Source organism: Candidatus Eisenbacteria bacterium (assembly GCA_035712145.1).
Classification (GTDB): domain Bacteria; phylum Eisenbacteria; class RBG-16-71-46; order RBG-16-71-46; family RBG-16-71-46; genus DASTBI01.
The window spans coordinates 1-56,155 of record DASTBI010000269.1 but is presented as its reverse complement, the minus strand read 5'-3'; the positions used below and the strand labels follow the sequence as shown (position 1 = coordinate 56,155).

Sequence of the window (56,155 nt, the reverse complement as noted above, 5' to 3'; positions counted from 1 at the left end):
CACCATGCGCTGGCCCGACTGCCGCAGACGGCGCGCGCGCACGAGGTCGACTCGGCGCTCGAGAAGGTCGGACTGGGCGCCGAGGCGGCGAATCGCGCGATCCATCGCTATTCGCGCGGCATGCTGCAGCGGCTCGGTCTCGCCCAGGCGCTGCTCGGTGAGCCGCGCTACGTCTTCCTCGACGAGCCGGCATCGGGCGTGGATCCGGCCGGCGTGGTGCTGTTTCGGCGGCTGCTCAATGAGGTGAAGGGGCGCGGCGTCACGGTCGTGCTCAATTCGCATCAGCTCGAGCAGGTGGAGCGCGTGTGCGACCGCGTCGCCTTCGTCAGCGGAGGCCGCGTCGAGGCGATCGAGACGCTGGCCGCCGGAGCGACGCTGGCGCGCGTGCTGCGGGTGCGAACGCTGCCGGGCGCCCTCGAGCGCATGGGCGAGGCGCCGCTGCAGGCGCTGGCGCGCGGAGCGGGAGCGGAGCTCGCCGACTTCGCCGTTGCCCAGGCGCGCTTCGCGGTGGCCGACGACGAAGGTGCTTCGCGACTGCTCGCGGCGCTGGTCGGCGCGGGAGTCCCGGTGGTCGAGGCCGCGCCCGAGGAGAGCCGGCTCGAGCGCCTGTTCCTCGAATCTCCCGCAACGCAGGCGAAGCCATGAACGCCACCCTGCTCTTCGCATTCTGGCGGCAGCGTCTCGCCAGCCCGATCCGCGTCGTGATCCTCGCCCTCATGGTGCTGGTGCCGCCGGCCCTGATCTCGGCGATCCGGGGGCTCGGCTTGGCACAGCTCGGCGACGCGATCCCGCTTGCGATGGTGCTCGCCGTCGGCATGATCGGCCAGGACGTCTCGAGCGGCGTGCTCCAGCTGATCTTCGCGCGCCCGGTGCGGCGTTCGGAATACGTGCTGAGCCGCTGGCTCGCGGTCTCGCTCGGCGCGTCGCTGGCGAGCCTGCTGCAGATCGGGCTCTACGTGGCGTTGGCCGCGGCGCGCGGCGCGGCGCCCTCGGCGGACGTGGTGCTGCAGTTCGCCCTGGGACGCGAGCTGCAGATCTTCGGCGTCGCCGCGACGATGGCGCTGCTCTCGAGCTTGATCGGCGGCGTCGGCGATCTGGCGATCTACGCGCTCCTCACCATCTCCGGAGGCGTCGTGAGCATGATCGGGCAGCTGCGTCAGTCGAGCGTCATCACCTGGATCGGACACGAGATCGGCACGCTCGTCTCGCCGCGGCTCGAGATCGCCCAGCTCGTCGCCGGCTCGCCGTCGTGGTTCGCCATCGCCACGTACGCCTCGAATCTGACCCTGTGTCTGCTGCTGGCCATCCTGATCCTGAACCGGAAGGAGCTGTCCTATGCCTCCGGCTGAAGCCCGCGGAGCCACGCGCCATCTGCCGCGCTGGCTGCTGCTCGCCGCCTTGGTGCTGCTGGCCGCTCGCGTCGTGACCGGGATCCAGGAGAGCCGGCGTCCGGTGGAGGCCGTCGAGCTCGTCCAGTGGCAGACGGCCGAAAGTGGCCTGGCCCGATCGCGCAGCACCGGTCTGCCCGTGCTCTACGACTTCTCGGCCGAATGGTGCGGCCCCTGTCGCCTGATGCAGCGCGAGGTGTTCGCCGACCGGCAATCGGCGGAGACGATCAACGCGCTCTTCGTGCCGGTGCGACTGGTCGACACGCAGCGGGAAACCGGCCGCAATGCGCCGGACGTCGCCATGCTCCAGGAGCGCTATGGGGTGGAGGCGTTTCCGACGCTGGTGATCGCCTCGGCGGACAGCAGCCGGCCGACCGTCATCGTCGGCTACCCGGGCAAGGCCAAGCTGATGGAGCAGCTCACCGCGGCGGGCGTGAAGGCCCGGCTGGAGCGTGGTCCCCTGCGCTAGACCTGCGTGGTCGCTCTAGCGGTACTCGAAGAGCACGAATCCATCGAAACCCCGGCCCGGCCCGGCCAGGTAGTCGGCCCACGGGATCGTCACCACGCGGCCGGTCGTGCTCGAGGCGTGGAGCAGCGTGCGCCCCTTCCACAGCAGCGACTCGTGGACCACGTCGAGCCCGTCCGCCAGGGTTTCGCGCTTCACGAACGCCACACCCGTCGCGTCGGGCAGCCGGCCTTCGGCGTGCCAGCGCGCGAATCGCGCGCTCGAGTCTCGCGGAACGAACCGCACCGTTCGCGGCCGCGACCAGGCGATGTCGATCCAGCGTCCGCCATCGGCCCGCCGGTTGAGGACGACCTGCCGGCTCAAGCAGGAGGCGCCCGCGACCCGGCGCGTGATGTCGCGGTAATAGGGCGAAGCATCGAGGCGGTCGGTGGTGAAGTGGAAGCGGTCGGCATAGGTGATCCGTCCGCCGCGGTAGCCGGCGCGCGCCATCGCGCGATGCTCTCCGCCGGACTCGAGCGCGTGCGCGAGCGCCGCCGAGACCAGGTTGAGCACGGCGCAATCGGTGGTCTCGAACGTGAGCACCGGGTCGGCGTCGGGCGGCTGCCCCTCCCCGAGCGGTCCCAATTGGTACGGCGTGCCGACCTGCAGGAACGCGAAGGCCGCGACACGCCAATCCACGGGCCAGTCCGCGAGCGCGCGTCCGAGGCTCGCGCGCTGCGCCGAATCGAGCGCAGCCAGCCGTGGCAGCGTGGTGTCGGCGAGCGCCAGGGGATCGTGCAGCTCCAGGGCTCCGGCGAGCCGCGGCGGCAGACTGGCGGCGGCCGCCGGAAAGGGGAGAGCAAGCGAGGAGAGCAGCGCTGCCGCGATGACGACGCTCACCGCTGCGCGATGTGAATCGGCCCGTTGTCGGTCACCACGCGCACCATCGCGCCCCCCGATCCCAGCGTGGTCGTGAAGTGCCCGCGCAAGCGTCCTTCGATCGTCAGCGGATACTCGATGTCGCTCGGCCCGTTGATCGTGCCGGTCTCGAGCTTGGCCGAGTAGCTCTTCGGCAGCCAAAGGTTCACGGGGCCGTTCTGGGCCGCCGCGTCGAGCCCCGCGCCGGTCCACTTCGTTCCCGTGAGCAAGACCTGGAGAGGACCGTTCTGCACCCGGGCGTAGACCGCGCCGCTCAGGTCGCGCAGGCTCACCGGGCCGTTCACCGACTGGATGTCCATGGTGCCCGTCACCTTGCTCACGCCGATCGGGCCGTTGGTCGTCGACAGGGACAGATCGGTCGATCGCGGGACCCACGCCTTCACTTCCACGTCCCATCGTTTCGAGCTCGAGGTCGACGGTCCCCGCGGGCGGATCACGCCGTTGTCGACTTCGACCCGCACCTCCTGGGCCAGCTCGCGCGCGTCTTCCTCGGTGCGCGCGCGGGCGCGGATGCGGTAGATCACCCGGGCGGCTTTGCGATCGGAGCCGATCACGGCCATGCCGCCGTTGGCGCCGCCGCGAATGGCGACCGGCCGCTCACCCGGCGCGTAGTCGAGCTCACGGACCTCGCACACGGAGACCAGATCGTTGTCCCAGTCCTCCTCGCAGGACTGGTACCAGCCCCGGTCGTAGGTGGGATCCGCGAGCACCTTGGTGGCCCATGCATCGTCCACGGTCTCGGGCGTCCAGCGCTGCTCGCTCGCGGCCTTGGGCGCCTGCGCCGGCTTCGCACTCTTGGCCGTCGTGGGAGCCTTGGCGGCCGGAGCGGCGGCGAGCCATGATGCGTCGGTCATGATCAGGGGAGCGACCGCCAGCCAGATGGCGATGAACATGGTGGCATCCTCTTTCTTCGAGCTCTTCGGGAGCAAGGCGTGACTAGACACGCTCATCCAGTGAGTGATCGCTTGGACGGTGGCGGGCCACGGAAGGTTGGAGATCATCGATGAGCTCGCCGGTCCCGGACCAGGACCACGTGGGGCTCTGCGCCCGCTGCCGGCATTCACGGACGGTGAAGACCCGCACCAGCCTGTTCTGGATGTGTGAGCGCTCCAAGACCGATTCGCGCTTCCCGAAGTATCCCCGACTTCCCGTGCTGTCCTGCATGGGCTTCGAGGTCAAAGAGGTAGAGAAAGAGCCGAGCGCAGGCGAGGGTCCAAATCCGGGGCCTGGTGACTAGCGCCGGCCGAGCGGCAGCGGAATCCCCGCGAGCCGAAGCTCACCGCGCAGATCCGGCCCGCGACCGGCGGTGAGCAGCGACCGCAGGGTCGCGCCGTAGACCTCCTGCCTCGGCAGCTTGGGTCGCCGGGGTCCCCAGGGGAACTGTTGGTCGCGGCGCGCGTGGCGAAGCGAGCGCACGGCCCAGATCGCGGGCCACAGGCAGAACAAGCGATAGCGCAGATGGGCCGCCGGGATCCGATCGAGGTAGTCGGGAACGCCGGCGAGCGCCTGCAGCGCCTTGGCCTCGAGCCGCGCCGCCAGCGCCGACACCTCGGGTCGCTCGCGATCCACCAGATCGGCGGGGCGGACTCCATGCTCGGCGAGCCAGGATGCGGGCAGGTAGCAGCGGCCGCGGCGCACGTCGCTGGGCCAGTCGAGGAGGATGTTGGTGAGCTGGAGCGCGCGACCCACGACCGGCGCCAGCTCGAGCCGCTCGGCCTGGCGGTCGTCGTCCAAGACGCGATAGGCGATGGCGTAGAGGCGCGTCAGCATCACGCCCACGCAGCCCGCGACCACCCAGCAGTAGTCGTCGAGCTCGGGCTCATCGTCGAGGTAGGGAAGCTCGGCGCCGCGCGCGGCGGCGCGGCCGGCGTAGCGCGCCATTCCCGAGGCCAGCGTGCGCACGCCGTCGATCAGCGCGTCACGCGGCGCCTGGGGAAAGGATTCGAGCAGCCTGAGCACGCGCGGCAGATTCGCCACCAGATCGAGCTCCGATCCGCCGCCGGCCCGCGCGGCCTGATCGGACAGGGTGCGCGCGGCGGAGTGGTCACGCTCGAGCGCGCGGAGAAAGAGATCGAATCGCGGTGCTTGCGGTGCTTGATGGGACGAGGGCCAGGCATCCTCCAGCGTGTCGGCGGTGCGGCACAGCAGGTACCCGACCCGCACCCATTCGCCGAGCGGTCCGCCGAGCACGCGGATGTTGATGGCGAAGGTCCGGGACACCCGCGGAAGGGTCTGCCGCGCGTAACGCCGATCCTCTTCCAGTCGCGGGGGCGGCGGCTGGATCGCGGTGCTCATCCCGGGATCTCTTCGATCGCGGCCGTCCAGCTCACGAGCACGGCGCCGCGAAGGCTGGCGGCGGTCGGGCACTTCTCCTGATGCCGGCCGAGCGCGCGGTCCAGCTTCTCGCGCGCCGATCCAGGCACGCGGATGTGGTAGTGCACCTTCACTTCGCGCAGGACGGGAAGGCCGTCGACCAGCTCGTTGATCCCTTCCACCTCGGCCCGGAGCGCATCCGGCTCCAGGAAGACCTGGCGCACCTCCAGTGCGCCGTTCAGGGTTCCGAGCATTCAGCCGCCGGTGGCCGCCGCGATGTAATCGACCGGAAGCGGCAGCTCGCGCGCCGGCGTCAGCCCGAAGTGGTCCTTGATGGCGCCGTGAACGCCCATCTCCGCGGTCGACCCGAGCACCAGGCGAGCGCGGCGATGGAGCGAGCCCAGGCGCTCGACGGTGGCGCGGGCGACGTAGAGCGGATCGGACATGGGAACCCTCGCGAGATCATGATGGGCGAGCCCCCTGGGAGCACGCCCCGGCTTGAAAACCGCGCGCATTATGCTAGCTTGCTCGGCCGTTCCCACACTGGTTTTTGCCGCTCCAGCGGCGTCGCGCCTCGCGACGTCCTCGAGCACCACGCCCAAAGCGCGGGAGCCCCGTGTCGGTCAGCGCCAAGTTCCGCTTCGCCTCTCAGCTCGGCCTGGCGACCGTCGTGCTGATGTACGCCCTCATCGTCCTGGGCTCCATCGTCCGCACCACGGGATCGGGTCTCGCGTGTCCCGACTGGCCGCTGTGCCAGGGACGGCTGTTCCCGCCGCTCGAGATGAACGCGATGATCGAGTGGTTCCACCGTCTGGCGGCGCTGCTGGTGAGCCTGCTGCTCGCGGCCACGACCGCCTGGATCGCCTTCCACCGTGAGCTGCGCGCGCGGCTCGGCGCCCTGGCTGGAACCGCGATGCTGCTCCTCTGTGCCCAGATCCTGCTCGGCGCGCTCACGGTGTGGAAGCTGCTCGATCCGGCGATCGTGGGCGGGCATCTGGCGGTGGCGCTGCTCCTCTTCTCCTCGGTGGTGATGCTGACGCTGGTGGCCGGCCGGGAGGCGAGCGAGGCCACGATGCCCGAGCCGCGCCCGGTCGGTCTCTTTCCGGCCCTGGGGCTCGCGAGCCTCCTGATCTACGGACAGGCGGTGATCGGCGGAATGGTCAGCGCCAGCGGGGCCAGTCTCGCGTGCCCCGACTGGCCCACGTGCGCGGGGGAGTGGCTGCCGCCCATGCACGGCCTGGTCGGTATCCACATGGCGCATCGTCTCGGCGCGTATATGCTGACCGCCTATCTGGTGGTGGTGGCGTGGATGGCGCGCCGCTCCGGCGATCCGCTGGTGGCCAGCGTCGGCCCGGTGCTGCTGGGGCTCACGCTCGGGCAGGTGGTGCTCGGCGTCCTCAATATCTGGGTCGGCATCCAGGTCTGGCTCTCCGCGCTCCATCTCGCCAACGCCACGGGCATGCTCGCGGTTGCGATCGCCACCACGTTCCGGGTCGCCTCGATGCCGCGCCGCGTCGCGCTCCCCATGCTGCCCGCCTCATGAGCCTGGTCACGCCCTATCCGCCGGTCACGCTCGCCCGCGCGGCGCGCGCCTGCTTCGAGCTCACCAAGCCGCGCATCGTCTCGCTCGTGCTGTTCACCGCGCTTCCGGCGCTGTTCCTGGCCGGTGGCCGGGTGCCGTCGCCACGGATCTTCTGGGGCGCGCTGATCGGGATCGGGCTCTCGGCGGCGTCGGCCGCGGCCTTCAACCACTATTTCGACCGCGACATCGACGGGCTCATGGTGCGCACCCGCACCCGGCCGCTGCCTTCCGGCGTGCTGCCGCCCGCAGTGGCGGCGGCGCTGGGGCTGACGCTGGCCTGGTTCTCCTGGGTGGTGCTGTGCGTGGCCTGCAATCCCTTCTCCGCGTGGATCGCGATGCTCAGCATCTTCTACTACGCCGTGATCTACACGGTGTGGCTCAAGCGGCGCACCCCTCAGAACATCGTGATCGGCGGCGTCCCCGGCGCCTCCGCGCCGCTGATCGCCTGGGTCGCCGTCACCGGACGGATGGAGCTGCCCGCGGTGCTGCTGTTCGCGATCATCTTCCTGTGGACGCCGCCGCACTTCTGGGCGCTGTCGCTCTTCCGCCGCGACGATTATCTGCGCGCTGGTCTTCCGATGCTGCCGGTGACCCACGGCGAGCCCGCGACGCGCCGGCAGATCCTGATCTACTCCATCGTGCTTGCCTTGGCCTCGCTGGCGATCGGGCCTCTGGCCGGCCTCGGTCCCGCGACGTGGGGGACCGCCGCGCTGCTCGGCGCCTGGTTCGTGCTCGGGGCGTGGCAGCTCGATCGCTCGCCGAGCATCGCGCGCGCGATGTCGCTCTTCCGCTTCTCGATTCTCTATCTGTTCGTGCTCTTCCTGGTCATGACCGCGGACGCCTGGTGGCGCGTGCGCGGAGCATGAGGGTCCGCGCCTTGTTGGGCTCATGCGGATCGTGTATATAGGCCGTTTCGTGAGACTGGAGATCGTTGCCTTGCGCAAGGTCTACGCCGGTTTGCTCGCAGTCGCCGCTCTGGCGCTCGCGTGGGGCTGCGCCGCGCCACCGATTGGCATGGCGCGCGGCAAGGAGCTCTTCGAGAGCTGCCAGCCTTGCCATGGGCAGCGTGGAGGGGGAGATCTGGCGCTCCGGACCCCGGCGATCGCCGGCCTTCCGGCCTGGTACCTCACGGCCGAGCTCGCCAAGTTCAAGGGCAACATCCGCGGCGCTCATCCCGACGACAACGAGGGTCATCGAATGCGTCCCATGGCGCGCGCGCTCTATCGACAGGGCGACATCGAGTCGGTGGCCGAGTACGTCTCCAAGCTTCCGCCGGTCGCGGTGAAGCCGGCGCTGACCGGCGGGGACGTCACGGCGGGACAGACGCAGTACATGGCGATCTGCGTGGCGTGCCATGGTCCCGATGGCAAGGGCAACCAGGCCATGAACGCGCCGCCGCTCGTGAACCAGTCCGACTGGTACATGGTGTCGCAGCTCAAGAAGTTCAAGACCGGCATGCGCGGCGCTCACCCCGAGGACATCTCGGGATCGCAGATGCGGGCCATGTCGTCCACGCTCACCGACACCACGGCCATGCACAACGTCGTGGCCTTCATCAAGACTCTGACGCCCTAGGGAGAGCGAATGTCCCACGACGACGACGAGCGACCTGGGGAAGAGTTCGGCAACTGGGTGGCCAAGCGCACGTTCATCTGGACCGTGATCCTGGCGGTGCTCACCATCGGCAGCGTGTTCGCGTTCATCCTCAGGTACTGACCCATGCTGCTCAAGATCGTCCCGCCCCTCGCCTCCAACTTCGCCGCCCAGAACGACCAGCTGTTCATCCTCATCACCATTCTCGTGGGCGTGTGGTTCATCGCCGCCGAGGCGATGTTCTTCTGGCTCATCTTCCGCTTTCGCGCGCGGCCCAACGTGGCCACGCAGTACATCACGGGCAAGGAGAAGCACCTGCACCGGTGGGTGAGCTGGCCCCACTTCCTCATCCTGGTCTGCGATGTGGTGATCATCATCGCGGCGGTCCAGCTGTGGGTGCGGGTGAAGCAGACGCTGCCGGCCGCCGACCGCACCGTGCGGGTGGTCGCGCAGCAATGGGCGTGGACCTTCACCGATCCGGGCGCCGACGGGGTGCTCGACACCCCCGACGACGTACGCACGACCGACGAGCTGCACCTGCTGCTCAACAAGCGATATCACTTCCTGCTCGAGTCGAAGGACGTGCTGCACAGCTTCTTCGTGCCGTCTTTTCGTCTCAAGCAGGACGCCATCCCCGGGCGCATCTACACGGGCTGGTTCGAGACCACCAGGGCGGGCACCTACGACATCCTGTGCGCGGAGATCTGCGGCATCGGCCACGGCGTGATGGGGGCCAAGCTGGTGGTCGAGGGCGAGGCGGAACACGCCACGTGGCTTCAGCGGCACGCCCATGACGCGGCCCTTGCCGCATTGAACACCGTGAACACCGCACCCGCGGACACCGCGTCGACGCCCGCTGCTCCGGCCACCGCCGGGGCGCACTGACGGAGGCTCCATGGCCCACGCGCATACCGAGGCCCATCCGGTAGGAGCCCACGCCGGGCACCACGAGGAGTCCTTCGTCAAGAAGTACCTCCTCTCCACCGACCACAAGATCATCGCCTTCCAGTACATGTTCACGGGAATGGCGCTGGCGCTGGTCGCCGCGTTCATGGCCTACGTATTCCGCATGCAGCTCGCGTTCCCTGGATCCTCGGTGCCGGGATTCGGGATGGTGTCGCCGCACCAGTACAACGCGCTGATCACGAACCACGGCACCCTCATGGTCTTCTGGGTGGCCATGCCGGTGCTGGTGGCCGCGTTCGGGAACTACCTCATTCCGCTCATGATCGGCGCGGACGACATGGTCTTCCCGCGCATCAACCGTCTCAGCTTCCAGGTCTTCTTCCTCAGCGCGGTGGTGCTGGTGGCTTCCCTGTTCGTTCAGAACGGAGGCTTCGGAGGCGCCTGGACCGCCTATCCGCCGCTGTCGGCCAGCGGGAAGTACAACCAGACTCCGATCGGCGCGACGATGTGGGTGATCGCGGTCGGGCTCGAGTTCGTCGCGTTCCTGCTCGGCGGCATCAACTTCATCGTGACCGCGATGAATTCGCGGACGAAGGGGATGCGCGCCTTCGACGTGCCGATCGTGGTGTGGTGCATCGTGATCGCCAGCATCCTGTTCATGGCCAGCGTCGGCCCGCTGATCGCCGGCGCAGTCATGCTGATCTTCGATCAGACCCTGGGCACCAGCTTCTTCAACCCTTCGCGGGGCGGGGACCCGATCCTCTGGCAGCACCTGTTCTGGTTCTTCGGCCATCCCGAGGTGTACGTCGTGCTGCTGCCGGCGGTCGGAATCGTGGCCGAGGTGATGTGCGTCTTCGCGCGCAAGAAGCTGTTCGCCTACAAGACGGTGATCTACACCATCATCGCCACCGGCGTGCTCAGCTTCTTCGTGTGGGCGCACCACCAGTTCGTGGCCGGAATCGACCCGCGCATGGCCAACGTGTTCACCGTCACGACGGTGCTCATCTCGATCCCGATCGCCGAGATGTGCTTCGCCTACATCGCCACGCTCTACGGCGGCTCGATCACGCTGTCGACGCCGATGCTGTGGGCGCTCGCGTTCCTGGCCGAGTTCCTGATCGGCGGCGTCACCGGCATCTACCTGGGCGCGAGCGGTCTCGACATCTTCTTCCACGACACCTATTTCGTGGTCGCCCACTTCCACTACACGTTCTTCCCGATCGCAGTGATCGCGGTGATGGCCGGCGTGACCTTCTGGTTCCCCAAGATGTTCGGACGCCATCTCAACGAGTTCTGGGGCAAGGTGCACTTCTGGGGAACGGTCATCCCCTTCAACGGCATCTTCATTCCGCTGTTCGTGCTCGGCGCGGCCGGCGAGCACCGCCGCATCTTCGACTACACGAACTTTCCCGAGCTGGCGACGCCCGAGCTTCAGTTCTTGCGTATCTTCGCCACGGTGTCGCTGCTCGTCATGCTGGCCTTCCAGCCGGTCTTCCTGATCAACTTCATCGGCAGCGCGATCCGCGGCCGCAAGGCCGAGAAGAACCCGTTCCACTCGACCACGCTCGAGTGGACCACGGAGTCGCCGCCGCCGCACGGCAATTGGACCGAGTACCCGACCGTCTATCGCGGACCCTACGAATACGGAGTGCCGGGACGCGACAAGGACTACTGGCCTCAGAACGAAAAGGACTAGGGAGGCACCGTTGAGCGTCAAGACCATCGCCACCCAGCGGAGCGCCATGGGGATTCCCACCGGCCGTCTGGCCATCTGGTGGGTGCTGGTCTCGGAAGTGGTGATCTTCGGCGGGATCCTCGTGTCGTACGTCATGCACCGGCTCGGTCATCCGGAGTGGGCCGACGAGGCGTCGCACACGAACACATGGCTCGGAGCGTTCAACACGCTGGTGCTGCTGACCTCGAGCCTCTCCGCGGTGCTCGGCCACAAGGCCGCCGAGCAAGGGAACGGCAAGAAAGCCGCCAACATGCTCTACCTCACCTCGCTGGGCGGCCTCACGTTCCTGGTGGTGAAGTCGTTCGAGTGGACGGCCGAGATTCGTGCGGGCTTCACCCTGCAGGCGGGCGGCTTCTGGTCCTACTACTACACGGCGGCCGGCCTGCACGCGTTCCACGTGCTGTGCGGCGTGATCATCATGCTGTTCGTGGCCCACACCGCGAAGAAGAACCAGGAGCTTCACCGCGTCGAGAACATCGGGATCTACTGGCATTTCGTCGACATCGTCTGGATCTTCCTCTTCCCGCTGCTGTACATCGCCAAGTAGGAGCGTCGCATGTCCGCCCACGCCGAGGCGCACGGAGCCCATCACCGTAACTACGTCAAGATCTGGGCGATTCTCAGCGGCCTTCTGGTCGTCAGCGTGATTGGCCCGATGTTCGGCATCCGCGTGGTCACGATCGTCACCGCCTTCGGGATCGCGCTGGTGAAGGCCTACCTGGTGGCGAAGAACTTCATGCACCTCGACATCGAGAAGCCGATCGTCAAATGGCTCCTGAGCCTGGCGCTGATCATCATGGTCCTGCTCTACACCATGGTGGCGCCCGACGTGGAGAAGAGCTCCGGCCAGCACTGGGTCAAGGACAAGGGCTTCCACCACGTCCGAGACGGCGCGGGCAAGAGTCACGGACACGAGCCGAAGAAGGAGAACCAGCACGGGTCGGACCACCGCTGAGCTGCATCTCGTCGGCGGCCCTGTCCGTCGACGCTTCGGAAGCAACGCCCTGCTCGGAACGGCGCTCTTCGTCTTCACCGAGATCATGTTCTTCGCCGGCTTCGTGTCGGCGTTCGTGATCGTGGAGAGCAGCTCGGCTCCCGGCGCATGGCCGCCTCCCGGGCAGCCTCGCCTTCCGGTCGCCCAGACCGCCATCAATACGGTGGCCCTGCTCGTGAGCGGCGCCGCCTTGTTCATGGCGGGACGGCGCTTCCACGTCGCCCGGCCGGGATCGGCCGAGCGCTGGATGGCGGCTTCCGTGATCCTCGGCTCGTTCTTCGTGCTCGCACAGGGTGTGGAGTGGGTGCGACTGTTGAAGCAAGGGCTGACGCTGACGTCCAGCCAGCTCGGATCGTTCTTCTATGTCATCGTCGGAACCCATGCGCTCCACGCCATCGCGGCGATCCTGTTCATGGTGCTCGCGTGGCAGGCGATGAGGTCCGGGAGCCTGACCCGGCCGCGGCTCTCGGCGGTCCAGCTCTTCTGGTACTTCGTGGTTCTGGTCTGGCCGGTGCTCTACTGGCAGGTGTACCTGTGATCCGCACCATTCGGTGGCTCCCCTGGATGGGATTCGCGCTGGCGGTGCTCGAGCCGGCGCTGGCGTTCGCCTGCCCGGTCTGCGGTGGCGGCGATTCGCCCCGCACGCAGGCGGCCTTCTTCAACACCACGGTGCTGCTCTCGCTGCTCCCCCTGGGACTGATTGGCGGGGGCATGTGGTGGCTCAAGCGCGAGGCCCAGGACTCGCTCGCGGGGGAGTTCGAGGAGCGGGACGCGCTCCCGCCGAAGCCGGCGGAACGTGGCCGGGAATAGCGTCCGCCTGAAAAGGGGATGGCCCCGGAGATCGGTGTGACCTCCGGGGCCATTTGGTAGCGGGGGCTGGATTTGAACCAGCGACCTTCGGGTTATGAGCCCGACGAGCTACCAGACTGCTCCACCCCGCAACAACGGCAGGGACCTTAACGAGGCCGCCTGGGGGTGTCAAGCGCACCCGTCGAGCGATCCGGCGTTGCGTCGTGATGGGTCGGCGATTATTCTCCGCGGCTCGTGTCGGGCGTGTGCAACGACCTGTGAATGAACGGGTTCGTGAGGAGGTTGGTTTGAAGTCGTTCAGGCATCTCGCCGCTCTGGCGCTGGGATCCGTGATCGCCCTGATGGCCGTCGCTCCGGCAGGCGCCGCCCCCGAGGTCCACCGTCTGAGCCTGGTCCTCTCCGCCAATCCCACCCAGATCGTGGCCGGCGATCTCAACGACTTCATCGACGACTACAACCACGACGTGCTCGCCCCCAAGGGGCTCGAGCCTCTCGGGAACATCGGGTTCGCCTGGTACAACCAGGCGGAGCTGCGCTACTTCGTGCGGCAGAACTGGGCGCTGAGCGGAGGGTTCGGACAGATCCGCCAGGAGACCCGCAACGAGTACCTGCCCCGCATCGCGCAGGTGATCACGCTGCGCTCCACGATCGTGTCGGTGCCAGTCCACGTCGGGGTCACCTACTACCTGGCTCCGTACACGCAGGGGGATTTCCAGGCGCGCGCGTACGTCGGCGGCGGCTTCATGAGCCTCACCAACAACAAGATCGTGCTCGAGCAGCTCGAGTTCCACACCGACAGCGCCACCACGCTGGGCGGCAGCCGCCGGTCGAAGCTTCGCCGCGACGGACCCGGCTACTTCTTCGAGTTCGGCGGCCATATGTTCTTCGCCTCGCGCTACTCCGTGATGATCGGCGCGATGTACCGGAGCGCGAAGGTGCGAGGCATGCACGAGACCCAGGAGGTGGTGGTGCCCAACGGGTCGGAGACCGTCACCCAGATCCAGGTCGACGAGCCTTCGCTCAGCCTCGACACCGGCGGGCTCGGCTTACGCATGGGCGTGGGGATAGGCTTCTAGCCGGGCCCCGTTCCGTGCCCGCGCCTGCGCGCCTCAGTCGCGCAGGGTGTCGCGGGCGGGAATCCTGTAGAGGATCTCGCCCTTGCCGACGAATCCGTTCCGCTCCCGCAGCACCTTCTCGCCGATCTCGCGCCTGGCTCCGGCGTCGTGGAGCTGGTGCTCGAGGCGATCGAGCTCGGCGCGCGTCGCGGAAAGCTCCCGCTGGATGCGCTCGCTCTCCTGTCCCAGCCGCCAGATGCGGAACCAGCTGTGCTCGCCGAGCACGCCCGCGTAGATCGCCCATAACCCGAGCAGCGGCCACATCCAGGCGATGCGGCGCGGCCGGCCCGAGGGACTTTCATAACGGGAAAGGCGATAGCGCTGAATGCGGGCGCCGATGTCTCGCACGTCCTTGTCCTTTCCGGCCGCCATCCCTGCGGCCCGCGGTCGTTCTTCGACCTTCAGTCGAGGGTGCGGAAGGCTGCGCGTCCGGGGTAACGCGCCGCCTCGCCCAGCTCCTCTTCGATGCGCAGGAGCTGATTGTACTTCGCGACCCGGTCGGTGCGGCACAGCGATCCGGTCTTGATCTGTCCGGCGCGCGTGGCCACGGCGAGATCCGCGATCGTCACGTCCTCGGTCTCTCCCGAGCGGTGCGAGATCACGGCGGTGTAACCCGCGCCCTGCGCCATCGCGACCGCATCGAGCGTCTCGCTCAGCGTTCCGATCTGGTTGAGCTTGACGAGTATGGAATTGCCAATCCCCTCGCGAATCCCGCGGCCGAGCCGCTCGACATTGGTGACGAACAGGTCGTCGCCCACGAGCTGGATGCGGCGGCCCAGCTTGTCGGTGAGCACCTTCCAGCCCGCCCAGTCATCCTCGGCGAGCCCGTCTTCGATGCTCACGATCGGATAGCGGCCGCAGAGGTCGGCGTAGTAGCCGACCAGGCCGGCGGCGTCGAGCCGCCGTCCTTTCTCGCCCTGCAGCACGTACACGCCGTCCCGAAAGAGCTCGCTCGCCGCCACGTCGAGCGCCAGCGCCACCTGTCGGCCGGGCTCGTAGCCGGCCTTCTGGATCGCCTCGACCAGCACCTGCAGCGCCGCCTCGTTCGAATCGAGGTCCGGGGCGAAGCCTCCTTCGTCCCCGACCGCGGTCGATCGCCCGGACTTCTTGAGCACGCCCTTCAGGCTGTGGAAGACCTCGGCGCCCCAGCGCAGCGCCTCGCGAAACGAGGACGCGCCGAGTGGAACGATCATGAACTCCTGGAGGTCGACGTTGTTGTCGGCGTGCGCTCCGCCGTTCAGGACGTTCATGAGCGGCACCGGGAGCAGGCGAGCCTGCACGCCGCCCAGGTGGCGATACAGCGACGCGCCGCTTTCCGCGGCGGCCGCCTTGGCGACCGCGAGCGAAGCGCCGAGGAGAGCGTTGGCGCCTAGCTTTCCCTTGTTGGGCGTGCCGTCGAGCTCGAGCAGGAGCTGGTCGAGGCCGGCCTGATCGCCCGGGTCGCGGCCGAGCACGGCGGGGGCGATGTGCTCACAGACGTTGTGCACCGCGGTCTCGACACCCTTCCCGAGGTACCGTGCGCCGCCGTCCCTGAGCTCCAGGGCCTCGTGCTCGCCCGTGGACGCGCCGGAGGGCACCGCGGCACGGCCCGAAGCGCCGCTGTCGAGGTGGCATTCCACTTCGAGGGTGGGGTTGCCCCGGGAATCGAGGATCTCGCGCGCTCGGAGGCCGGCGATCAACGTCATGGCTCGCGCAGGCTAAGGTCCGTCTCCCGCCAAGTCAAGCCTCGGGAACGGTCTATCCCCAAGCGCCGCCGTGTCTTGACCGCTTCTTCCCTGGTTCGTACTGTGGCCCGTCATGAAACATTCCGCCGCAGCCGCTCGTAGGCGGGTTTGTAAGGCGACCGTGTGAGCCAACCCGAGGCGGGACTCATCCGTAGGTGCCTCGCGGGGGACGAGAAGGCCTACCGGGAGCTGGTCGAGATGTACCAGCCCCGCATCTACTCGCTCTCCCTCCGCATGGTTCGGCGGTCCGAAGATGCTCAAGACGTCACGCAGGAGACTTTCGTTCGCATGTTCCGAGCCCTCGATCGTTACGACCCCCAGCGCCCGTTCGCGGCCTGGCTGTTCAGCATCGCTTCGCGGCTGAGCATCGATCACATCCGCCGGCGGAAGCATCAGCCCATCCCGCTGACGCAGCGCGATCGCGACGATGAGGAGTACACGATCGATGTCGAGGATCCGGGTCTCAAGCCCGACGAAGTGGCGTCCCGCAGCGAAGAGGAGGATCGGACCAGGACGCTCATCGACTCGCTGCCGCCCCATTACCGAATCGTCGTCCTGCTCCGACATCAGCAGGACTTGTCCTATGAAGAGATCGCCCAGTCGTTGCACCTGCCGCTCGGAACCGTGAAGGCGCGGATCCACCGGGCGCGAGCGTTGCTCAAGGAAAGAATCGAGAAGAACCCGTGATCAACCGTTGCCGAGAATCCCGCCACGTTCAGGACTACCTCGATGCCGAGCTCGCAGAAGCACGCGCGCTCGCCTTCGAAGAGCACCTGCAGACGTGCGCGGGTTGCGCGGGCGAAGTGGCCGCCTACCGCGCGATGTTCGCCTCGCTCGAAGTCTCTCTCGAGGACTTCGCGATCGTGGATCCCGGGCCGTCCCTCACCGAGCGCATTCTCGACCGGGTCGTCCCTTCGCGGCTTCGCCGCCGCTGGGTGCAGGCGATCGGCTGGGTCTATGGGGTGTCGTCGGCCGTGGCCACGTTCGCGGTGGTCTCGTGGCTCACGCGACCGACCACGCCGGTCTGGCTGGCGCAGAGCTACAGCGAGCTCTCGTTGCGGGTGATGCAGTCGGTGCTCTTCGCTTTCCAGGTCGTGACGCGCTCGGGATTCGAGCTCCTGCAGGGATGGGATTTCGTGGGAAGGCTCGTCGCCATCGTCTCGCCGATCGCCCGCGCGCTCACGCGGCCGCTCGCCGATCCGACCCTGGGTGCGATCACCGCGGCCGCGATGGTGGCCTGCGTGCTGCTGCTATGGTGGATGCGTCCGCGGGCCGGTGAGGCCAGGGAGGGGGTCCGGAATGTCAGCCTTCTGGGATTCTAAGGTGGGAGGTCGAGCGATGTGGGGTCTCGGACTTCTCCTGTGGATGCTGCTGGGCGCGTACGCGGCCACGCCGGCCTGGAGCGCCGATCGGGTTCGCATCGGCCCGGACGGCGTCGTGGTGGAGACCGGCGACAGCGACAGCGATAACGACCCGGACAGCGTCAACATCCACATCGACCGGCGTGCGTACGGCCACGGCGGGTGGATCGAGGTGGACGACCACGGCGACGCGCTGGTCCGCATCTTCGGCGACATTCATGTCCCGCGCGGCAAGCGCGTGTCGGACGACGTCGTGGCGGTGTTCGGATCGGTGACGGTCGAGGGTGAGGTGGATGGGGACGTGGTCGCCGTGCTCGGCTCGGTTCACGTGCGCGACGGCGCCGAGGTCCAGGGTGAAGTCGTGAGCGTCGGTGGCGTGGTGGATCAGGCCGACGGCGCCGTCATCCAGGGCCAGACCGTCTCGGTAGGCTTCCTGCCGCACTCGTGGGGGGTGCCCGCCCTGCCGTTCACGCTCGGCGCCATCGCCGCGTTCTGGGTGGCGGCGGTGTTCGCCGGATGGATCTTCGCGCTCGCTTTCCCGGCCCGGCTGGTGCGGATCGCGAGCACCGCGTCGCGGCGCACTGGCGCATCGTTCCTGCTCGGGATCGCCTCCGTTCCCGGATTCGTGGCGCTCGTGATGCTGATGTTCGTGACCGTGGTCGGCATTCCGCTCGCGTTCCTGCTTCCATTCGCCTACATCATCCTCACCTATGCCGGCTTCCTGGTCGGAGCGTACGTTCTCGGGTCCAAGCTGATCGGCCGGACGCTCGGCGATCGCGGGCTCGTGTGGCCGATCGTGGCCGGGTCGCTGCTCGTGACCGTCTTCTTTCTCGCCGGAGCTCTGTTGTTCGTGAGCCCGGGGATGACGCGACCGATCGCGCTGTTCTCGGTGCTGCTGGGGTGTCTGCTGGCCGTGGGCCTGACGGCCATCGGCACCGGCGCCTTCCTGCTCTCGAAGTTGGGAACGCTGCCGAAGGATCCCGCCGCGAATCCGGAGACGTCGCCACCGGTCTCCGCGGCGATGCCCGCTTCGCCCCCCATCTCCTGACCCCAAGGGCCCGCGGCGGCTCGGGCCCTGGGGCAGTTCCCCCCGCGGCAGGGCGCGGTTCCCCAAACCGCGAGCTCATGCCCGCCGACGCCCCCTGAGGCCCACTCTTCAAAGCGCCCTTGACCGTTGGAACTCTTAGCAGTTAGCTGAGGGCACGCGCAGGCTATGGCGTGCCCAGAGCCGACTCCTCCATGGCACGCTTGTCGCCCACCAAAGACGGGAATGAAGATGGTCTCGCTGCTTCGGCGCAGCCTGATTGGGCTATGCGGCGTCGTGCTGGGCCTCGCGTGCATGGTGAGCGTGACCCGCTCCGACGAGGTCTCCGCACGAGTGAGCGCGCTCGGCCTCGTGGTTCATGGCGCGGACGAAACCCTCGCGAGCTTCTGCCACGAGGAAGAGGGTGCGTTATGGCTCACGCTCCCCGGCGGAGCGCGCTTCGAGCTCGTGACGTCCACCGCCGAGCTGCCCAATCCGGGCGACGGCGTCTTCCATGCATTCGACGAGACGGTGGTGCGCCGGGCGGTCGCCGCGGTGCGCTTTCCGATGGATCGCGTCGCCGCCGAGATCTTCATCCTCCCGTATCCGCGTCGTGAGAGTCTCCGCTCCGCGGCGGGTCCCGAGCTGATCCTGCTGTCGCCCGGAGTCGCGCCTCTCAGCGCCGAGCAGCAACACGCCACCGTCGTCCACGAGCTCGGCCATGTCATCCAGTACCGGTTCATGCCGGACGGCGATCTCGATCTGTGGAGCCGCTATCGCGCGCTCCGCGGCATCACGGACGCGCTTCGGTTCTGCGCCGAGGCGCCTCATGCCGATCGCCCACACGAGATCTTCGCCGAGGACTTTCGGGTGCTGTTCGGGGACGCGCTGGCCAACTATTCGGGAACGATCGAGAACCCGTCGCTGGTCGCGCCGCAACGGGTGCCGGGCCTCGACGCGTTCATCGCCAGCCTTCAAGGAACGAACGTCGCGGGTGGATCGCTCAGAGGGTTCCCCAACCCGACTCGAGGCGCTCTGAGCTTCCGCCGCGGCGGCGACCAGGCCTCTCCGATCGACCTCTTCGACGTGAGCGGGCGGCGGGTCGCCAGCGTCACCCCCACGCCGCTGGCCAGCGGCTGGCAGTGGCGTTGGGACGGACGCGACGAGCAGGGAGCCGCGCCGGCGTCGGGGATGTACTTCGCGCGTGAGCGCGGCGCCGCATCGTCCTTCCGTTTCGTGATCTCGGAATAGCCGATCAGGGCGTCGCGGGGAACAGATCCCTCAGCCCGAATTCGTCCGAGACCGAGCGCGTGCGCTGATCGCCGAAGCCCGCGAAATTCCGCACCGCGTCGAACAGCGAGCGCGGCAGCTCGGTGATCACGCCGAGTCCGGCGCCACGCTGCGTCTTGACCTCGCCCGAGAGCCAGCCTTCCACTTCCGCCACGTCCTCGACGCTCAGCGGCTTGAGCACCGCGTGAACCACCACGTAGTAGCGCGCCGACGGCACGAGGGCGCCGACGCGGCCCACCGGCACCGCCCAGGGCCGAGAGACCGTGCTGGCTGCGGAATCGAGCGTGTTCACACGAAACGTCTGCCCGCGCGGACCTTCGATGCGGAACTGCTCGTTCCACGCTTCGTACTGGATCCGCATCTGCGCTTGATAGCCGCTCTCGAGACGGTCGAACCAGCCGTTTCGCCGGCGCCATAGCTCCGTTCGGAGCTCCAGAGTCGCCGGCATGCCGCGCTGCAGGCTCTCACCGATTCGCTCGCTGAAGGGCTCGCTCACCGTCGCGGCGACATAGATGTAGCCGCCGCGCTCCCGCGCCGTCGACAGGCGGACCTCCAGCGCCAGCGCATGCGTGGCCCACAGCCACGCGCACGCCGCGGAAGCCAAGGTGATCCGGTGCACCCGAAGCAGGCGCCGTGAGCAGGGGAGCGCGGGGAGCACGAGGTCCTAGAACGGGCGCTGCAGTCTCGCGCTGATGACGAAATCGGAGCTGGGATCCTGCAGGTTCTTCGCGAAGTAGATGCGCAGGGTCTCCTCACTGGTCGACAGCCCGAAGCCGGCGTCGGTCTCGAAGGGTTGGTTGGCGACGTCCCAGTGCCCGGGATGGCTCCACGCTCGCCCGGTGTCGAGAAAGACGAGGGCGTGGAGGCCCATCTCGAAGCCGCCGCTCTGGAAGCGCCCGATCCCCATGCTGTACTCGAGTTGTCCGAGCGCCACCTGATCTCCACGGAAGTACGCAAAGGTGTGGGCTCTTAATCCATCCACCCCGCCCACGGTGAACCCCCGCTGGGGCGGCAGGCGCCCCTGGATGCCGGAGCCCGCCACGCCACGGACCGTGAGCGTCGCCGACGGCGACAGGCGGATGACGCTGCGCAGATCGGCGAGCAGCCGGCGATAGTCGAAGTCGCCGCCCAGCCCGACGCCGGCCGCCTCGAATTCCACCCAGTGGTGGAATCCCTCGACCCCGGGGTGCATGCGGTCGATCCGCACCGTCGCGACGTGCGCCTCGCCTTCCTCGATCGGAGGGTTCTCGCGCAGCTCGCGGTTCTTGTGGAACCAGGACGTGGTGCCGTAGAAGGTCTCGAGCGACCGGTACCGGTCGTTGCGTCCATGGATCGAGAGCGTGGTGATTCCGGGCCAGCGCAGCGCCAGGTAGCCGCCGAATCCTTCGCGATCGAAGTAATCGCGATAGTCCTGACGACCGAGCAGCAGCGCGAGGCTGTTCTCCAGGTCACTCACCTGCTGCAGCTCGATGTGATCGGTCTCGCGATCGACCGAGAAGCCGATCGCGACGTGATTGCCGGGCTCGACCGGCTGCTCGACGTGTGCGCCGTAGAGCCACAGATGCCGGGCGGTGGTGTATTCGATCCGGCCTCCGAAGCGTGGGGCCATGCCGCGGTGCCGGTGCTCGTACGTGAGCCCGGTCCTCACCTCGTCGACGCGGTTGTAGTCGAAGGCGATCCCGATGCCTCCGCGCCGAGGGTGGCGCAGCGGCATGTACTCTCGATTGCCCGACAGCGGGACCCTGAACGGCGCCTGGAGCCACGGGGACTCGGCGACGGGATCGCGGTGGGTGACGACGTGGTCGTAGAGCCGCGGCTCCGAATCCTCGTCCTCGCTGTGAACGGGGTAGGGCTCGAACTCGAGCGTATCGGGGCGTGGCTCGGAGTCCTCGTCACCGGCGAATTGCCGCGTGTCCATCGGGGCCGCCGCGGCCCGGTCCGGGGTCAGGACGATCGGCGCGGCCGACGCGAATCCCAGCACCAGGACGATGGACGCCGAGAAGGCCTGCCGTACGCTTCGCATCGTTCCTCCAGGGCCTCGGATGATGCGGAGTCCCATCTGGTTCCGCAAGCGCCGTACCAGATCGATACAGCCAGGTTTCACGCTTCGGGGGCGGTTGGGTTCTCTTCGTGTCCCTGGTGACTCCTGTGGCTTTCGCGCGTCGCGGTGTGGCGGCGGCACTCAGCGAGGGTGGGGGCGAAGCTCGAAGAGATAGCGCGACGTCTGAGCGCTGCGGGTCTCCGCGCCGGACTTCGGGCTGGTGAGCACCAGCGCGTATCGGCCCGGCTCGAGCGGCGCGTCTCCACCCTCGATCACGAGCATGCGCTTGGGCAGGAACTCCCATTGGCGGTGGAGCACGGTGAGCATCGTGTCGCGATCGCCGCGCACGAGCGAGACCTGGACCCACGACGTGTCCGGAAGGTCGAGAGGCCGCACCGCGAGCGCCAGGCTCGGCACCGGACCCATCACCGGGATGACCGTCACCTTGCCCCCGCGAGGTCCGCGTGCCGGTCCCGACAGCGAGCGAGGCCTCGGGGCCAGACGCACCGAAGGCCCGCCCGCCGCGTGGTGCGTCGCGGCCGGCGGCGCCGACAGGCTGAACGGGATCGGACCCGGCATGCCTTCGATCACCGGGCGTCGCACCAGCACCACGATCGCGATCGCCGCCGCGGCCGTCGCCAATGACGCCCAGGCGACCAGCGCGCGATCCCGCAGGCGCCGGCCACGGAAGCCCGCATCGTCCCGCACGACGCGAATGGCGTGACGTGGAGCCGCGGGCGGCGCAGGCTGCGAGACGGCGGCCTGATCGAGCGTCGTCGTCTCGAGGTCGGGGATCACCTCCAGAGCAGGCGCGTGACCGAGCAGCTCGAGATCCTGGCGGCACTCCGCACAGCGCTCGAGATGGCGGCGAGCCAGCGCGCGCTCGAGCCCGCGCAGCGTCGTGCGCGCTTGCGACCACTGCGCCAGGACGGAAGCCGGCAGGTGCCGGCCGCCATCGGAGGCGGCGCTCCGTTCCATCGGCTCGAGCTTCGCGCACGCTTCGCACGCTCGAAGGTGATCCGTGAGGCGAGCCTCATCCTCCTCGCTCAGGAGTCCCGCCCGCCAGCGGACCAGGTGGGCGCGCGCCCAGTCATGCGGAACGGAGGCGAGTGGCTCATTCATCGCGCAGGCACTCCATCAGGGGACCGAACTCGTCGCGAGCCGCCTGGCGCAGCATCTCGAGACAACGCGACCACTGCTTGCGAACGGCGTCGTGGCTCCTCCCGCTCCGTGAAGCCACCGCCTTCCAGTCCTGCTCGGCGAAGTACGCGGTCGCCAGCTCCTGGCAACGAGCCTCGCGCACCGTGAAGAATTCCAGCACGACGAACTGCAGCCGCTCCACCGGATCTCCCAGCCGCGAATGCGACGGCGCCGAATCCGCGGCCCGATCGAGCTCCGAGGAGTCGACGGTCAGGATGGCGCTCCAGCGGGTGTTGCGCCGCAGGCAGTCGATCGCCGCCCGCCGGGCGATCTCGGTCATCAACGCCTCGACGTTCAGCACCGGCTCGCGCCGCACGGCGCGCAGCAGCCGCACCAGCGACTCCTGCACCAGGTCGTCCAGATGGGGACGGGCGCTGGCCGGCAGCTCGTAGTCGAGCCGGCGGCGCAGAAAGGCCGCGGCCTCGCTCCAGCGGATCTCGGTTTCGCTCGCGGCAAAGGCGGCTGGTGGTTCGCCCTCGTTCATGTGGGGTGCACGCAATCACAGGGATCGATCCCGGGCAACGGAAACTCCTGACGCCGCTCGCCCGAACGCCGCCGGGAAAGCCGCTCCCACCCGATCGTCGCGCGACCGGCCGGCGTGTGACCACGGCTCCGAATCAGCGCCGAGCCAGGCCGTACTTGCGCATCTTGCGGTGGAGGTTGGTGCGATCGATGCCGAGGCCGGCCGCCGCCTGGGTGACGTTCCAATTGGCGGCCTCCAGCGCCTTGCGGATCGCATCCGCCTCGCGGCGCTCGATCTCGCCGCGCAGGCCGGCCGGCTCTTCCGACTCCGGCGTGGCCTCCATCCAGGGGGCCACGTCTTCGGCCCGGATCTCGCTGCCTTCGACGAGGATCGCCGCGCGCTCCATGACGTTCTTGAGCTCCCGGACGTTTCCCGGCCAGCGATACTCCTGGAGGATCTCGAGCGCTTCGGGCGTGATGCGCTTGACGGGTTTCCCCTCGGCGGCGCAGAACATCGCCAGGTAGTGCTCGGCGATGAGCGGAATGTCGGTGCGGCGCTCGCGCAGCGGCGCGACATGGATCGGCAGCGTGTTGAGTCGGTAGTAGAGATCGCGGCGGAACTCGCCCTTCTCGATCTCCTCGGCGAGATCCTTGTTGGTGGCCGACACGATGCGAACGTCGACCTTGACCGTGTCCGACGCGCCGACGCGATCCACCTCGCCGGTTTCGATCGCGCGCAGCAGCTTGGCCTGGGCTTCCAGCGACAGGTCGCCGATCTCGTCCAGGAACAAGGTCCCTTCATCGGCGCGCTCGAGGCGCCCTTCCTTCTTCTGCATCGCGCCGGTGAACGCCCCTTTCTCGTGACCGAACAGCTCGCTCTCCACCAGGTCCTTCGGGATCGCGGCGCAGTTGAGCTTGACGAACGGCTTGCCGGCGCGCTTCGAGAGCCGGTGGATGGCTTCGGCCACCAGGTCCTTGCCGGATCCGTTCTCGCCCGTGATGAGCACCTTGGCCTGCGAAGGCGCCGCGCGGCGGATGTCGGCGATCAGACGCTGCGTGGCGGGACTCTTGCCGAGAATGCCCATCGCGTCCGCGGGGTTGCTCGATTCCGCGAGACGCAAGGTCGTGACGTGGGCGGCCTGGGCGATCACGTCGAGCAGCCGCTCCGGATCGACCGGTTTTTCGATGAAGTCGAAGGCGCCGCGCTTCAGCGCCTGCACGGCGGTGCCGATCGTGCTCTCGCCCGACACCATGATCACGCCGGTCTGCGGCGACTGCTCACGGATCATCGTCAGCGCCTGGAGACCGCCCATTTCCGGCATGTTGACGTCGAGCAGCACGACGTCGAAGCGTCGCTGCTCGATGGCTTCGAGCGCGCGCACGCCGTCACCCGCTTCCGACACGCGATGGCCTTCGTCTTCCAGCACGCCGCGCAGCGTGCGCCGGATTTCGGGATCGTCATCGACCACCAACACCTGTAGCGCCGTGTCCGGCGTCATGCGTCTCCTCTCTCGCCGGATTCCGGCGCTTCGCCTCGCGGCACCGTGAAGCGCGCCACGGCGCCGCCGCCGGCGCGATCTTCGAGCGTCACCCGGCCGCCATGCTGCTGCGCGACATCCCGCACCAGCGAGAGGCCGAGCCCGCTGCCCCGGCGCTTGGTGCTCACATAAGGCTCGAACAGGCGCGCCCGCACCGCCGGGTCGAGCCCCTGGCCGCGGTCCATCACTTCGACCACCGCCTGTCCGTCCTCGATGCGCGTGCGGACTTCGACCCGGGAGCCTTGAGGGCTGGCCTCGCAGGCGTTGAGGATCAGGTTGTGCACCGCCCGCGACAAGAGCAGAGAGTCGCCCCGCACGTTCACCGAGCTCGCTGGATTCACCACGTCCACCTGAACCCCCTCGTGCTCGTGCAGCGCGACCGCCGAGCGCACGACGTGATCGAGATCCACGGTCTCGAAGCGCGGCTCCGGAAGTCGCGCGTATTGCGCGAACTGCTCCGAGAGCCGTGCCATCTGATCCACGCCGTTCGCCAGCGCGGCCAGACTCTCCGACACCGCCGTGCGGTGCTCGTCGGTCACCGCTCCCGTGCGGCGACGCAGACGGTGGAGGGAGAGCGACATCGGTGTCAAAAGGTTCTTGAACTCGTGAGCCAGCCGGCGCGCGACTTCGCGCCACGCGGCTTCGCGCTCGGCGCGCTGCAGAGCGTCGCGCGCCGCCGAGAGGCGCTCGGTCATGGTGTTGAAGCGGTCGGAGAGCGCCGCCACCTCGCGCGGTCCCTGTGGCTCGATGCGCACGGAGAGATCGCCGGCCGCCACGTTCTCGAGCGCGCGCTCGAGCCGGGTCAGTGGACGCGTGAGGCCCGCGGCCAGCACGGTCGACGCCCACACCGCGGTTCCGGCCAGCGCCGCCACCAGAAGCGCGACGAGCAGCAGCATGTAGGCGCGCGACACGTCCCGCACGACGCCGAAGCGCCGGTAGAAGCTCACGCCGCGCCCGACGCGCTCGAGCGATTCGAAATAGTCGGGCTGGAACTGCATGCCGGCGACCAGCGCGTAGTCGCCGCCCATGGGCGCGACGCCGGCCAGCGCCCCGCGCGGCGACTGGATGACACGATCGGCCGGGAGCTCGGACGCGAGCTCGTCCGCGAGATCCATCGGCGTCACCGCCAGCACGCCCTCGGGCCGCACTTCCTCGGCCAGTCCCCACTTCCCGTCGCGGCGCGTGTAGAGCTGGATGAAATCCAGCCCCGTCGCCCGGAGCCCGGCCTGAAGCGCCGCACGCCGCGGCCCGGTGAGCGGCTCGTGAGGCAGCGCCGCCGCGTACTCGTCGGCCTGGGCCAGGACCGTCCCTTCCATGCGCGCGAGCGAGGTGTTGCTGGTCTCGAGCGCCGATTCGAGCGCCCGGTCGACGCCGGGCGTGTTCCACAGCTCGAGCGCGCGACCCAGGCGGTTGAGCGTGAACGTCGTGAGCACGGCGGTAGGAATCAGCGCCAGCGCCAGGAACGCCAGCAACAGCTGGGTGCGGAGCGTCAGCGCGGGACGCGGCGTCCCGGGGCTCATGTCTCGGGCGTCAGTCCTCCGAGCTGGCCGCAGGCCGCCCAGATCTCGCCGCCCATGGTGTGACGGACCGTCACCGCGGGCGCCACCGGATAGAGACGGTGGACGAACCCTTCCACGGCCTCGCGCGAGGGACGCTTCCACGACAGCCCGGGGACCGGGTTGTACGGGATCAGATTGATCTTGCTGGGCAGCGAGCGCGCGAGCTCGGCGAGCCGGCGCGCATCCTCGGGCCGGTCGTTGACCCCGGCGAGCAGCGTGTATTCGAGGGTCACGCGCCGGCCGCTCTTCTCTCCGTAGAAGCGGGCGGCGTCGATGAGCTCGGCGACCGGCCAGCGCTTGTTGATGGGCACCAGCCGATCGCGCAGCTCGTCGTCGCACGCGTGGAGCGAGAGCGCGAGTCCGACCTGCAGGCCTTCCTCGGCCAGCCGGCGGATCCCCGGGATCACCCCGCTGGTGGAGACGGTGATGCGTCGCGCGCCGAGGTTGAGTCCGCGCTCGTCGTGGAGGATGCGGATGGCCGAGACCACGGCCTCGTAGTTGGCGAGCGGCTCGCCCATTCCCATGAAGACCAGGTTGAAGCGCGGGTCCTTCCATTGATGGAAGTCGCCCATCCGCAGGACCTGGCCCACGATCTCGTGAGCCCCGAGGTTGCGCTTGAGCCCCATCAGGCCGGTCGCGCAGAAGGTGCAGCCCAGGGCGCACCCCGCCTGGCTCGAGAGGCAGAACGTCAGCCGACGCTCCGTGCGCATCGACACGCATTCGACCCGGGCGCCATCGTCGAGCTCGATGACGAACTTGTGGGTCATGCCGTCACGGCTCTCGTGCGCGCTCGCGACCCGCGGGATCTGCAGGTCGTAGAAGGCCTCCATGCGCTCCCTCAGCGCGGCCGGCAGGTTGCGCATGGCCGCGGGGGTCCGGAGGTGCTTCTGGTAGATCCAGGCGAAGATCTGATCCGCCCGGTACCGCGGGTAACCCTGATCCACGAGGCCGGTTCCGAGCGAAGCCCGGGTCAGGCCGAAGAGCGGGGGTCGAGAGAGCGATGAGGATCTGGACAAGGTCACGGACATGGGAGTCCCGCGCGCGCGCAAGCGGACGAGCGAAGCTATCAGCGGCTCCATTTGCGGTCAACGCAGGCGGGATGGTATGCAGCCTGATGGTGATCTCCCCCGCCGTTCACGCCTGTCCTTCGTACTCTTCCTGGTGGCCGTGATGAGCGACGACAACGCACTCCGCGTCGCGGCGATCGACGTCGGCTCGAACTCGATTCGCCTGCTGGTGGCCGACGTGGCGCCCGGGGATGGGTTCGAGGGCGTGTCGACCGTCGCGCGCGCGGGAGAGCCGTGCCGCCTCGGCCGCGGACTGGAGAAGACTGGCGTGATCGAGCCGGAGCTGGCGGAGCGGGCCGCACACCTGGTCCACGAGTTCGTTCGCCGCAGCCGCTCACTCGGCGCCCGCCGCTTCCTGGTCGGCGGGACCGCCGCGCTGCGCAGCGCCGCCAACGGTCCCCTCGTCGCCCGGCAGATCGCCGACCGGACCGGGATCGAGGTTCGGATCCTGTCGGGCGAGGAGGAGGCTCGCCTGGTCTACGAGGCCGTGGTGCTGGGGCTGGGGACGCCGGCCCGGCGGAGCTCATGCGTCGTCTTCGACCTCGGAGGGGGGAGCACCGAGGTGGTCAGCGGATTCGGCGAGCGCGCCGGCCGCTGGACCAGCCTGCCTTTCGGGGCCGTGAGCCTCACCGAGCGGTTCCTCCACCGAAGCCCTGCCGAGGCTGCCGAGGTCGAGAGCCTGGAGGCGTTCGTTTCCTCCGAGGTGGAGCGACGGTGCGGCGATCTGCCGGCGTCGGCCCCGGTCCTGGCCGGGGTGGGGGGGACGGTGACCGCCTTCGCGGTTCTGGATCTGGGGCTCGAGGCCTACGAACCGGAGCGGGTCGAGGGGTGCCTGATCGACGCCACCCGGCTCGAGGCCGTCGTGGATCGATTGATCCGGTCGAGCGAAGCCGACCGGCGGCGGATGACTGCCCTCGGCAAGGGGCGGGCGGACATCGTCGTCGCCGGGGCCCTGGCCGTCCGGGTGCTTGCCCGAAGGTTCAGGAGCCGGAGCCTTCTCTGCTCCACTCAGGGGCTCCGCTACGGTCTTGCGAGACTGGCCTTTCGGGAGGCTTTGGGTCGTCCGACCCGGTTCCCCGTTGACCAGTCGTCGACCAGGCCCGATACTGCACTCGGCGCTGCTAAAGACCCCCCTCCAACCAGCGACCGCTGACCGGGCTCCATTCGTCGCGGTTTTCTAATTCTGTTGGGGGAGAAAGGAAGCATGCCGCACAAGAAGCACAGGTTTGCCGTACGACTCAGCCTCTCGATTCTGGCATTGGCGCTCACCACGGCCGCTTTCGCAGGTGAACCGGATTCACCGAACATCGAGCCGCCGCCGGTGACCACCAAGAACATTCGAGAAGCTAGGTCGTGGAATGACGGCTTCGCGCGCCGCCCGAGCCGAGCAGTTTGGCTCCAGCTGAGCGCGGTATGGATGAGGGTTTACCTGGGCGGCTGGCTGGGTCGTTAGAAAGCCGCTCGTCCATTGCGCTGGGTCTTCCGTACGAGGCCCAGCGGGCGCTTCGTGACGCATGGAGTGCTAGAGGCTTCGAGGTGCATCGAGCGATCCCCCCCGATTCAGCTCATGCTGGCCTCCCGGTTCGGGAGGGCGTCCAGCATGAGGCGGTCGGCGACATCTACTTCGCGGCTGACAACTTCGCCGCGGCTGTTGAGTCATATGCAGCCGCCTGCCACGACGCCGCGGACTCGACTCCGGCCGACCGGCTGAGAATTCTACTCAAGCTGGCTCGCAGCCAGGACCGGCGTGGAGATTTCTCCGCGTCGCTCCAGGTGCTGGAGCAGGCGCGTGAGTTGACCCGGGCTCTGCGCGATCCGGTGATCAATGCGCAGATCGCGGCGCCCATGGCGTGGGCTCACGCCCAGCTCGGCCAGTACCATCGCGCGCGACGCTTCGGTCTCTACGCCTATCGGGCGCTCCGCAACGGACAGGACCACCGCACGGTCGGCGAGCTCGGCGTCACGCTCGGCGTGTGCCATACGCGCCTGGGGCGGAATGCCGAGGCGATCGAGTGGCTGCAGGACGCGGCCGCCACCTTCCGCAGGATCGACGACTCCGAAGGACTCGTCAGCGCCCTCAACAATCTCGGCCTGGTCTACAAGAACCTCCGCGAGTGGCGCGAGGCCACGCGCTTCCTCGAGCAGGCGCTCCGGATCGACGAGCGCGCCGGGTTCTACTCGAAGATGCGCGGGCATCATCAGAACCTTGGGCTGGTGCGCTACAGCCTGGGCCAATGGGATCTCGCCGAGGAGGACTTCCGGACCGCGCTGCAGGTCGCGCGCGACACCGGACACCGGCAGGGCGAAGCGATGGCGCTCATGGCGATGGGCCGCCTCGCGCGCCGGCGGCGCCAGCTCGACCGGGCGGAGGAGAGCTTCCGCCGAGCGATGACGCTGGCCGACCAGGTTGGAGCCGAGCGCGAGAGCGCTCTGGCCCGCGAGTTCCTGGCCGAGGTCGAGCTCGACCGGGGGAATCCGCCCGCTGCGTTGGCGATGCTGTTGCCGGCCCTCGATCTCGCGCGCAAGCGCGCTCCCGAAGGCGACGTCGTCGGCGAGCTGGAGACGCGGATCGGTCTCGCCCTCCTCCACATGGGAAAGGCCGAGGACGGCAAGGACCACCTGCTGCGCGGCGCGATCATCGCGCAGTCCTTGGGTGACCGGCTGGAGCAGGCAGTCGCCGAGCGCGCTATGGCCCGTCTCGAAGCACTGCGCGGCAACGTGAATGGCGTCGAGAGTCATATTCGCGCGGCGGCTCAGGCCTTCGAGCAGCTGAGCGAGAGCTACGAGTTGGGGACGACGCTGGCTTCCTGGGGTGAGCTGCTGCTCCTCATGCCTGCAGGTCTCCGGGCGCAGGTCGATCTGGAGCTGATTGGCGAGTCCGCCAAACGTGCCGCGGCATTGTTTCGCAACCTGGGCGTGCTCGCCCTGTCCGCCGAGGCTTACCTCACCATGGCCCGGCTCGAATCCGAGCGCGAGCGCTTCGATCAGGCGCTGTCGCACCTCGAGCAGGCCGAGATGTGGCTTCGCGAAGCCGGTGACGCCGGCGGCGAGGATCGCGTCCTCGCGCTTCGCAGGGAGATCGAGCGCCAGTACGTGGCGGTGTCACTCTCGACCTCGAACGAATTCCGTGCGCTCGACGAGGCCAATCGGCTCTTCCGCGACACTTCCGATATGGAGGGGCTGCTCGCCCAGACCGTGAAGCTGGCGGTGGAGCACGCGGGCGGCGACCGTGGCTTCGTCGCCTACAACTCCGCGGGGAGCCGCATGGACGTGGTGGCGCAGCACGGCCTGGGTCGTGACCGCGCGCGCCGCATCATGCAGCTCGTGCAGGGGCTGGCCGGACACCGCATGGGCGAATCCGGTCCGGTGTACTCGAGCCGGGTCGCCGCGGATCCGCGCTTCAGCGCGGCGCTCGGTGGCTCACTCGAAGGCGTGGGCTCGCTGGTCTGCGTCCCGCTCAACTTCCCCTCGCAGGCACTGGGGATGGTGTACGTCGACCGCTTCAGCGACAACCTGCACGGCGCGTTCAAGCAGCGCGACCTCAACCTGCTGGCCGTGCTGGCGAACACCGCCGCCGTCGCGATCGTCGAGGCACAGCGGTCCTTGCTGCTCATGGAGAACCAGGAGCTACGCAAGCAGCTCAAGCCGGTGCCCGGCCTCGATCGGGTGGTGAGCAACTCCGCGGAGATGGCGGACATCCTCAAGCTCCTCACCAAGGTCGGCGACAGCTCGGCGACGGTGCTCTTCCTCGGCGAGACCGGCACGGGCAAAGGCCTGCTCGCCCACGTGGTGCACGAGATCTCGAGCCGCCGCGACGGTCCCTTCGTTCAGGTCAACTGCGCGGCGATTCCCGAGCAGCTGCTCGAGAGCGAGCTCTTCGGCTACGTGCAGGGCGCCTTCACCGGCGCGAACCGCGACAAGACCGGTCTCTTCGAGGAGGCCGAGGGTGGAACCATCTTCCTGGACGAGATCGAGAAGGTCCCCGAGACGGTGCAGGCCAAGCTGCTCCACGTGCTCGACCGCGGTGAGGTGCGGCCGGTCGGTGCCACCCGCAGCAGGCACGTCGATGCCCGGGTGATCTGCGCCACCAACGGAGACCTGCGCGATCGCATCCAGTCGGGACGGTTCCTCGAGGACCTCTTCTACCGGCTCAACGACATCACGGTGCGGGTGCCCGCGCTGCGCGAGCGGCGAGAAGACATCCCGACGCTGGCGCAGCATTTCCTCGACCTCTTCAGCCGCCAGATGGAGAAGCCCCTGAAGGGTTTCGGCTCCGACGTCCTCAAGGCGCTTCTCGCTCACGACTGGCGAGGCAACGTGCGCGAGCTGGAGAAGACCGTGAAGCGCATGGTGGTGCTGGCCGACGAGGGGGCGGTGCTCGACCGCTCGCTCCTGCCGGCCGAGATCCGCGACGTCGTCGTGGATCCCAGGTCCGTCGGGCGCACACTGCGGTCCAACGTCGCGCAGCTCGAGCGCCGCATGGTGGCCGAGGCGCTGGAGCGCAACCGCTGGAACAAGGCGCGTACGGCCCGCGATCTCGGCCTCAGCTACCCGACCTTGCTGACCAAGATCCGGAGCTTCAAGCTCGAGCGGAGCCGCAACGGCAATTAGCTGATTTGAATCGCGGTATTAAACCGCTTGATAACGAGCCCCGTGCTACGAGCCCACTTAGCGGCCCGGTTCACGGGGCTCAAATTTTGTTTCGGAATCCTGGCTCCAACCGCCCTTGGAGCGCACACGCGACCAGCCGCCGCAAGCAGATGAACGCACTGCGGTTCGCGCCCCTTTCGCTTCGCGACGAACAGGCTGGCACAACAAGTGCTGAACATCAGCCACTGGAGGGGGGACCTCCAGCAGCGAAGCACGACATCTTTGAGCAGACGTCTCGGAAAATCTGGGCTAGCCGGTACGTGTCGGGCATAGGACGAGGGTACGAGCCCCAGTCTTCTTGACATCGCACCGGTTCGACCGACCGGCTAGCCTGGAAGATTCAAGAAGTTGCAGACGCGGTATCCCTGCGGCTCGGTTGAGATCGAGGCGGGTCGGCATGTCCAAACCCGGTCCACTCGTGTCGGTCCACCGAGATCGAAATCGAGTCACGGGGGTTGATAGGACACCGGTCTTCGCGGTTTCGGCCAACACTGGGGGATGTCCTGGCTGATGCGGCGAGTTCGTCGACCGGTGTCCTTCTTTTTTGTGCGGTGTGGCAGCCCCGCACGATTGCGTCCGCTCCGCGCCGCACCGCCCTCGTAGCGCCCCGCTCGCGCCGCTTTTAGGGCCGTCTCAAGTTCATTTGTTACCTGAGGTTGCGCTCACGGCGGGGATACCTCCGGCGATGCCGCACCGTGGCATGTGCATTGCCATTTCCTGAACAGGCGACCCCGCTCCCAGCCGCCGAAGGAGGCAATCGCAATGGGCACCAGGTGGTTACTGATCGCGACCCTGCTCCTGGCCGCCGGCTGTAACGATGGCGGCACCGTCGGCGACCACAGCCCACCGGCGGCCCCGCGCGGCGTGTACACCGTGACCGGTGACGGCGAAGTCTTCGTCCACTGGCTCGCCAACACCGAGGGTGACGTGGCCGGCTATCGCATCTACGAGGCGCCCTGCGATGCGGGCGGAAGCTGTCCGTACGACCGCGTCGGAGCGACCTCCGGCACCAGCTTCACCGTCACCGGCCTCACCAACGGCGTGACGCGTTACTATGCGGTCGCCGCCTTCGACCATGCCGGCAACGAGAGCGAGCTGTCGGTCGAAGTCCTGTTCGACACGCCCCGACCCGAGGGCGTGGGCCGGGTCCTGACCAACTACCTCGCCGACACGCTGAACGCCGGCTACGACTTCTCGGCCTTTGCCGTGCGCTCGGTGAACCATCCGCTCACGGACATGTTCTTCGGGTTCAACGGCGGCATCTATCAGATGTTCGTCCCGGACCTGAATACCGACATCCAGGATGCCGGCTACCGCACCACCCTCGATGCCGTCGACTACGCCCCGACCACCGGCTGGTCGCCGAGCGGGAGCGTCGAGCTCATCATCGGGCACTGTTACATCGTGTGGACCCGTGACGACAACTACGCGAAGTTCCGGGTCACCGATATTCGTCCCGCGTCGGGCAGCGCGGCGGAGGTGGTCTTCGACTGGGCGTACCAGGAGGACCCCGGCAACCGCGAGCTGCGCGCGGGCAAGGTGAAGAATGGCGAGCGTGGCGCGACCCGCCCGATCGCATGGAACCCATAGGAGGCGTGTGCGCTGGACGGGTTGGGTGGGACTCGCCGCGGCCCTGCTCGGACTCTCGGGCTGTTATTACGGCTACCACGAGGCGTACTTCGGCTCGACCTACAGCGTCGCATCGAGGCCCCATGCCAGTTACTTCTGCTATGACTGCCATGGTTACAGGTTCTTCGATCCGTATTACGATTGGTGCGCGGGTTACGGATTCCGCTACTCGTGGTCGGCCCATCCGCAAACCGTGCGCCTCTATCGGGAGCGCTACGTGAGGATCCGGGAGCAGCACCCGGAGTACGGACGCTACCGCTATACACCGGGCTACCGGTCGCTGCCTCGCTATCGGGCGGAGCGGGATTACGACCGCTGGAAGTCCGGACGCTCTGGTCCGTCGGAACGGGCCCCTGAAATCGAAGGCAAGTCCAAGGGTTCCGCTCCGGAGGGCAAGAAGGAACGCAAACGAGGACGCGAGCGCAGGGAGCCGCGTGACGCGGACGAACGCCGGTCCGGGCGTGGAGGTTGGAGCACATGAGAGCGACCCGCTGGTTCCTGGTCTTGACGGTCCTGCTGGTAGGAGCAACTGCCGCCTGGGCGCAAGACGATCCTGATGATCGATCGCCGCCGGTGGAGCAATACAAGAGTCCGCACCCCGAGATCTCCGGGGCCGTCGACGTGGAGCTGTGGACCGATCGGGGGAGCGACGCCGTCTATCAGCCGGGGGAGCCCATGGCCGTCAGCGTGCGCACCTCGGACGACGGGTATCTGATGGTCTACGAGATCGACACCGAGGGATACGTGCGGCTGCTGTGGCCCACCCTGGGCAGTCGAGGCTTCATCGAAGGCCAGAAGACGCTCGAGTTCCCTTCCCCTGAGTCGAACCTGGAGCTCGTCGTCGAGTCCGCGACCGGCCAGGGCTTCCTGGTCGCCCTGCTCTCGAATCGGCCTTTCCGCGACATGCCGTGGTACCTGCGTCCCTACGACATGCAGGCGGAAGAGCTCGGGTACGAAGGCGAGATCAATGAAGACGACGGCGTGACGCGGGACGGCAAGATCGTCGGCGATCCGTTCGTGGCCATGGAGCGCATTCGCAGAGCCGTGCTCGAAGATCCGGAAGACGAGGACGGCTTCGGCACTTCGTACGCCACCTACTACGTGCACGAGCGCGTGAAGTACCCGCGCTACCTGTGCAACGACTGTCATCGTCCGGAGCGCTGGGCATGGTGGGACGGCTTCGACCCGTACTACACGACGTGCTCGGTCTTCACGTTCCGGGTGAACTGGGGGTGGTACTGGGGACCTAGCTACTGGTTCGGCACGGTGCCTTATTACTACTACGTCATCCGCAACGATTGCCCGCCGCACTATCAGATGTACGCGAGCCATGGCAGCTACTCGTCCTGGAATGGCTGGACGACCTGGTCAAGAGTGATGGGCGCTTCCACCACGCGCTACAAGTCGCCTCCTCCTCCTGGCTATACCCCGCCGGACAAGTTCGGCGACGGGAGCGGCACTTCGGCCCGCAGAGCGGCCCCAGGACTGATGGCCGGACGCGAGGTCGCGATGGGAAGGAATGGCGGCGGCAGGGTCCGCACCGGAGACGTCCGCACTCGCGAAGGCGGGCTGCGGAGCATCTTCCGAGACCCCGGAGGCCGCATCGCCCCATCGAGGGAAGTGGCACGGGGACGCTTGAGAGACGGCGACCCCGAAGCCCGTGGCGCGATCCTGAGGGATGCTGACGGCCGGATCGAGCGCCCCCGCCAGGTCGTGCGCGGCGGCTTGCGGTCGAGCGATCCTCGGCTCCGCCGGGAAGGCACTGAGCGTGAACCCCCGAGGGTCATCCGGGGTAATGGAAACCGCTTCGAGGAAGGCCGGATCCGCTGGGTCGGACGCGGCGAAGGACGGAGGGAGGGTGATGGCCGGCCTACGGTTCGTTCGCTGTTCGAGCGCGGCCGCGGCGAATCCGACCGGCCGAGCCCAAGAGGGTCGGAGTCCCGGGTGGAGCGGAGCTGGTCGCAGCGTCCTGCGCCGGAGACGCCACGGTCCGAGTCCGGCGGCCAGGTCCAGCGCTCCAGCGGAGGTGGCGGGGGCGGCGGTGGAGACCGCGGCGGAGACCGCGGGACTGTTAGCCGCGGTGGTTCCAGCAATGGTGGTGGCGGCAACGGTCACGGACGAGTGAGTGGTGGCGGCGGGGAAGGTCGGGGTGGTGGAGGCAGAGGAGGCCACCGGTAGCGCGGGGGACCTGCTAGACTGGCCGCCGCGAATTCGAGCAGGCCGCTCGGAAGGACGGCGGAGATGGGGGTCCCACGTTGAGATTGCGAGTTTTCTCGAGAGCGGTCGCCTGCGCGGCCGCTCTTTCCTTGCCTGCAGGGCCCGCCCTGGCCGATCCATCGGGATTCGCGTTCCTCGAAGTGCCGGCGGGCGCCCGGGCCTCCGCGATGGGCGGGGCCTATGCGTCGGTGAGCGAAGGGGTCGAGTCGGCGTTCTGGAACCCCGCCGGGCTCGCGGCCGCCCGGGGCTTCCAGATCACGGCCTCGCACTACGAGTTCCTCGAGCATCTCCGGCATGCCCAGTTCGGGATGGCCGGCAAGCTGTGGGGCGGAGGCGTCGCGGCATCGGTGCGGGCTCTCTACTCGGAGCCGATCACCGAGCGGGACGAGCTGGGCAACGAGACCGGAACGTTCGGCTCCCACGATCTCGAGCTGGCTCTGGCGTATGGCGGCGTGCTGAGACCAGGCCTCAGAGCGGGAGGGACGGCTCAGATCGTGCGCGAGCGACTCTCCGACTTCTCCGCGACCACCTGGGCCGTGGGCGGCGGCGTCACCTGGGATCCGGCATCCTTGCCGCGACTGCGCACCAGCCTTTCCGTTCACAATCTCGGGCCCTCGGCGGCTTACAGCTTCGACGGCGTACGGGGCTCTGCGGTCTCACTGCCCATGGCCGTGCAGGCGGGCACGTCGTACGGCTTCCCGGCGGGCGGCCTGGATCTGCGCGGGGCGCTGGAAGCGCGATTCACGCGCGGGCGTCCGGGCATCGGGATGCTCGGCGCCGAGGCGGCGCACGCCTCGGGGGCGGCCTTGCGGGCCGGCTTCCGGCTGAACGACGAAGCGACCAACTTCAGCATCGGCGCGGGATACGGCAACGAGGGCCTGCGCTTCGACTACGCCTTCGTGCCCTATCGGCTCGAGGTCGGTGAAACGCACCGCCTCAGCCTGACCGCCCAGTTCTGAGGTCAGGACTCGGGCCAGGTCTGGAGTTTCAGCTCTCCACCCTGCAGCGCCACGTAGGTGAAGTGCTCCATCCAGTCTCCGAGCACGAAGAACGAGCGGTTACCATCGCGCCGCTCGTAGACGTGGTGGAAGTGGCCGACCATCACGGTGTCGAATCCTTCCGCGAATCGAGGCTCCGCGATCTCCCGCCACAGCCGATCGCCATCCAGAGGGCGGCGGCTCCTCGAGTCCCGCGACAGGTTCGAAAAGTAGTGAGCCAGCGGGATGCCGAGATCCGGATGCAGGAAGCGGTAGAGGCCGATGCTGGCCGGATGGCGCACGACTCGCTTGAGGATCCGGTAACCGAGGTCGCCGCCGATCAGTCCGTCGCCGTGATGGAGCCACACCCGGCGCCCCTGACACTCGACCGTCACCGCGCCCGGATGGGTGACGAGGCCCATCTCCTGGCTCAGGAAGGGTCCAAGCCAGAAGTCGTGGTTGCCGGTGAGGTAGTGAACCTCGACGCCGGCCCGGCGCAGCTCGCGCAGCGCGGCCAGCGTCTCGAAATGCCGGCGGGGGATTGCAGTCCGATACTCGAACCAGAAGTCGAAGAGATCGCCGACGACGTAGAGCGCCGCCCCATGAGCGGCGACGTGGGCCAGGAAGCGGTGGAGCCGGGCTTCGCGAGGGGCTTCCCGAGGTCTGGACTCACCCCCGAGATGGGCGTCGGACAAGAAATAGACCGCCGTCCCGGGTGGCAGCATGAGCGGCAGTCTAGCCACGGGGTGTGGCGCTCACAAGCCATGGCACCGCGCTCGTATCCGTTGCGGAACCGGAGGTAACCCGCTCGGTATAATCCCTGCGACAGAAGCTCGTCAAAAGGGAGCCGAGCCGGGGATTTTACCGCAATCTGACAGCCGAATTGCCCCTGCCGATAACCTCAAGGTCATGAAATGGGGCCCCGTGACCGTCGCCACGCGCGGCGCCGGTCTCGGGACCGTCGATTGAAAACGGGAGGATCAAGATGAGACCAGAGCGAAGCATCTCGCCGCGGCGCTACTACGTCGGCGCGGCGTTGCTCGTCCTCGTGGGTCTGGTGATCGGTCTCGGTCTGAGCGCGGGGTTCAACGTCCAGATCGAGCCGAAAGCTGCCAAGACGGGGCTGTCTTCCGTCACGTCGAGCGCACCAATCCCCGAGAGTCCCTTCGTGGGCGTCGTCGACAAGGCGCTGCCCGCGGTCGTGTTCATCGATGTGCGCAAAGGCGCGGCGCGAGGCAACAGCGACGGCCAGGGCGGCGACGAAGGCGAGGAATGGTTCCATCGCTTCTTCAACGACGCACCCCGGCGCCAGCAGCGCATTCCGAGCTCGGGCTCGGGCTTCATCGTGGACACCGACGGGCACATCCTCACCAACAACCATGTGGTGAGCAACGCCCAGGACATCACCGTCACGCTGAACGACAAGCGGACGTTCAAGGCCAAGGTGGTGGGTGCGGATCCGGGCACGGACGTCGCGGTGATCAAGATCGAGGGCACGAAGCTGCCGGTGCTTCCTCTGGGTGATTCCGACAAGATGCGAGTCGGCGACTGGGCCATCGCGATCGGCAATCCGCTGGGTCAGCTGCGGGGATCGGTGACGGTGGGCATCATCAGCGCCACCGGCCGCTCGAACCTCAACATCTTCGGCGGCACTCCCGACTTCCAGGACTTCATCCAGACCGACGCGTCGATCAACTTCGGCAACTCGGGGGGCCCGCTGTGCAACATCCGCGGCGAGGCAATTGGAATCAACACCGCGATCAATCCGAGCGGTCAGGGGATTGGTTTCGCGATTCCCATGAACCTGGCGCGGCACGTCGCCGACCAGCTCGTCGCCCACGGCGAAGTGCAACGCGCGTGGCTGGGTGTGAATCTGGCCGAGCTGACGCCGGAGATCGCCGAAGGCTTCGGCATCAAGGAAGACCGCGGCGTCGTCATCTCCAACGTGATTTCGGGGCAGCCCGCGGACAAGGCGGGGCTGCGTCGCAACGACGTCATTGTCGAGTATGATGGCCAGCCGGTGGCCGATCTTCAGAAGTTCCGGCTCAAGGTAGCCGATACTCCGGTGGGTCGCAGGGTTCCGGTCACCGTGCTCCGTGACGGCAAGCGTGTGAACGTCGCCGTCACGCTCGGTCTGCGCGATCAGGCCGTCGTCGCTTCGCTCAACGAGGCGCCGCGTTCCGGCGGCGCGCCGGGATCGGCGCGCAGCAGTGAGCAGCTCGGCGGTCTCACGGTGCGCGACCTGGACAATCAGGAGCGATCCGAAGCCGGCGTGAGAAGCGGTGTGTTGGTCACCGAGGTCAAGGAAGGCAGCCCGGCGGACGACGCCGGTCTGGCGGCCAACGACGTCATCGAGGAAGTCGGAGGGAAGCCGGCGACCGATTCCGGCACGTTCGGCCGTATGCTCCGTGACGCCAAGAGTCGCGGCAAGCATGCCGTGCTCCTGGTCCGGCGTGGGAACAACTCGCAATTCGTGCCGTTGCGTCTGAGCGAGTGACGGCAGTCGTCACAGACGGAGGGAGGCGGCGCGAGCCGCCTCCCGCTCCAAGGAAGGAGCCGATGGGACGCATCACGAGACGCCTCGCCATTCTTTTCGGTCTTGCCGCGCTCGCCACTCCTGCGTTCGCGGCGCCCAGCGCTCCGGTCACGCTGACTGGCATGCGCTCCTGGTCGTCGCCGACCTCCACGCGGGTGGTGATGGACTTCTCCCGCCTGGTGGCCCACGTGGCGCCCGACTCCGGCCAGTCCCCCGGCGTCCGCGTCACCGTGCCCGGCGAGCCCGTGGCGCTGGGGGCCGGCGTGCCCTCCGTGCTCCGGGTGAACGACGGCGTGATCGACTCCGTGATCGTGACCACGGGCGTCGAGGGCGCCGCGTTCCGGCTCTGGTTCCGTGATTCGCTGCGCTTCCGGGTCTTCAGCCTGCCGGCCCAGGGAGACCAGCCCTACCGGGTCGTCGTCGACGTCACCAAGCCGGGTGGCGCGGTGGCGCAGATCGAGAAGCTGGCGACCATCGCCACCAAGAAGAAGAAGGAGCGCGTCCGCGTCGTCGCGGTCGATGCCGGCCACGGCGGCATGGATACCGGCGCCCGCGGCCCGCGCAGCGTGTCGGTCCTGGAGAAGAACGTGACGCTCGCGGTGGCGCGCGTGCTGGTGGACGAGCTCAACAAGATCCCGGGCGTGCGAGGCATCCTGACTCGCGATGGCGACTACTTCATCCCCTTGCACGATCGCTACCACCTGGCCGAGAAGATGAAGGCCGACGTGTTCATCAGCATCCACGCCAACTCCTCCAAGCGGCGCGGCTCCGGAAACGGCACGGAGGTCTACTTCCTCTCGCTGCGGGGCGCGGGAGATCAGGCCGACAAGGATCTGGCGGATCTCGAGAACGCGGCCGACCTGGTGGGGGGTGTTCCGCCGAAGACGGAGGACGAGCTGGTCAACATCCTTTACGACGTGAAACGCTCCTCGGCGCTTCAGCAGAGCCAGCTGCTGGCCGAATCGGTGCTCGACCATATCGCAGCCGATCGCCGGCTCGAGTCGCGCGGCGTGAAGCAGGCGGGCTTCGTGGTCCTCAAGTCGGTCGAGTTCCCGTCGATCCTGGTGGAGACAGCCTTCATCAACAATCCCAAGGAAGCCCGACTGCTGAAGAGCAAGGACTTCCAGGAAGACATGGCCAAGCAGATCTCGCGGGGCGTGAAGGAGTACTTCAAGAAGGCCGGGATCGGACTCCAGGCGGAAGACAAGGACGGTGCGGCCGGGAGCTGAGGCCGCTCAGTCTCCTCGCGCCGGCAACGGGCTCCCGGGCTCGCGGGTGACGCGTCCGTCCATCTCGTAGCGCAGCGCGCCGTGAGCCGAGCGCTCGCGAACTTCCGCTTCCAGCGCGTCGCGCAGGCCAATCGTCGTGTCGACCTTGAGTCGCGCGCGCTTCAGCGTCACCAGGTCGTCTCCGCCTTCCGCCATGTAGTCGTTGCAGGCCACGCGAAACACCCGCTCTTCATCGAGTGGGCGCCCCTGCTCGTCCATGAGCGACGTGACGCGTGAGCCGGAAGGCCGTCCCAGATCGAACCGGTAACGAATGCCGCTCACCTGGATGACCCGCTCGGTGGCGAGCGCTTCCTCGAGAACGCGGCGGATCTCCGAGCCCTTCAGGCTCAGCGTGTAGATGCTGTTCTCGAACGGGATCACCTGATAGATGGAGCCACGGGTCACCGTGCCTTCCGCCAGCTCCGCGCGCAGCCCGCCGTTGTTCTGGAGCGCGACCTCGGCCCCGGTGACCGAGCGCATCACGTCGGCCACCACGCTGCCGATCGCGCTCTCGCCGCCCCGGTGTTTGCCGAGCCGGACCGCGTTGAAGCCGACCGGGTGCTGGGACTCTCGATCCACGTCCTTGCTCCAGCGCTCGACCAGCGCGGCCATCGCCGAGTCGCGCACCGCGTCGGCCGCCACCGGCACCAGCCGTGCGTCACGCTCGACGACCCGGTGGCGCAGCGGATCGACCACCAGGTCGCACACCGCCACACCTTCCCCGTGCGAGCCGGGGATCAGCGTCGGAATGCCGCGCACTTCACCCATGATCCAGGTATGGCTGTGGCCGCCCAGCCAGAGATCGACCCCCGGGATCTTCGCGACCCGCGCCAGCAAACCGTGCACCACGCCGGCGGAGTCGATGGTCCCGGGGATGTGACCCACACCGACGACGACGTCGGCGCCGCTCTTGCGCAGACGCGCGGGCAGGGGAGCCGCCGCCGTGGAGTCGTCACCGAAGCGCAGCGTGGTCACGTTGCGCGGATGCGTCGCCGAGGCGGTCTTGGAATAGGCGAGACCCAGCACGCCGATGCGAACGCCCCGGCGCCGGACGAGCGTGTCGCTGCGCGCCCAGCGCGGTCGTTTCCCGCTGCGGGCCTCGGTCACGTTGGCGGCCAGCGCGGCAAACCGCATCTCGTCGACGCGGCGTGCCAGGGTGTCCACCGTCCAGTCGAACTCGTGGTTGCCGATCGCCATGGCGGTGTAGCCCAATCGATTCATCTGCTCCACGACGGCGCGGCCGAAGGAGTAGTTCGAGATCATGGTCCCCTGGAACGCGTCTCCGCCGTCCAGCAGCACCGTCCCCTCGGGGTTCTCGGCGCGAAGACCGGCGATCGTCTGCGCCAGGCCGACGGAGCCCCCGCGATGGCGCGGCCCGCGCGTGCCCGGCTCCATCGCGCCATGGAAGTCGGTCGTCTCGAGCACCCGGGCCACCGGATAACGCGCGTTGGCGATCAGGCCGAGGAGCTGGGCGCGCGAGACGGTGTCCGAAGGCGCCGGGCCTCCACCCGCCATCAGCGAGGTGCCGGTCAGCAGGCTCCGGCGGAAGGACCGGCGGTCGGGGTCCGTGTCGAGCGCGTAGCGCGCATGCCGGGCGGCGTTCTCGCACCAGTCGAGGATCTGGGGGAGGCGCACCGCGATGAAGGGATTGAAGAACTCCTCGGTGCCCACGGATCCCACGATCCGGCGCTTCACCAGCCCATCCAGCCACGGCTCGAGCGAATCGGGCACGTCGGGATACGCGCCCGAGAGCTTGGTCTCCCGCCATCCATAGGCTCGTCCGAGCCAGTACGCCAGATCCCCACGGCGCGCGGGCTGATCGGGGAACAGACGCCGCACTTCCTCGCGAGGTGCGGCCCCGAGGCGCACCAGACGGTCGATCAGCCGGCGCTCGGGCGTGGGCGCGTAGTCGGGCACGACGCTCCAGTTGTGGTCGCTGGCGCCCTCCAGCGTTCCCATCTTTCGCAATCGCGCGAGCAGCGCGTCCTGGATGCGAGGGGCGCCGGGTTCGGTCCGCGCCTCGAGACCCAGCCGCTCCAGCGTTCCCTTGGTGGCCGCGACCTTGAGTCGCCTGGTGGAGTCCGGCGAGGTCCCGCCGAAGGCGTAGTGGACGATCCGGCGGCCGGGAGGGGCTTCGAGATCGATCTCGTAGCTCACGCCCTCCGCCGACACCAGGGTCGACTCCTCGGCGCCCGGCTCGAGCAGCGCTGCCTTCCCGTCATAGCGGTAGACCGCGTAGGCGCTCGCGGCCCGCTCGAGGACACGCTGGATCTCGGAGGCGGTCAGCTCGATCACGGCCACGCGCTCGTCGCGCGGCTCGAGGGCCAACGCCTCGCGCACCGTGATCGGTCCGGCCGGAATGACGGTTCCGCTTGGAAGCGGAAACGCGAGCGCCACCTGGGCCTGACCGGCCTCCAGCAAGGCGCGATGACGCAGCTCGAGCAGCGCGTTGTCGGCGAAGGCGGACCCCGCCACGACGGCGCGGGGCGCGCGAGCGACCACGTCGTCGAGCCGGATCTCCTCGGCATGCGAGCTCGGGTGGGGAAAGAGGAGAGCGGCGCAACCCAAGATCGAGAACCCGAGCTTCATGAGGATGCTCGAAACGCTAGCACTGGCCTGAAACCAGGGTCAATCGCGATACTGCGTCCGTACGCCCGCGTCGCTTGCGGGTGGTCGCGACCGGGTGACATAGTCGCGCGACTCCGGGAGGTGGGATGACGGAAACGATTCGGTGCCCCGACTGCGGGCGCGAGAACGCGAGCGACGCCGAGAACTGCGTCCACTGTGGCTTCCCCCTGAAGTCCGAGAGCGCTGCGCCGCAGGCCTCGGAGCCGACCTTCGTGCCGCGACCGCGGCTCCGCCGGCCTCGTCCGCGAACCGGCAACGAGGCGCTCTCCTTGTGGCTCGTCTTCGGAACCATCATGGCCCTGGTCGTCATCTTCGTGGCGGTCAAAGCCAACGTGGACCGGGCCAAGCCACCCGTCGAAGGGGCCTCGCCCCGCCAGCAGGTGAGCAGTGATTCCTTGCGTCAGGTGCTCGACCGGGACTCGAGCAACGTCGAGGCGCGAGTCCGGCTTGGTGACGTCCTCTACGATACCGGTAACTGGTCCGAAGCCATCATCCAGTATCGGGCCGCGCTGCGACGCGACTCGAGCCAGGTGAGCGCGCTGGTCGATCTCGGCGTCTGCTACTACAACCTGAGCCAGAGTGATGAAGCCGAGCGCCACTTCCTGCTCGCGCTGCAGCGTGACCCGCACCATCCGATTGCCCTCTTCAACCTGGGGATCGTGTACGAGCGGAGCGGCAATACCACTCGGGCGCTGGAGTACTACCACCGCGCGCTGCAGTCCGACCCGCCTCCCGAGATGCGGCAGCCGCTGATCGAGGCGATGAACCGTGTCCAGGAGGGATCGGGACCACAGGCGCCTCGCGGGACCGGCGGTTAGGCGTCTCGCCGGTTGACATGCTTGCCGACGCGTTCCTAAAGTCCGTGCCTCTCCTTCGCCCTGGAAAGAGCCCGCAATGAGCGAAACCCTGCGCTTCCAAGTCGTGATCGTCGGCACCGGCCCGGGCGGCTACGTGGCGGCCATTCGCGCCGCGCAGCTCGGCCTCAAGACCGCCGTCGTGGAGAAGGACCAGCTTGGCGGCACCTGCCTCAACTGGGGCTGCATTCCGACCAAGGCGTGGATCGTCACCGCTCATCTCTACGAGCTGATCAAGCGGGCCAAGGAATACGGCATCGAGGTCGGCGAGCCGAAGATCGCCTGGAATCTGCTGCTCGAGCGCAAGAACAAGGTGGTCGGCCAGCTGACCGGGGGGGTCAAGACATTGCTGCAGGGACGCAAGGTCGAGATCCTCTATGGCGCGGCGAAGCTGACGGCGCCCGGCCGCCTTGCGGTCACGGGCGCCAATGGCGAGACCCGTGAGATCGTCGCCGAGAACATCGTGCTGGCGACCGGAGCCCAGGCCACGCTTCCTCCCGGCTTCAAGCTCGACGGCCATCGAGTGATCACCAGCCAGGAGGCGCTCGACCTGCCGCATCAGCCGCGCCGGGTCGCGGTGCTCGGTGGCGGCGTGGTGGGCACCGAATTCGCCTGTTTCTTCGCGGCGATCGGCACCGAGGTGACGCTGGTCGAGATGCTCCCTCGCCTGGTTCCGGCGGAGGACGACGAGATCGCCCAGACGCTCGAGCGCGAGATGAAGAAGCACAAGATCGCCATCCACACCAACACCAAGGTGGAAGGCATTTCCGACGGCGAGGGCGACTCGGTCCGGCTCACGCTGGCCGGCGGAAAGACGCTCGAAGTCGACACCGTGCTCGTGGCGACCGGGCGCAAGCCCGCGGCCGACGGTCTCGGCCTCGAGTCCCTGGGCATCGCCCGCGGAGACCGTGGCAAGATCGTGGTCAACGACCATCTCCAGACTTCGGCGCGCAACGTCTACGCCATCGGCGACGTCACAGACATCCGCCAGCTCGCTCACTTCGCCTCGGCGCAGGGCAAAGCCGCGGTGGAGATCATCGCCGGCCATCCCGCGCAGACCAACTGGCGCGCGGTGCCGGCCGCGACCTTCACCAGCCCCGAGATCGCGAGCGTCGGCCTCACGGAGCGCGAGGCCAAGGCCGAAGGGCGGCGCGTGAAGCTGGGGCGCTTCCCGTTCCGCGCCCACGGTCGCAACATCGCCGACGGCGAGCTCACCGGATTCGTCAAGCTGGTCGTCGACGGCGAGACCGACCAGGTGCTGGGCGCGCACATCATCGGCGCGCGCGCCAGCGAGCTCATTCACGAGTGCTCGCTCGCCATCGCCGCGGACCTGAACGCGCGCGATCTGGCGCAGGCCATTCACGCGCATCCCACGCTGACCGAGACGCTGGGCGAGGCCGCCGAGGACGTTGAAGGACTGGCGATCCACCTGATCCGTCAGGAAGCGCGGGCCGCGGCGCGATGACCGGCTCGGCAGTGGTCACCGCACTTCAGAAGAGCCCCGCTCGCGGCGAGCGGAACCCTCTGGATCGCGCCACGCTCAGCGAAGGGGCCGGGCTCGATGGCGACCGGCACGCCAAGCCGGGCAGTCGCCGGGCGCTGCTGGTGATGGAGCAGGAGGTCCTGGATCGATTCGGCCTCATGCCCGGAGCGGTGCGCGAACAGATCACCGTGCGTGGCGTCGACCTGCATCGGCTGGACAAGGGGACGCGGCTCCGGATCGGCGAAACCACGCTCGAGATCGCCGCGCATTGCGCTCCGTGCGAGCAGATGGACGCCATCCGCCCCGGTCTCCGCAAGGAGCTCGAGGGGCAGCGAGGCCGCTTCGTCCGGGTGCTCCGCGGCGGCGCCATCGCGGTCGGCGATCCGATCGAGGTCCAGCCACCACTCTGAGTTCGGCCCCAGGGAGGGGAAGGCCTTGCCGCGCACCCTCTCGCTCACCTTCGCCTTCGTCGCGCTCGCTCTGGTCGCCACCGCGACCCTGTCGTGGCTCACCTATCGCAGCATCCGCAAGGCGATGGAGAGCGAATTCGCGGGACGGCTCGTGGCTCTCGCCGCCACCGGCGCTTCGCAGGTCAGCCCCGCCGACGTCGAAGACGCGCGCCGGCTCGGCGAGGACGGCACCGGCTACATCGCGATCCAGCTCCTGATCGAGCAGCTTCGCACCGCGTCGCGCGCCGCGGACGCGGCGCTGCTCGACTCGGCGCGCGTCACCGTCTACGACACCCGCGGCCCTGAGCGCGCCTTGAGCCTGACTCCGCTCGACTCGCTGGCGCGCGACGCGCTTCGCGAGGCCTATCGGGGGCATCCCGCGGTCTCCGAGGTGTACGGACGCGGCCGCGAGGCGCTGAGGGCAGGCCTGGCGCCGGTGACGGAGGAGGGCCGAGTGGTGGCGGTGGTCGCGCTCGAGGCCCGGCCGGAGTACCTCGACGAGCTGTCCCGTCTCGGCCGCTCGCTGTGGCTCACCACGCTCGTCATCGGGCTGGCGCTCGCGATCCTCGGCGCCGTCATCGTGCGCATGGCGTGGTCGAGCCTGCTGCTCGAGCGCCGCTTGTCGCGGGCGGAGAATCTGGTGGCGATGGGGCGGCTGACCGCGACCCTGGCCCACGAGATCAAGAACCCGCTCGCCATCATCCGCGGGTCCGCGCAGCGGCTCGCCAAGCTGTCGCCCGAAGCGCAGCGCATGGCCGACAGCGTGGTGGAGGAGACGGACCGCCTGTCGCACACCGTGTCGCGCTACCTCCAATTCGCCAGGCCGGCCCCTGACGAGGACGCTCGCGGGGACGCCGCCCTCGCCCTCGAGGCCACCCTCGCCCTGCTCGAGGGAGAGATGCGCGCGCGGCAGATCACGCTGGAGCGGAATCGCGGAGCCACGACTGCCCGGGTCGCGCTCGACAGTGAGAGCTTGAAACAGGTCTATTTGAACCTCATCTTGAACGCGCTCGAGGCCATGGCCGAGGGCGGGACGCTGGTGGTGAGCGATGTCGACAGCGGCGCGTACGAGGTATCGATCCGTGACAACGGTCCAGGCATCCCACGTGAGGTGCTGGACAAGCTTGGACAGCCGTTCTTCACCACGCGGGCTCAGGGCACGGGCCTCGGGCTGTTCATGGCACGGCGTCTCGTCGAGTCCGCGGGTGGAACGCTCACGATCACGAGCGAAATGGGTCGCGGGACGAGCTGCCTGATCCGTCTGCCCAAACGATCCTGAGGGGACACGGTGCGCGTGCTGGTCGTGGACGACGAGATCAAGAACGCCGAGCTGACAGCACTCGAGCTCGAGGACGCGGGCCATGAGGTGCAGTTCGTCAACGGGGGAAAGCCGGCCTTGAACCGGCTTGCCGCGGCTCCTTTCGATGCCGTGATCACCGACCTGCGCATGCCGCCCCCCGACGGACTGGCGTTGCTCGCGGAAGTCAGGCGGCGCTGGCCATCGATCCACGTGGTGCTGATGACGGCCTACGCCACGATCGACACCGCGCGACGCGCCCTCAAGGAGGGCGCGTACGACTACGTCGACAAAGAGGGGGAGTTCCGCGACGAGCTGGCGCGCATCCTCGAGCGGCTCGGACGCGAGGAAGACCTGAAGTCCGAGAATCGCCGTCTGGAAGGCACGGTCGATTCGCTGCGTCGCGGGCTCACCACCGTGATCGGAGAATCCCCGGCGCTCCGCCAGGCGGTGGCGCTCGCCGAGCGCGTCGCGCCGACGTCGTCCACGGTGCTGCTGCGCGGGGAGAGCGGAACGGGCAAGGACCTGTTCGCGCGAGCGCTTCACTTCTCGAGCGGACGCGCCGCCGGTCCTTGGGTCAAGGTGAACTGCGGCGCGCTGCCCGAAGCGCTGCTCGAGAGCGAGCTCTTCGGGCACGAAAGAGGCGCGTTCACCGGAGCGGTGCGTCAGAAGCCAGGACGCTTCGAGGACGCGGACCACGGCACGTTGTTCCTGGACGAGATCGGCGAAGTGCCTCTGGCGCTGCAGGTCAAGCTGCTGCAGGCGATCGAGGAGAAGACCTTCTATCGCGTCGGCGGGAGCCAGCCGGTGCGGGTGGACGCGCGGATCGTCGCCGCCACGAATCGGGAGCTCGAGCAGATGGTGCGCGACCGGCAATTTCGCGAGGACCTGTTCTTCCGCCTCAACGTCTTCCCGATCGCGCTGCCGCCACTGCGGGAACGCCCCGGAGACGTGGAGCGCCTGGCGGGTTACTTCCTGACGCGACAGGGCGCGTCGATCGAGAAGCTGACGCCTGAATCCCTGGCCGCGCTCCAGCGCTACCCCTTTCCCGGAAACGTTCGCGAGCTGGAGTACACGCTCGAGCGGGCGCTGATCCTCGCCGGCGCCGATCCCATCCGTCCCGATCATCTCTCCTTCGCGCGTCCGGAGCTCATGGGAGGGAGCCGCGCCTGGGTGCCGCGGATCCCGCCGGAGGGCCTCTCGCTCGAGGAGCTGGAGCGCGAGCTGATCCTCCAGGCGCTCGAGCTGGCGCGCGGCAACAAGAGCCAGGCGGCGCGACTGCTCGGGCTCACGCGCCGCACGCTCTACTCGCGGATGGAGAAGCACGGGCTGCGCACGCCGGGCGAAGGCGACGAAGGAGCGGGTGAAGAGGCTCTCGACAGCGCTCCGGACGCCGGGGAGCGCTGATGAACCTGCTCCGGAGCATCCTGTTCGACAATCTCGGGCTCAAGCTCGTGGCGCTGCTCCTGGCGGTGGTCGTGTATCTCAACGTGTATACCGATCGCCCGGCGACGATGCTGGTCACATTCCCGATCATGATCACCGACCTGCCGGACTCGCTCTCGCTCTATGGCCCGGCGCCCTCTGCCGTTCAGGCCGAGCTTCGCGGCACTGCCAAGCAGCTGATCCGGCTGCGCGTCACCGAGCCGCCGGTCAAGGTGTCGCTGGCGGGCGTGAACGTCGGCCACTTCGAGCGCGCGCTCGGGGCGGAGGATCTGCCGATTCCCGAAGGTGTCCATCTGCAGCTCGACCGCCTGGTCAGTCCGCGAACCCTCGAGCTCGACATCGATCGCCGCACGACGGTAAAGGTGCCGGTGGCCGTGCGGGTGGAGGGCACGCCGTCGGCGCTCTGGGACGGAACGGTGAACCTCCGGCCGGCGCGCGTCATGGTCTCGGGGCCGGCGACGGCGCTGGCGACGCTCGACAGCGTGCATCTCCAGCCGGTGTCGCTCACCGGGCGCCGCGACACGCTCATGCTCGCGGTGGCGCCCCAGTCGCTGCCCGACTGGTGCTCGATGATGCCCGATCACGTCGAGGTCGGCATTCCTCTCGAGCCGGGAATCACCCGCCGCTTCACGGTGGCGGTGCAGGCGCCGGACGAAGAGACGAGCCTTTCTTTCGAGCCCGCGCGCGTGACGGCCGTCATCACCACGCCGCGCCGGCTGATGGACCGCGCCTTCGCCGACGTTCAGGCGACATGGCGGCTTCCCGGGCCTCTGCAGGCGGGCGGCCACCGGCGGGCCGCGATTCGTCCCATCAAGCCTCCGCCGGACGGTGTGCTGGTGCGCTACGAGCCCGACTCCGTCGTCGTGCGCCGCGCCGGCTCCTGAAGCATCGGGGAGCGAGCGTGATTCCGGTTTACTACAGTCCGGCGTACACGCTCTCCGCCCATGCGTTCGACACCACGCGCAAGGCCACGTGGATCGCCGAGTCGCTGAAGCATGATCCAATCGCCGGGGTCCGTCTCGAGGAACCCCTTCCTCTCACGCGCGAGCAGCTGTGCGCGGTTCACGATCCGGCCTACGTGCGGGCGGTCGAGACCGGAGCGCCTCGCGCGCTGGCGCAGTCCCAGGGCTTCGTGTGGGATCCCGGCTTTTGGCCGATGGTGCTGGCCAGCAACGGCGGCGTGGTCGCCGCGGTCCGCGCCGCCCTCGAAGGCGGCGTGGCGGGGTCGCTCTCGAGCGGCCTCCATCATGCACGTCGCGACAGCGGAACGGGGTTCTGCACCTTCAACGGTTTGGTGATTGCCGCCCATGAAGCTCTCGCGCTTGGCGCGCGCTCCGTTCTGATCCTGGACCTCGATGCGCACTGCGGCGGCGGCACGGCGTCGCTCATTCGTGGCGAGCCGCGCATCGGGCAGGAGGATGTGTCGGTGGCGGCCTTCGACGCGTATTCGGACGGTGGCCGATTGCGGCTCACGATGGTGGCGGATGCGGCGGAGTACCTTCCCACCATTCGCGACCAGCTGGCGGAGATCGACCGTGAAGGACAGACCTGGGATCTGTGCCTCTACAACGCCGGGATGGACCCTTGCGAGCTGTGCACGACCGGGGGCCTTTCGGGGATCGACGTTCCGATGCTGGAAGCCCGCGAGCGTCTGGTCTTCGAGTGGAGCGCCAGCCGCGGTGTGCCGATCGCGTTCGTCGTGGCCGGAGGCTACGTCGGGCCGTGGCTCGACCAGCAGGGACTCGTGGCGCTCCATCGCATCACGCTGGAGTGCGCGGCTGCGCGAATCGCGGTCGATCGGCGCTGAGCGTCCGCCTCAAAGAGCAAGGCCCGGGCACTGGCGCCCAGGCCGTTCGGTTGCTCTTGAGGTGGCGGGAAGAGGAGCCGCGGTGGAGGTTGCGCAGGCTCATCGGCAGGACACGGCCCCTCAGGGGCCCCGCCATCCTTCCCCGCGGAAGAACCGCAAGCGATGTGCCACGGACGGGCGCGGCGCCGAGCCGCACCGCGCGCAGGATTGGCGCGCACGAAGTCGGTGACGGAAGAGCGCGGGGGAATTCGCCCACTCGCCGCGGCGGCATTCCGCACGGCTTTCAAAAGCGCGGCGCACGATCTTCGCGCGCAGCGGCGCCGAGCTCTTGACAGGAAGGTGCCCCGTCACTAATCTTGCGTTCGCCAGGTCCGCAGATACTCCACAGATCTGGACCGAGTTTCACCCACCCCCAAGGGTCCGCGCTACCAGGTTTCCCCGACTCTCAGCCGTCCGGCATCGCGGCTCCACGGGTTCCAATCGGATTCCGTTCGAGGAATCGTTCAGCTCAACCCGCTCCGCACACCAACACTCACACGGCCCGCGGGTCAGTGACCCGCTCCCACGGCCCACGCCTCGGGCGCACGTGATGCACGGCGCGCCGCGGGGCGACACAGAGGCGACCATCGCCATGGAGACGACACAGATACCGACGCAGGCGCCGCCCCAGACGCCGACCCAGACCATGGAGCTCACCGAGCTCAAGGGAAAGACCATGTCCGAGCTCCTGCATCTGTCGCAGGAGCTGAACATCCAGGGCACGAGCGGCCTGCGCAAGCAGGAGCTGATCTTCAAGATCCTCGAAGCCCAGACCGAAAAGAACGGTCTGATCTTCGCGGAAGGGGTGCTCGAGATCCTGCCCGAGGGGTACGGCTTCCTCCGGTCGCCGACCTACAACTACCTGCCCGGGCCGGACGACATCTACGTGTCGCCTTCACAGATCAAGCGGTTCGACCTGCACACCGGAGACACGGTGTCGGGGCAGGTGCGGCCGCCGAAGGAAGGGGAGCGCTACTTCGCGCTGCTCCGCGTCGAAGCCGTCAACTTCGAGAGCCCCGAGGCGGCCAAGGACAAGATCCTCTTCGACAACCTCACGCCGCTCTATCCGCAGGAGAAACTCAACCTCGAGACCAAGGACCGATGCATCGAGACTCGCATCATCGATCTCCTGTGTCCGTTCGGGAAGGGGCAACGCGCGCTCATCACCTCGCCGCCCAAGGCGGGCAAGACCATCCTCCTGCAGAAGATCGCCAACGCCATCACCGAGAACCATCCCGAGTGCGTGCTCATCGTGCTACTGATCGACGAGCGGCCCGAGGAAGTCACCGACATGCAGCGCACGGTGAAGGGCGAAGTGGTGTCGAGCACGTTCGACGAGCCCGCCGAGCGTCACGTCCAGGTCGCCGACATGGTGATCGAGAAGGCCAAGCGGCTGGTCGAGCACAAGCGCGACGTCGTGATCCTGCTCGACTCCATCACTCGCCTGGCGCGCGCGCACAACACCGTGGTGCCTCACTCCGGCAAGATCCTGTCGGGCGGCGTCGACGCCAACGCGCTCCAGAGGCCCAAGCGCTTCTTCGGATCGGCCCGCAACATCGAAGGGGGCGGGTCGCTGACCATCATCGGCACCGCGCTGGTGGAGACCGGATCGCGGATGGACGAAGTGATCTTCGAAGAGTTCAAGGGCACCGGCAACAGCGAGCTGGTGCTCGATCGAAAGCTCTCCGACAAGCGTATCTTCCCCGCCATCGACATCAACAGGTCGGGAACGCGCAAGGAAGAGCTGCTGATGCCGCCTGAGCTCCTGCAACGGGTCTGGATCCTGCGCAAGTTCCTCAACGAGCTGAACCCGGTCGAGGCCATGGAATTCCTCGTCAACAAGATGCAGGACAGCAAGACGAACAAGAAGTTCCTGGAGAGCATGAACCAGTAACCCGACACGGCCCGCACTCCCCGCAGCATCCACTCATGATGAGGTGATGCGATGCGTTGCCCTTCCAGGATGGGAGCGTGGCGCGTGGCCCGCTCCATGTTCACGACCAACCCGGTCGCCGCTTCCTGAACCCGATGTCGATACAGATCGTGGTGAAGCGGTGGGCCGTGCCCTGCCTGATCGGGCTCATGCTCGCGCTCTCGAGCTGCGGCAAGGAGCGGAAACCCGCGGTCGAAGCTCCGAAGCCACTTCGCATCGAAGACGAGATCGAGGCGGTGCTCGCCGATGGTGCTCCAAGTCTCGGCATCAGCGACACCGTGGGGCTCGCCGTGACGTGGTCGCGGGTCGCGACCCTCTACCGGCAGCGGAAACACAGGCCTTACTGGGGAAACGGTCGCGAGCTGCGACAGTCGGCCAAGGAGCTGCTCAACACCATCCACCGCGTGCAGGACGCCGGTCTCGATCCTGCGGATTACGACTGGGCGCACCTCGACCGCCTCGCGACCCAGTCCGAGCGCGACAACCCTCCGGCGGTGCGGATGCGCCCCCGGATCATGGCCCGATTCGACGTGGCCGCCACGTATGCCGTACTGCGGATCGCGGAGCACATGCGCCCGGGCCGGGTGCCCCGCCGCTGGCTGGATGCGGACTGGGTGGTCGACAGCCTCACGCCTCGAAAGATCGAGGCGCTGGAGCGCACCCTGGGACGCGATCCGTCGAAGCTCTTCACCGAGATGGAGCCATGGCACCCTGGGTACCGGCGGCTGCGCGACGCGCTGGCGCGTTATCGCTCGATCGCCGCGGATGGTGGATGGGCGCCGGTCGGGGCGGGGCCGCCGCTCAAGCTCGGCGATCGTGGCCGGCGCGTGGCGCAGCTCGTTCGCCGTCTGTCGTGGACCGGGGACTTCAAGGCCACCGGCTCTGACACGGTGTTCGACGTGAAGCTGGAGCGCGCGGTCGGCGGATGGCAGGCGCGCATGGGGATCCCGGTGAGCGGCGTCGTGGGTGAAGCGACCCGCCTGGCCCTCAACGTGCCGGTCGAGCAGCGCATCCGCCAGATCGAGCTCAACCTCGAGCGCTGGCGCTGGCTCCCCGACTCGCTCGGCTCACAAAGGGTCGAGGTCAACATCCCCGCTTACCGCCTCGACATCTACAAGGCGGGGCGGATCATTCGCGCCATGCGGGTGGTGGTGGGGAAGCGAAAGAGTCCGACTCCGGTGTTCAGCGACCAGATCACGTATCTCGAGGTGAACCCGACGTGGACCCTGCCGCCGAGCGTCGTACAGAAGGAGATCGCGCCCGCCATTCGGCGCAACAAGAGCTACCTCCAGGACAACCACATGCACGTGTATTCGCTGACCGCCACCACGCGGGACACACTCGACCCTCAGACGGTGCCCTGGAAGAACGCTCAGACCGACTCGTTCCCGTATCTCGTCATCCAGGATGCCGGGCCGGACAATCCGCTCGGCAACATCAAGCTGATGTGCCCGAACGAATACGACGTCTACCTCCACGACTCGCCGGCGCGCAGCCGCTTCAGTGTCGCGGTGCGCGACTACAGCCATGGATGTGTGCGCGTCGAGCACGCCGTCGAGCTGGCGGATTCGTTGATCGGCGCCGCGCCGACGGACTCGGTCCGGCTGGATAGCCTGGTGGCGCAGGGAAATTGGAGACGCATGCGCCTGCCCAAAGGCGTGCCGGTCCACTTCCTCTACTGGACGGCCTGGGTGGATTCGGTGGGCCGCATGAACTATCGCGAAGACATCTACGGCCTTGATCAGCGCCTCGACGCGGCACTGAAGAGCCGAACGAGCCGCGACCTCGACCTCAATCCGGGAGTGGCGGTGTCCACCCTCTGGCTCGCCGCGGAGGCCAGGCAGCGCGCGCGGCTCGAGGCCATGCGATCGCGGCAGAAGCGTTGACCTTTCGCCTGAAGCCTTGGCTGGAAGTCGAAGAATCTTCATCGAGATCCGTTCCCTTCTTACACCAGCCGCCGGGCGCGGCGCCGATCAACCCGAAAATCCAGGATTCTGGCCGGCATCCATCGTTGGCACGCGTGCTGCGGTACTCGGGGGCGACGACTCGGCAGACTCGGTTCTCGAGCGATGACCGAGACCTGTCATACGAGATCGTGTCGGCCGTAGGGAGGAAATGTCATGGATACCCAAACCGCGATCGTCTTGATCGTCGGCATGATCATCGTGGCCATGGTGATCTCGGCCATTATCAAGAATCGGCGGTCGGGCGCGTTGAAGGAGCGCTTCGGCCCCGAGTACGACCATGAGGTTCGCGAGCGCGGGCGTGGCCGTGCCGAGAAGGAGCTCGACCGCCGCGCCAAGCGCGTAGAGAAGCTCTCCATCCATCCGCTGCCGGCCTCCGACCGCGACCACTTCGCGCAGATGTGGCGCAGCGAGCAGGCGAGGTTCGTGGACGATCCAAAAGCCGCCGTACACGAAGCGGATCGGCTGGTCGAAGAAGTGATGCGGCGCCGCGGCTATCCGATGGGCGACTTCGAGCAGCGCTCCGCGGACATCTCCGTGGACCATCCGCGCGTGGTCGAGAACTATCGGGCGGCGCACGACATCGCGTTGCGTGTCGAGAAGGGGAAAGCGGCCACCGAGGATCTCCGGCAGGCCATGATCCACTTCAGGACCCTGTTCGAGGACCTGCTCGACGACGGCATGACGCCGGCGCCCGCACGAAGCTGACCAGGGAAGGTCTCTGAAGCCCGCCCGGTGACCGGGCGGGCTTCTTGTTCGCGGTGCGCGGTTGACGCAGGTTGTATCTTCGCCGGCGAAAGGAGTCCCCGCCCATGCCCATCGAGTACCGCATCGAGCACGAGAACCGGATGGTCGTCGCTCGAAGCTACGGCGTCATGACGGATTCGGACGTGTTCGGCTACCAGCGCGACGTTTGGTCGCGGCCCGAGGTGGAGGGGTACAGCGAGCTGATCGACATGACCGACGTGGAGCGCATCGACCTCCCTTCCACGGACCGTGTGGCGGCGCTCGCCATGACGTCGGCAAAGATGGACACCCCGTATCATCCTTCGAAGTTCGCGATCGTCGCCCCGCATGACGTGAGCTTCGCGCTGGGGCGGATGTACCAGGCGTATCGCGAGATGGATCCAAAGAGCACCAAGCTGGTCGAGGTGTTCCGTTCCATGGATCAGGCGCTCAACTGGATGAGCGCCTCGACCCGGTCCGAGTAGATGAACACCGAGACCGCGACCTTCGCCGGCGGATGCTTCTGGTGTCTCGAGGCCGTCTTCGAGCAGCTCGAAGGCGTGCGAGCGGTCACGTCCGGATATGCGGGCGGCACGGTGCCCGATCCCACTTACGAGCAGGTGTGCTCAGGGAGCAGCGGGCACGCCGAAGCGGTGCAGATCGAATTCGATCCGTCGGCGATCACTTACGAGGACCTGCTCGAGATCTTCTTCGCCTTTCACGATCCGACGACGCTGAACCGCCAGGGCCACGATGTCGGCACGCAGTACCGATCGGCAATCTTCACCAGCACGCCCGAGCAGAAGGCTGCGGCCGAGGCGACCATCGCCCGGCTGACCGCGGAGGGCGCCTTCGACGATCCGATCGTGACCGAGGTGAAGCCGCTCGATCGCTTCTATCCGGCCGAGGGGTACCACCAGGGTTACTACCGCGGGCACAGCGACCAGCCCTACTGCCGGGCGACGATCACGCCCAAGATGGGCAAGCTGCGCCAGAAGTACGCCGCGCGGCTGAAGTCCGCGCCCGCCGGTCGATCGTAGCCGCCTTCCGGCTCCCCACGCGGCGCCGGCGGTCGCTGTCTTTTCTGTTGACTCCCTCTCTGGGTCCGTGGCCATAGTGGATCTCCAGGCCACAGCCAACTCGACCGGGTCTGGAGGTATCTGCCC

56 protein-coding genes and 1 tRNA gene (1 of these 57 cut by a window edge) are annotated in these 56,155 nt (G+C 68.1%); 40 read left to right on the top strand and 17 right to left on the bottom strand.

From position 1 onward, the window contains the following. The 3 genes in view from VFQ05_18945 to VFQ05_18935 are tightly spaced (each overlapping or abutting the next) and all read left to right on the top strand, a layout consistent with a single transcriptional unit that may run on beyond the window. On the top strand, positions 1–645 hold the 3' portion of the coding sequence (locus VFQ05_18945) for an ABC transporter ATP-binding protein (protein HET9328848.1). Its footprint begins 306 nt before the window's first position; only the last 645 of its 951 coding nucleotides appear in the window; its start codon lies beyond the left edge, outside the window; the stop codon is at positions 643–645. Beyond that, positions 642–1,349, top strand: a complete 708-nt coding sequence (locus VFQ05_18940) for a hypothetical protein (protein ID HET9328847.1) — start codon at positions 642–644, stop codon at positions 1,347–1,349. The genes VFQ05_18945 and VFQ05_18940 overlap by 4 nt, the downstream gene beginning before the upstream one ends. Beyond that, a complete protein-coding gene (locus VFQ05_18935) occupies positions 1,336–1,857 on the top strand; it encodes a thioredoxin family protein (protein ID HET9328846.1) in 522 nt (173 codons plus the stop codon). The genes VFQ05_18940 and VFQ05_18935 overlap by 14 nt, the downstream gene beginning before the upstream one ends. A gap of 15 nt (positions 1,858–1,872) precedes the next feature. Here the strand turns inward: VFQ05_18935 and VFQ05_18930 are convergent, their stop codons facing one another. Further along, the gene (locus VFQ05_18930) at positions 1,873–2,733 is read right to left on the bottom strand and encodes an N-acetylmuramoyl-L-alanine amidase-like domain-containing protein (protein HET9328845.1); all 861 of its coding nucleotides are present in this window, start codon (positions 2,731–2,733) and stop codon (positions 1,873–1,875) included. Further along, the gene (locus tag VFQ05_18925) at positions 2,730–3,665 is read right to left on the bottom strand and encodes a DUF4097 family beta strand repeat-containing protein (protein ID HET9328844.1); all 936 of its coding nucleotides are present in this window, start codon (positions 3,663–3,665) and stop codon (positions 2,730–2,732) included. Before VFQ05_18925 ends, VFQ05_18930 begins: the two co-directional genes overlap by 4 nt. 110 nt (positions 3,666–3,775) lie before the next feature. Between VFQ05_18925 and VFQ05_18920 the strand changes: the two genes are divergently transcribed. Then, positions 3,776–4,009, top strand: coding sequence for a hypothetical protein (locus tag VFQ05_18920; protein HET9328843.1), 234 nt, complete (start codon positions 3,776–3,778; stop codon positions 4,007–4,009). Here the strand turns inward: VFQ05_18920 and VFQ05_18915 are convergent. Genes VFQ05_18915 through VFQ05_18905 form a run of 3 tightly spaced genes read right to left on the bottom strand, consistent with a single transcriptional unit; the run spans position 4,006 to position 5,531 of the window. Beyond that, positions 4,006–5,067 (bottom strand): squalene/phytoene synthase family protein, encoded by a 1,062-nt coding sequence (locus VFQ05_18915; protein ID HET9328842.1) that lies wholly within the window; start codon positions 5,065–5,067, stop codon positions 4,006–4,008. The genes VFQ05_18920 and VFQ05_18915 overlap by 4 nt on opposite strands. Continuing rightward, positions 5,064–5,339: a hypothetical protein gene (locus tag VFQ05_18910; protein ID HET9328841.1), complete on the bottom strand. Its 276-nt coding sequence runs from the start codon at positions 5,337–5,339 to the stop codon at positions 5,064–5,066. The genes VFQ05_18915 and VFQ05_18910 overlap by 4 nt, the downstream gene beginning before the upstream one ends. Continuing rightward, the gene (locus VFQ05_18905) at positions 5,340–5,531 is read right to left on the bottom strand and encodes a hypothetical protein (protein HET9328840.1); all 192 of its coding nucleotides are present in this window, start codon (positions 5,529–5,531) and stop codon (positions 5,340–5,342) included. It lies immediately after the preceding gene. Positions 5,532–5,701: 170 nt separating this feature from the next. Between VFQ05_18905 and VFQ05_18900 the strand changes: the two genes are divergently transcribed. Genes VFQ05_18900 through VFQ05_18855 form a run of 10 tightly spaced genes read left to right on the top strand, consistent with a single transcriptional unit; the run spans position 5,702 to position 12,705 of the window. Beyond that, entirely contained in the window at positions 5,702–6,628 is a 927-nt protein-coding gene (locus VFQ05_18900) for a COX15/CtaA family protein (protein ID HET9328839.1), read from the top strand. Next, positions 6,625–7,533: a heme o synthase gene (locus VFQ05_18895; GenBank protein ID HET9328838.1), complete on the top strand. Its 909-nt coding sequence runs from the start codon at positions 6,625–6,627 to the stop codon at positions 7,531–7,533. The genes VFQ05_18900 and VFQ05_18895 overlap by 4 nt, the downstream gene beginning before the upstream one ends. Before the next feature lie 49 nt (positions 7,534–7,582). After that, positions 7,583–8,242: a c-type cytochrome gene (locus VFQ05_18890; protein HET9328837.1), complete on the top strand. Its 660-nt coding sequence runs from the start codon at positions 7,583–7,585 to the stop codon at positions 8,240–8,242. 9 nt (positions 8,243–8,251) lie between these two features. Then, complete coding sequence (locus tag VFQ05_18885) at positions 8,252–8,383, top strand: hypothetical protein (protein ID HET9328836.1); 132 nt, start codon at positions 8,252–8,254, stop codon at positions 8,381–8,383. A 3-nt stretch (positions 8,384–8,386) separates the two neighbouring features. Next, on the top strand, positions 8,387–9,145 hold the full coding sequence (locus VFQ05_18880) for a cytochrome C oxidase subunit II (protein HET9328835.1): 759 nt from the start codon (positions 8,387–8,389) through the stop codon (positions 9,143–9,145). Between the two features lie 10 nt (positions 9,146–9,155). Beyond that, positions 9,156–10,862 carry a cbb3-type cytochrome c oxidase subunit I gene (locus VFQ05_18875; protein HET9328834.1) on the top strand — a complete coding sequence of 569 codons (1,707 nt, stop codon included), beginning with the start codon at positions 9,156–9,158 and terminating at the stop codon, positions 10,860–10,862. Positions 10,863–10,872: 10 nt separating this feature from the next. Then, positions 10,873–11,448, top strand: coding sequence for a cytochrome c oxidase subunit 3 (locus tag VFQ05_18870; GenBank protein HET9328833.1), 576 nt, complete (start codon positions 10,873–10,875; stop codon positions 11,446–11,448). 9 nt (positions 11,449–11,457) lie between these two features. Further along, the gene (locus tag VFQ05_18865; protein ID HET9328832.1) at positions 11,458–11,856 is read left to right on the top strand and encodes a cytochrome C oxidase subunit IV family protein; all 399 of its coding nucleotides are present in this window, start codon (positions 11,458–11,460) and stop codon (positions 11,854–11,856) included. A 1-nt stretch (position 11,857) separates the two neighbouring features. Beyond that, a complete protein-coding gene (locus tag VFQ05_18860; protein HET9328831.1) occupies positions 11,858–12,433 on the top strand; it encodes a cytochrome c oxidase subunit 3 in 576 nt (191 codons plus the stop codon). Then, on the top strand, positions 12,430–12,705 hold the full coding sequence (locus VFQ05_18855; GenBank protein ID HET9328830.1) for a hypothetical protein: 276 nt from the start codon (positions 12,430–12,432) through the stop codon (positions 12,703–12,705). The genes VFQ05_18860 and VFQ05_18855 overlap by 4 nt, the downstream gene beginning before the upstream one ends. 54 nt (positions 12,706–12,759) lie before the next feature. On the opposite strand, the gene VFQ05_18850 is transcribed toward VFQ05_18855, so the two are convergent. Further along, positions 12,760–12,836, bottom strand: a tRNA-Met gene (locus VFQ05_18850). Between the two features lie 156 nt (positions 12,837–12,992). Here VFQ05_18850 and VFQ05_18845 point away from each other — a divergent pair. Further along, positions 12,993–13,781, top strand: a complete 789-nt coding sequence (locus VFQ05_18845) for a hypothetical protein (GenBank protein ID HET9328829.1) — start codon at positions 12,993–12,995, stop codon at positions 13,779–13,781. 33 nt (positions 13,782–13,814) lie between these two features. Here the strand turns inward: VFQ05_18845 and VFQ05_18840 are convergent, their stop codons facing one another. Then, positions 13,815–14,192: a septum formation initiator family protein gene (locus VFQ05_18840; protein HET9328828.1), complete on the bottom strand. Its 378-nt coding sequence runs from the start codon at positions 14,190–14,192 to the stop codon at positions 13,815–13,817. 29 nt (positions 14,193–14,221) lie between these two features. Continuing rightward, entirely contained in the window at positions 14,222–15,505 is a 1,284-nt protein-coding gene (gene eno / locus VFQ05_18835) for a phosphopyruvate hydratase (protein HET9328827.1), read from the bottom strand. Between the two features lie 162 nt (positions 15,506–15,667). Between eno and VFQ05_18830 the strand changes: the two genes are divergently transcribed. From VFQ05_18830 to VFQ05_18815, 4 genes are all read left to right on the top strand, one after another. Beyond that, positions 15,668–16,231 carry a sigma-70 family RNA polymerase sigma factor gene (locus VFQ05_18830; GenBank protein HET9328826.1) on the top strand — a complete coding sequence of 188 codons (564 nt, stop codon included), beginning with the start codon at positions 15,668–15,670 and terminating at the stop codon, positions 16,229–16,231. Further along, the gene (locus VFQ05_18825; protein ID HET9328825.1) at positions 16,228–16,866 is read left to right on the top strand and encodes a zf-HC2 domain-containing protein; all 639 of its coding nucleotides are present in this window, start codon (positions 16,228–16,230) and stop codon (positions 16,864–16,866) included. The genes VFQ05_18830 and VFQ05_18825 overlap by 4 nt, the downstream gene beginning before the upstream one ends. Positions 16,867–16,882: 16 nt before the next feature. Beyond that, positions 16,883–17,953 (top strand): hypothetical protein, encoded by a 1,071-nt coding sequence (locus tag VFQ05_18820; protein HET9328824.1) that lies wholly within the window; start codon positions 16,883–16,885, stop codon positions 17,951–17,953. Between the two features lie 222 nt (positions 17,954–18,175). Next, positions 18,176–19,180 carry a hypothetical protein gene (locus tag VFQ05_18815; GenBank protein HET9328823.1) on the top strand — a complete coding sequence of 335 codons (1,005 nt, stop codon included), beginning with the start codon at positions 18,176–18,178 and terminating at the stop codon, positions 19,178–19,180. Positions 19,181–19,184: 4 nt separating this feature from the next. Here VFQ05_18815 and VFQ05_18810 read toward each other — a convergent pair whose 3' ends face one another. The 7 genes from VFQ05_18810 to rlmN all read right to left on the bottom strand — a co-directional run bounded on the left by VFQ05_18810 (position 19,185) and on the right by rlmN (position 27,047). Continuing rightward, positions 19,185–19,877 carry a DUF4390 domain-containing protein gene (locus VFQ05_18810; GenBank protein ID HET9328822.1) on the bottom strand — a complete coding sequence of 231 codons (693 nt, stop codon included), beginning with the start codon at positions 19,875–19,877 and terminating at the stop codon, positions 19,185–19,187. 6 nt (positions 19,878–19,883) lie between these two features. Further along, entirely contained in the window at positions 19,884–21,242 is a 1,359-nt protein-coding gene (locus VFQ05_18805) for a hypothetical protein (GenBank protein ID HET9328821.1), read from the bottom strand. Between the two features lie 159 nt (positions 21,243–21,401). Continuing rightward, complete coding sequence (locus VFQ05_18800) at positions 21,402–22,382, bottom strand: zf-HC2 domain-containing protein (GenBank protein ID HET9328820.1); 981 nt, start codon at positions 22,380–22,382, stop codon at positions 21,402–21,404. Further along, complete coding sequence (locus VFQ05_18795; protein ID HET9328819.1) at positions 22,375–22,944, bottom strand: sigma-70 family RNA polymerase sigma factor; 570 nt, start codon at positions 22,942–22,944, stop codon at positions 22,375–22,377. Before VFQ05_18795 ends, VFQ05_18800 begins: the two co-directional genes overlap by 8 nt. 133 nt (positions 22,945–23,077) lie before the next feature. Then, positions 23,078–24,421: a sigma-54 dependent transcriptional regulator gene (locus VFQ05_18790; protein ID HET9328818.1), complete on the bottom strand. Its 1,344-nt coding sequence runs from the start codon at positions 24,419–24,421 to the stop codon at positions 23,078–23,080. Then, positions 24,418–25,980: an ATP-binding protein gene (locus tag VFQ05_18785; protein HET9328817.1), complete on the bottom strand. Its 1,563-nt coding sequence runs from the start codon at positions 25,978–25,980 to the stop codon at positions 24,418–24,420. The genes VFQ05_18790 and VFQ05_18785 overlap by 4 nt, the downstream gene beginning before the upstream one ends. After that, positions 25,977–27,047 carry a 23S rRNA (adenine(2503)-C(2))-methyltransferase RlmN gene (rlmN, locus tag VFQ05_18780; GenBank protein HET9328816.1) on the bottom strand — a complete coding sequence of 357 codons (1,071 nt, stop codon included), beginning with the start codon at positions 27,045–27,047 and terminating at the stop codon, positions 25,977–25,979. The genes VFQ05_18785 and rlmN overlap by 4 nt, the downstream gene beginning before the upstream one ends. A gap of 142 nt (positions 27,048–27,189) precedes the next feature. On the opposite strand from rlmN, the gene VFQ05_18775 reads away from it, so the two are divergent. The 7 genes from VFQ05_18775 (at position 27,190) to VFQ05_18745 (ending at position 36,541) form a co-directional block, all read left to right on the top strand. Then, positions 27,190–28,239: a Ppx/GppA phosphatase family protein gene (locus VFQ05_18775; GenBank protein HET9328815.1), complete on the top strand. Its 1,050-nt coding sequence runs from the start codon at positions 27,190–27,192 to the stop codon at positions 28,237–28,239. 51 nt (positions 28,240–28,290) lie between these two features. Then, positions 28,291–28,539: a hypothetical protein gene (locus VFQ05_18770; protein HET9328814.1), complete on the top strand. Its 249-nt coding sequence runs from the start codon at positions 28,291–28,293 to the stop codon at positions 28,537–28,539. A gap of 83 nt (positions 28,540–28,622) precedes the next feature. Further along, complete coding sequence (locus VFQ05_18765; GenBank protein ID HET9328813.1) at positions 28,623–31,697, top strand: sigma 54-interacting transcriptional regulator; 3,075 nt, start codon at positions 28,623–28,625, stop codon at positions 31,695–31,697. Between the two features lie 801 nt (positions 31,698–32,498). Further along, on the top strand, positions 32,499–33,326 hold the full coding sequence (locus VFQ05_18760; protein HET9328812.1) for a fibronectin type III domain-containing protein: 828 nt from the start codon (positions 32,499–32,501) through the stop codon (positions 33,324–33,326). 7 nt (positions 33,327–33,333) lie between these two features. Then, positions 33,334–33,846: a hypothetical protein gene (locus tag VFQ05_18755; GenBank protein HET9328811.1), complete on the top strand. Its 513-nt coding sequence runs from the start codon at positions 33,334–33,336 to the stop codon at positions 33,844–33,846. Further along, a complete protein-coding gene (locus VFQ05_18750) occupies positions 33,843–35,543 on the top strand; it encodes a DUF4384 domain-containing protein (GenBank protein HET9328810.1) in 1,701 nt (566 codons plus the stop codon). Before VFQ05_18755 ends, VFQ05_18750 begins: the two co-directional genes overlap by 4 nt. A 128-nt stretch (positions 35,544–35,671) precedes the next feature. Further along, a complete protein-coding gene (locus VFQ05_18745) occupies positions 35,672–36,541 on the top strand; it encodes a PorV/PorQ family protein (protein ID HET9328809.1) in 870 nt (289 codons plus the stop codon). Positions 36,542–36,543: 2 nt separating this feature from the next. Here the strand turns inward: VFQ05_18745 and VFQ05_18740 are convergent, their stop codons facing one another. Next, on the bottom strand, positions 36,544–37,302 hold the full coding sequence (locus tag VFQ05_18740; protein HET9328808.1) for a UDP-2,3-diacylglucosamine diphosphatase: 759 nt from the start codon (positions 37,300–37,302) through the stop codon (positions 36,544–36,546). Positions 37,303–37,544: 242 nt separating this feature from the next. Here VFQ05_18740 and VFQ05_18735 point away from each other — a divergent pair, with 242 nt between their 5' ends. Together VFQ05_18735 and VFQ05_18730 are read left to right on the top strand one after the other, a co-directional pair. Continuing rightward, positions 37,545–39,056, top strand: a complete 1,512-nt coding sequence (locus VFQ05_18735) for a Do family serine endopeptidase (GenBank protein HET9328807.1) — start codon at positions 37,545–37,547, stop codon at positions 39,054–39,056. A gap of 62 nt (positions 39,057–39,118) precedes the next feature. Continuing rightward, entirely contained in the window at positions 39,119–40,324 is a 1,206-nt protein-coding gene (locus tag VFQ05_18730; protein HET9328806.1) for an N-acetylmuramoyl-L-alanine amidase, read from the top strand. Positions 40,325–40,330: 6 nt separating this feature from the next. Here VFQ05_18730 and VFQ05_18725 read toward each other — a convergent pair whose 3' ends face one another. Continuing rightward, entirely contained in the window at positions 40,331–42,952 is a 2,622-nt protein-coding gene (locus VFQ05_18725) for a 5'-nucleotidase C-terminal domain-containing protein (protein HET9328805.1), read from the bottom strand. A 125-nt stretch (positions 42,953–43,077) separates the two neighbouring features. On the opposite strand from VFQ05_18725, the gene VFQ05_18720 reads away from it, so the two are divergent. The 12 genes from VFQ05_18720 (at position 43,078) to msrA (ending at position 56,029) form a co-directional block, all read left to right on the top strand. Beyond that, a complete protein-coding gene (locus tag VFQ05_18720; GenBank protein ID HET9328804.1) occupies positions 43,078–43,809 on the top strand; it encodes a tetratricopeptide repeat protein in 732 nt (243 codons plus the stop codon). Between the two features lie 76 nt (positions 43,810–43,885). After that, positions 43,886–45,310 carry a dihydrolipoyl dehydrogenase gene (gene lpdA / locus VFQ05_18715; GenBank protein ID HET9328803.1) on the top strand — a complete coding sequence of 475 codons (1,425 nt, stop codon included), beginning with the start codon at positions 43,886–43,888 and terminating at the stop codon, positions 45,308–45,310. Further along, entirely contained in the window at positions 45,307–45,738 is a 432-nt protein-coding gene (locus VFQ05_18710; GenBank protein ID HET9328802.1) for an MOSC domain-containing protein, read from the top strand. Before lpdA ends, VFQ05_18710 begins: the two co-directional genes overlap by 4 nt. A gap of 25 nt (positions 45,739–45,763) precedes the next feature. Beyond that, positions 45,764–47,056, top strand: coding sequence for an ATP-binding protein (locus VFQ05_18705; protein HET9328801.1), 1,293 nt, complete (start codon positions 45,764–45,766; stop codon positions 47,054–47,056). 9 nt (positions 47,057–47,065) lie between these two features. Continuing rightward, positions 47,066–48,481 (top strand): sigma-54 dependent transcriptional regulator, encoded by a 1,416-nt coding sequence (locus tag VFQ05_18700; protein HET9328800.1) that lies wholly within the window; start codon positions 47,066–47,068, stop codon positions 48,479–48,481. After that, positions 48,481–49,404 carry a hypothetical protein gene (locus VFQ05_18695; GenBank protein HET9328799.1) on the top strand — a complete coding sequence of 308 codons (924 nt, stop codon included), beginning with the start codon at positions 48,481–48,483 and terminating at the stop codon, positions 49,402–49,404. Before VFQ05_18700 ends, VFQ05_18695 begins: the two co-directional genes overlap by 1 nt. 17 nt (positions 49,405–49,421) lie before the next feature. Then, positions 49,422–50,327, top strand: a complete 906-nt coding sequence (locus VFQ05_18690; protein HET9328798.1) for a hypothetical protein — start codon at positions 49,422–49,424, stop codon at positions 50,325–50,327. Positions 50,328–51,012: 685 nt separating this feature from the next. After that, positions 51,013–52,260, top strand: a complete 1,248-nt coding sequence (rho, locus tag VFQ05_18685) for a transcription termination factor Rho (GenBank protein HET9328797.1) — start codon at positions 51,013–51,015, stop codon at positions 52,258–52,260. A gap of 77 nt (positions 52,261–52,337) precedes the next feature. Then, complete coding sequence (locus VFQ05_18680; GenBank protein ID HET9328796.1) at positions 52,338–54,185, top strand: L,D-transpeptidase family protein; 1,848 nt, start codon at positions 52,338–52,340, stop codon at positions 54,183–54,185. A gap of 234 nt (positions 54,186–54,419) precedes the next feature. Next, complete coding sequence (locus tag VFQ05_18675) at positions 54,420–54,971, top strand: hypothetical protein (GenBank protein HET9328795.1); 552 nt, start codon at positions 54,420–54,422, stop codon at positions 54,969–54,971. Positions 54,972–55,075: 104 nt separating this feature from the next. Continuing rightward, positions 55,076–55,474 carry a hypothetical protein gene (locus VFQ05_18670; protein ID HET9328794.1) on the top strand — a complete coding sequence of 133 codons (399 nt, stop codon included), beginning with the start codon at positions 55,076–55,078 and terminating at the stop codon, positions 55,472–55,474. After that, positions 55,475–56,029 (top strand): peptide-methionine (S)-S-oxide reductase MsrA, encoded by a 555-nt coding sequence (gene msrA / locus VFQ05_18665; protein ID HET9328793.1) that lies wholly within the window; start codon positions 55,475–55,477, stop codon positions 56,027–56,029. The last annotated feature ends 126 nt before the right edge of the window (positions 56,030–56,155 follow it).

What these genes read in the sequence shown, in the direction of transcription:
- VFQ05_18730 (HET9328806.1), top strand. Translation starts at nt 39,119, where the DNA reads ATGGGACGCATCACGAGACGCCTCGCCATTCTTTTCGGTCTTGCCGCG.
- VFQ05_18750 (HET9328810.1), top strand. Translation starts at nt 33,843, where the DNA reads ATGAGAGCGACCCGCTGGTTCCTGGTCTTGACGGTCCTGCTGGTAGGA.
- rho (HET9328797.1), top strand. Translation starts at nt 51,013, where the DNA reads ATGGAGCTCACCGAGCTCAAGGGAAAGACCATGTCCGAGCTCCTGCAT.
- VFQ05_18770 (HET9328814.1), top strand. Translation starts at nt 28,291, where the DNA reads ATGCCGCACAAGAAGCACAGGTTTGCCGTACGACTCAGCCTCTCGATT.
- VFQ05_18720 (HET9328804.1), top strand. Translation starts at nt 43,078, where the DNA reads ATGACGGAAACGATTCGGTGCCCCGACTGCGGGCGCGAGAACGCGAGC.
- VFQ05_18940 (HET9328847.1), top strand. Translation starts at nt 642, where the DNA reads ATGAACGCCACCCTGCTCTTCGCATTCTGGCGGCAGCGTCTCGCCAGC.
- VFQ05_18925 (HET9328844.1), bottom strand. Translation starts at nt 3,665, where the DNA reads ATGTTCATCGCCATCTGGCTGGCGGTCGCTCCCCTGATCATGACCGAC.
- VFQ05_18735 (HET9328807.1), top strand. Translation starts at nt 37,545, where the DNA reads ATGAGACCAGAGCGAAGCATCTCGCCGCGGCGCTACTACGTCGGCGCG.
- VFQ05_18915 (HET9328842.1), bottom strand. Translation starts at nt 5,067, where the DNA reads ATGAGCACCGCGATCCAGCCGCCGCCCCCGCGACTGGAAGAGGATCGG.
- VFQ05_18805 (HET9328821.1), bottom strand. Translation starts at nt 21,242, where the DNA reads ATGCGAAGCGTACGGCAGGCCTTCTCGGCGTCCATCGTCCTGGTGCTG.
- VFQ05_18675 (HET9328795.1), top strand. Translation starts at nt 54,420, where the DNA reads ATGGATACCCAAACCGCGATCGTCTTGATCGTCGGCATGATCATCGTG.
- VFQ05_18785 (HET9328817.1), bottom strand. Translation starts at nt 25,980, where the DNA reads ATGAGCCCCGGGACGCCGCGTCCCGCGCTGACGCTCCGCACCCAGCTG.
- VFQ05_18815 (HET9328823.1), top strand. Translation starts at nt 18,176, where the DNA reads ATGAAGATGGTCTCGCTGCTTCGGCGCAGCCTGATTGGGCTATGCGGC.
- VFQ05_18865 (HET9328832.1), top strand. Translation starts at nt 11,458, where the DNA reads ATGTCCGCCCACGCCGAGGCGCACGGAGCCCATCACCGTAACTACGTC.
- VFQ05_18800 (HET9328820.1), bottom strand. Translation starts at nt 22,382, where the DNA reads ATGAATGAGCCACTCGCCTCCGTTCCGCATGACTGGGCGCGCGCCCAC.
- VFQ05_18695 (HET9328799.1), top strand. Translation starts at nt 48,481, where the DNA reads ATGAACCTGCTCCGGAGCATCCTGTTCGACAATCTCGGGCTCAAGCTC.
- VFQ05_18895 (HET9328838.1), top strand. Translation starts at nt 6,625, where the DNA reads ATGAGCCTGGTCACGCCCTATCCGCCGGTCACGCTCGCCCGCGCGGCG.
- VFQ05_18760 (HET9328812.1), top strand. Translation starts at nt 32,499, where the DNA reads ATGGGCACCAGGTGGTTACTGATCGCGACCCTGCTCCTGGCCGCCGGC.
- VFQ05_18935 (HET9328846.1), top strand. Translation starts at nt 1,336, where the DNA reads ATGCCTCCGGCTGAAGCCCGCGGAGCCACGCGCCATCTGCCGCGCTGG.
- VFQ05_18910 (HET9328841.1), bottom strand. Translation starts at nt 5,339, where the DNA reads ATGCTCGGAACCCTGAACGGCGCACTGGAGGTGCGCCAGGTCTTCCTG.
- eno (HET9328827.1), bottom strand. Translation starts at nt 15,505, where the DNA reads ATGACGTTGATCGCCGGCCTCCGAGCGCGCGAGATCCTCGATTCCCGG.
- VFQ05_18840 (HET9328828.1), bottom strand. Translation starts at nt 14,192, where the DNA reads ATGGCGGCCGGAAAGGACAAGGACGTGCGAGACATCGGCGCCCGCATT.
- VFQ05_18920 (HET9328843.1), top strand. Translation starts at nt 3,776, where the DNA reads ATGAGCTCGCCGGTCCCGGACCAGGACCACGTGGGGCTCTGCGCCCGC.
- VFQ05_18710 (HET9328802.1), top strand. Translation starts at nt 45,307, where the DNA reads ATGACCGGCTCGGCAGTGGTCACCGCACTTCAGAAGAGCCCCGCTCGC.
- VFQ05_18790 (HET9328818.1), bottom strand. Translation starts at nt 24,421, where the DNA reads ATGACGCCGGACACGGCGCTACAGGTGTTGGTGGTCGATGACGATCCC.
- VFQ05_18905 (HET9328840.1), bottom strand. Translation starts at nt 5,531, where the DNA reads ATGTCCGATCCGCTCTACGTCGCCCGCGCCACCGTCGAGCGCCTGGGC.
- VFQ05_18670 (HET9328794.1), top strand. Translation starts at nt 55,076, where the DNA reads ATGCCCATCGAGTACCGCATCGAGCACGAGAACCGGATGGTCGTCGCT.
- rlmN (HET9328816.1), bottom strand. Translation starts at nt 27,047, where the DNA reads ATGTCCGTGACCTTGTCCAGATCCTCATCGCTCTCTCGACCCCCGCTC.
- VFQ05_18875 (HET9328834.1), top strand. Translation starts at nt 9,156, where the DNA reads ATGGCCCACGCGCATACCGAGGCCCATCCGGTAGGAGCCCACGCCGGG.
- VFQ05_18820 (HET9328824.1), top strand. Translation starts at nt 16,883, where the DNA reads ATGTGGGGTCTCGGACTTCTCCTGTGGATGCTGCTGGGCGCGTACGCG.
- VFQ05_18725 (HET9328805.1), bottom strand. Translation starts at nt 42,952, where the DNA reads ATGAAGCTCGGGTTCTCGATCTTGGGTTGCGCCGCTCTCCTCTTTCCC.
- VFQ05_18885 (HET9328836.1), top strand. Translation starts at nt 8,252, where the DNA reads ATGTCCCACGACGACGACGAGCGACCTGGGGAAGAGTTCGGCAACTGG.
- VFQ05_18795 (HET9328819.1), bottom strand. Translation starts at nt 22,944, where the DNA reads ATGAACGAGGGCGAACCACCAGCCGCCTTTGCCGCGAGCGAAACCGAG.
- VFQ05_18775 (HET9328815.1), top strand. Translation starts at nt 27,190, where the DNA reads ATGAGCGACGACAACGCACTCCGCGTCGCGGCGATCGACGTCGGCTCG.
- msrA (HET9328793.1), top strand. Translation starts at nt 55,475, where the DNA reads ATGAACACCGAGACCGCGACCTTCGCCGGCGGATGCTTCTGGTGTCTC.
- lpdA (HET9328803.1), top strand. Translation starts at nt 43,886, where the DNA reads ATGAGCGAAACCCTGCGCTTCCAAGTCGTGATCGTCGGCACCGGCCCG.
- VFQ05_18880 (HET9328835.1), top strand. Translation starts at nt 8,387, where the DNA reads ATGCTGCTCAAGATCGTCCCGCCCCTCGCCTCCAACTTCGCCGCCCAG.